The sequence below is a fragment of the Gordonia sp. UBA5067 genome, assembly GCF_002414845.1.
GTDB lineage: Bacteria > Actinomycetota > Actinomycetes > Mycobacteriales > Mycobacteriaceae > Gordonia > Gordonia defluvii.
Genome location: NZ_DIAX01000059.1, coordinates 1 through 47,218, shown reverse-complemented (window position 1 = coordinate 47,218; position 47,218 = coordinate 1). Strand labels below are relative to the sequence as shown.

Annotated in this window: 44 protein-coding genes; 30 read left to right on the top strand and 14 right to left on the bottom strand. The window is 68.5% G+C overall.

Annotated features, from left to right (window positions below; translation table 11 throughout):
• The 6 genes from B4M62_RS10105 to B4M62_RS10080 form a co-directional block, all read left to right on the top strand.
• A partial coding sequence (locus B4M62_RS10105) for a flavodoxin-dependent (E)-4-hydroxy-3-methylbut-2-enyl-diphosphate synthase (RefSeq protein ID WP_290707277.1) occupies nt 1–423 on the top strand: 423 nt, incomplete at its 5' end.
• Nucleotides 424–460: 37 nt separating this feature from the next.
• Nucleotides 461–1,294 carry a GNAT family N-acetyltransferase gene (locus B4M62_RS10100; protein WP_290707275.1) on the top strand — a complete coding sequence of 278 codons (834 nt, stop codon included), beginning with the start codon at nt 461–463 and terminating at the stop codon, nt 1,292–1,294.
• An 87-nt stretch (nt 1,295–1,381) separates the two neighbouring features.
• On the top strand, nt 1,382–3,214 hold the full coding sequence (locus B4M62_RS10095) for a penicillin-binding transpeptidase domain-containing protein (RefSeq protein WP_290707273.1): 1,833 nt from the start codon (nt 1,382–1,384) through the stop codon (nt 3,212–3,214).
• Between the two features lie 23 nt (nt 3,215–3,237).
• Nucleotides 3,238–4,107, top strand: a complete 870-nt coding sequence (gene map, locus B4M62_RS10090) for a type I methionyl aminopeptidase (protein WP_290707271.1) — start codon at nt 3,238–3,240, stop codon at nt 4,105–4,107.
• Between the two features lie 8 nt (nt 4,108–4,115).
• The gene (locus tag B4M62_RS10085) at nt 4,116–5,627 is read left to right on the top strand and encodes a cobyric acid synthase (protein WP_290707269.1); all 1,512 of its coding nucleotides are present in this window, start codon (nt 4,116–4,118) and stop codon (nt 5,625–5,627) included.
• Between the two features lie 28 nt (nt 5,628–5,655).
• Nucleotides 5,656–6,477, top strand: coding sequence for an alpha/beta fold hydrolase (locus B4M62_RS10080; protein WP_290707267.1), 822 nt, complete (start codon nt 5,656–5,658; stop codon nt 6,475–6,477).
• 7 nt (nt 6,478–6,484) lie between these two features.
• Here B4M62_RS10080 and B4M62_RS10075 read toward each other — a convergent pair whose 3' ends face one another.
• Nucleotides 6,485–7,564: an alpha/beta hydrolase gene (locus B4M62_RS10075; RefSeq protein WP_290707265.1), complete on the bottom strand. Its 1,080-nt coding sequence runs from the start codon at nt 7,562–7,564 to the stop codon at nt 6,485–6,487.
• Nucleotides 7,565–7,676: 112 nt separating this feature from the next.
• Between B4M62_RS10075 and mqo the strand changes: the two genes are divergently transcribed.
• Genes mqo through B4M62_RS10050 form a run of 5 tightly spaced genes read left to right on the top strand, consistent with a single transcriptional unit; the run spans nt 7,677 to nt 14,861 of the window.
• Nucleotides 7,677–9,176: a malate dehydrogenase (quinone) gene (mqo, locus tag B4M62_RS10070; protein WP_414651817.1), complete on the top strand. Its 1,500-nt coding sequence runs from the start codon at nt 7,677–7,679 to the stop codon at nt 9,174–9,176.
• Nucleotides 9,177–9,183: 7 nt separating this feature from the next.
• A complete protein-coding gene (locus tag B4M62_RS10065; protein WP_290707261.1) occupies nt 9,184–11,145 on the top strand; it encodes a VWA domain-containing protein in 1,962 nt (653 codons plus the stop codon).
• 10 nt (nt 11,146–11,155) lie between these two features.
• Complete coding sequence (cobO, locus tag B4M62_RS10060) at nt 11,156–11,773, top strand: cob(I)yrinic acid a,c-diamide adenosyltransferase (RefSeq protein ID WP_290707259.1); 618 nt, start codon at nt 11,156–11,158, stop codon at nt 11,771–11,773.
• Nucleotides 11,774–11,792: 19 nt separating this feature from the next.
• On the top strand, nt 11,793–13,178 hold the full coding sequence (locus B4M62_RS10055; RefSeq protein WP_290707257.1) for a cobyrinate a,c-diamide synthase: 1,386 nt from the start codon (nt 11,793–11,795) through the stop codon (nt 13,176–13,178).
• Nucleotides 13,179–14,861, top strand: coding sequence for a GAF domain-containing protein (locus B4M62_RS10050; protein WP_290707255.1), 1,683 nt, complete (start codon nt 13,179–13,181; stop codon nt 14,859–14,861). It begins immediately after the preceding gene.
• 19 nt (nt 14,862–14,880) lie between these two features.
• Here the strand turns inward: B4M62_RS10050 and B4M62_RS10045 are convergent, their stop codons facing one another.
• A complete protein-coding gene (locus B4M62_RS10045; RefSeq protein WP_290707253.1) occupies nt 14,881–15,534 on the bottom strand; it encodes a response regulator in 654 nt (217 codons plus the stop codon).
• Between the two features lie 105 nt (nt 15,535–15,639).
• Here B4M62_RS10045 and B4M62_RS10040 point away from each other — a divergent pair, with 105 nt between their 5' ends.
• Together B4M62_RS10040 and cobA are read left to right on the top strand one after the other, a co-directional pair.
• Entirely contained in the window at nt 15,640–16,668 is a 1,029-nt protein-coding gene (locus B4M62_RS10040; RefSeq protein WP_290707251.1) for an acyl-ACP desaturase, read from the top strand.
• Nucleotides 16,669–16,690: 22 nt separating this feature from the next.
• Nucleotides 16,691–17,926 carry a uroporphyrinogen-III C-methyltransferase gene (gene cobA, locus B4M62_RS10035; RefSeq protein WP_290707249.1) on the top strand — a complete coding sequence of 412 codons (1,236 nt, stop codon included), beginning with the start codon at nt 16,691–16,693 and terminating at the stop codon, nt 17,924–17,926.
• Nucleotides 17,927–17,933: 7 nt separating this feature from the next.
• Here cobA and B4M62_RS10030 read toward each other — a convergent pair whose 3' ends face one another.
• Both B4M62_RS10030 and yaaA read right to left on the bottom strand, forming a co-directional pair.
• A complete protein-coding gene (locus tag B4M62_RS10030) occupies nt 17,934–18,587 on the bottom strand; it encodes a GAP family protein (RefSeq protein ID WP_290707247.1) in 654 nt (217 codons plus the stop codon).
• Between the two features lie 119 nt (nt 18,588–18,706).
• Nucleotides 18,707–19,447, bottom strand: a complete 741-nt coding sequence (yaaA, locus tag B4M62_RS10025; RefSeq protein WP_290707245.1) for a peroxide stress protein YaaA — start codon at nt 19,445–19,447, stop codon at nt 18,707–18,709.
• A gap of 44 nt (nt 19,448–19,491) precedes the next feature.
• On the opposite strand from yaaA, the gene B4M62_RS10020 reads away from it, so the two are divergent.
• Entirely contained in the window at nt 19,492–21,234 is a 1,743-nt protein-coding gene (locus B4M62_RS10020) for a proline--tRNA ligase (RefSeq protein ID WP_290707243.1), read from the top strand.
• Nucleotides 21,235–21,247: 13 nt separating this feature from the next.
• Here B4M62_RS10020 and B4M62_RS10015 read toward each other — a convergent pair whose 3' ends face one another.
• Nucleotides 21,248–21,685, bottom strand: coding sequence for a ferritin-like domain-containing protein (locus B4M62_RS10015; RefSeq protein WP_290707241.1), 438 nt, complete (start codon nt 21,683–21,685; stop codon nt 21,248–21,250).
• Nucleotides 21,682–22,215 carry a hypothetical protein gene (locus B4M62_RS10010; RefSeq protein WP_290707239.1) on the bottom strand — a complete coding sequence of 178 codons (534 nt, stop codon included), beginning with the start codon at nt 22,213–22,215 and terminating at the stop codon, nt 21,682–21,684. The genes B4M62_RS10015 and B4M62_RS10010 overlap by 4 nt, the downstream gene beginning before the upstream one ends.
• Before the next feature lie 107 nt (nt 22,216–22,322).
• On the opposite strand from B4M62_RS10010, the gene rimP reads away from it, so the two are divergent.
• From rimP to B4M62_RS09935, 15 genes are all read left to right on the top strand, one after another.
• Nucleotides 22,323–22,838, top strand: coding sequence for a ribosome maturation factor RimP (gene rimP / locus B4M62_RS10005; protein WP_290707236.1), 516 nt, complete (start codon nt 22,323–22,325; stop codon nt 22,836–22,838).
• Between the two features lie 87 nt (nt 22,839–22,925).
• A complete protein-coding gene (gene nusA, locus B4M62_RS10000) occupies nt 22,926–23,948 on the top strand; it encodes a transcription termination factor NusA (RefSeq protein ID WP_290707234.1) in 1,023 nt (340 codons plus the stop codon).
• A 69-nt stretch (nt 23,949–24,017) separates the two neighbouring features.
• Nucleotides 24,018–24,338 carry a YlxR family protein gene (locus B4M62_RS09995; protein ID WP_349678350.1) on the top strand — a complete coding sequence of 107 codons (321 nt, stop codon included), beginning with the start codon at nt 24,018–24,020 and terminating at the stop codon, nt 24,336–24,338.
• A 77-nt stretch (nt 24,339–24,415) separates the two neighbouring features.
• Entirely contained in the window at nt 24,416–27,268 is a 2,853-nt protein-coding gene (gene infB / locus B4M62_RS09990; RefSeq protein ID WP_290707232.1) for a translation initiation factor IF-2, read from the top strand.
• Nucleotides 27,269–27,313: 45 nt separating this feature from the next.
• Nucleotides 27,314–27,754, top strand: a complete 441-nt coding sequence (gene rbfA, locus B4M62_RS09985; protein ID WP_290707230.1) for a 30S ribosome-binding factor RbfA — start codon at nt 27,314–27,316, stop codon at nt 27,752–27,754.
• 20 nt (nt 27,755–27,774) lie between these two features.
• Entirely contained in the window at nt 27,775–28,734 is a 960-nt protein-coding gene (locus B4M62_RS09980; RefSeq protein ID WP_290707447.1) for a DHH family phosphoesterase, read from the top strand.
• A 133-nt stretch (nt 28,735–28,867) separates the two neighbouring features.
• Nucleotides 28,868–30,250, top strand: a complete 1,383-nt coding sequence (locus B4M62_RS09975) for an MATE family efflux transporter (protein ID WP_290707228.1) — start codon at nt 28,868–28,870, stop codon at nt 30,248–30,250.
• Complete coding sequence (locus B4M62_RS09970) at nt 30,225–31,181, top strand: metallophosphoesterase family protein (RefSeq protein ID WP_290707225.1); 957 nt, start codon at nt 30,225–30,227, stop codon at nt 31,179–31,181. The genes B4M62_RS09975 and B4M62_RS09970 overlap by 26 nt, the downstream gene beginning before the upstream one ends.
• A 32-nt stretch (nt 31,182–31,213) precedes the next feature.
• Nucleotides 31,214–31,885, top strand: coding sequence for a 4'-phosphopantetheinyl transferase family protein (locus B4M62_RS09965; protein WP_290707444.1), 672 nt, complete (start codon nt 31,214–31,216; stop codon nt 31,883–31,885).
• Between the two features lie 13 nt (nt 31,886–31,898).
• Nucleotides 31,899–32,801: a tRNA pseudouridine(55) synthase TruB gene (truB, locus tag B4M62_RS09960; RefSeq protein WP_290707223.1), complete on the top strand. Its 903-nt coding sequence runs from the start codon at nt 31,899–31,901 to the stop codon at nt 32,799–32,801.
• A gap of 23 nt (nt 32,802–32,824) precedes the next feature.
• A complete protein-coding gene (locus B4M62_RS09955; protein ID WP_290707221.1) occupies nt 32,825–33,718 on the top strand; it encodes an acyl-CoA thioesterase in 894 nt (297 codons plus the stop codon).
• 77 nt (nt 33,719–33,795) lie between these two features.
• Entirely contained in the window at nt 33,796–34,482 is a 687-nt protein-coding gene (locus tag B4M62_RS09950; RefSeq protein ID WP_290707219.1) for a hypothetical protein, read from the top strand.
• Nucleotides 34,479–36,404: an ABC transporter ATP-binding protein/permease gene (locus tag B4M62_RS09945; protein WP_290707217.1), complete on the top strand. Its 1,926-nt coding sequence runs from the start codon at nt 34,479–34,481 to the stop codon at nt 36,402–36,404. Before B4M62_RS09950 ends, B4M62_RS09945 begins: the two co-directional genes overlap by 4 nt.
• Before the next feature lie 129 nt (nt 36,405–36,533).
• Complete coding sequence (locus B4M62_RS09940; protein ID WP_290707215.1) at nt 36,534–38,360, top strand: AMP-dependent synthetase/ligase; 1,827 nt, start codon at nt 36,534–36,536, stop codon at nt 38,358–38,360.
• A 66-nt stretch (nt 38,361–38,426) separates the two neighbouring features.
• A complete protein-coding gene (locus B4M62_RS09935; protein ID WP_290707212.1) occupies nt 38,427–38,873 on the top strand; it encodes a hypothetical protein in 447 nt (148 codons plus the stop codon).
• Nucleotide 38,874: 1 nt separating this feature from the next.
• Here the strand turns inward: B4M62_RS09935 and B4M62_RS09930 are convergent, their stop codons facing one another.
• From B4M62_RS09930 to B4M62_RS09900, 7 genes are all read right to left on the bottom strand, one after another.
• Nucleotides 38,875–39,549 (bottom strand): phosphoribosyltransferase, encoded by a 675-nt coding sequence (locus B4M62_RS09930; protein WP_290707210.1) that lies wholly within the window; start codon nt 39,547–39,549, stop codon nt 38,875–38,877.
• Between the two features lie 4 nt (nt 39,550–39,553).
• Nucleotides 39,554–40,075, bottom strand: a complete 522-nt coding sequence (locus tag B4M62_RS09925) for a flavodoxin domain-containing protein (RefSeq protein WP_290707209.1) — start codon at nt 40,073–40,075, stop codon at nt 39,554–39,556.
• Between the two features lie 130 nt (nt 40,076–40,205).
• A complete protein-coding gene (locus B4M62_RS09920) occupies nt 40,206–40,751 on the bottom strand; it encodes a pyridine nucleotide-disulfide oxidoreductase (protein WP_290707208.1) in 546 nt (181 codons plus the stop codon).
• A 117-nt stretch (nt 40,752–40,868) separates the two neighbouring features.
• On the bottom strand, nt 40,869–41,453 hold the full coding sequence (locus B4M62_RS09915) for a YdcF family protein (protein ID WP_290707205.1): 585 nt from the start codon (nt 41,451–41,453) through the stop codon (nt 40,869–40,871).
• 96 nt (nt 41,454–41,549) lie between these two features.
• Nucleotides 41,550–43,256: a cytochrome c biogenesis protein DipZ gene (locus B4M62_RS09910; protein WP_290707203.1), complete on the bottom strand. Its 1,707-nt coding sequence runs from the start codon at nt 43,254–43,256 to the stop codon at nt 41,550–41,552.
• A gap of 9 nt (nt 43,257–43,265) precedes the next feature.
• Complete coding sequence (locus B4M62_RS09905; protein WP_290707201.1) at nt 43,266–43,532, bottom strand: hypothetical protein; 267 nt, start codon at nt 43,530–43,532, stop codon at nt 43,266–43,268.
• Nucleotides 43,533–43,613: 81 nt separating this feature from the next.
• Entirely contained in the window at nt 43,614–44,222 is a 609-nt protein-coding gene (locus B4M62_RS09900) for a hypothetical protein (RefSeq protein WP_290707199.1), read from the bottom strand.
• 113 nt (nt 44,223–44,335) lie between these two features.
• Between B4M62_RS09900 and B4M62_RS09895 the strand changes: the two genes are divergently transcribed.
• Nucleotides 44,336–45,544 (top strand): lipase family protein, encoded by a 1,209-nt coding sequence (locus tag B4M62_RS09895; RefSeq protein ID WP_290707179.1) that lies wholly within the window; start codon nt 44,336–44,338, stop codon nt 45,542–45,544.
• A gap of 54 nt (nt 45,545–45,598) precedes the next feature.
• On the opposite strand, the gene B4M62_RS09890 is transcribed toward B4M62_RS09895, so the two are convergent.
• Nucleotides 45,599–47,017, bottom strand: coding sequence for a hypothetical protein (locus tag B4M62_RS09890; protein ID WP_290707178.1), 1,419 nt, complete (start codon nt 47,015–47,017; stop codon nt 45,599–45,601).
• Between the last annotated feature and the right edge of the window lie 201 nt (nt 47,018–47,218).

Below are 47,218 nucleotides of genomic sequence, written 5' to 3'. Positions count from 1 at the left end.
GGCGACACCATCCGCGTCTCGCTGTCGGCGCCGCCGGTCGAGGAGATCAAGGTCGGCGACGCGATCCTGCAGTCGCTGAACCTGCGGCCGCGCAAGTTGGAGATTGTGTCCTGCCCGTCCTGCGGGCGCGCTCAGGTCGACGTCTACAAGTTGGCCGAGGAGGTCACCGCGGGGCTGGAGGGCATGACGGTGCCGCTGCGGGTCGCGGTCATGGGCTGTGTCGTCAACGGCCCCGGTGAGGCGCGGGAGGCGGATCTCGGCGTCGCCTCCGGCAACGGCAAGGGGCAGATCTTCGTTCGGGGCGAGGTCATCAAGACGGTGCCGGAGTCGCAGATCGTCGAGACGTTAATCGAGGAAGCGCTGCGGATCGCCGAAGAGTCGGGCGACACTGGACCCGGCGCCCCCGTCGTCAGTGTGAGCTGACGGCGTAGCGCCGGTAGTCGCGAAAGGGGATCGGCGAATGCTGACCAGGCGCCGACAGCCGCTGCAGACCAGCGATGCGCTGGCCGTTGCCCGGGCCCTTGTGGTCGATCCGATCGCCGCGTGCATGGTTGCCGCGCGGGTGGAGTCCTACGGCATCGAGCCACGCTGGCTCGGGGGTCAATTGTGGTCCGCCGACGACCCCGAGTTCTCCCTGTGTTTCTCCGGTGCCAACCTGATTCCACTCATCGGCACTGATGCCGACCTCGACTATTTCGCCGAAACCGTTTTGTCCCGGCCCCGCGAGTGCTCGTCCATCGTCGGGCCTGCGCCGCTGGCGCTGGGGTTGTGGGAGCGGTTGGCAGAGGTGTGGGGCCCGGCGCGCGACGTGCGCCGCGTGCAGCCGCTGATGGCATTGCCGGCGGCGCCGAACGTACCCGACGATCCGGCGGTCCGACTGGTGACCGGAGACGACCTCGACGCTTATTTCCCGGCGGCGGTCGAGATGTTCAACAGCGAGATCGGCGTCGATCCGTGTGCCCTCGATAACGGGCGGGCCTACCGTCAGCGCCTGGCCGGCCTGATTGACGGACAGCGCGTTTTTGCCCGGTTCGACGACGGTCGGGTGGTTTTCAAGGCGGAGATCGGAGCGCTTTCGCACGCCGTCGGGCAGATCCAGGGGGTCTGGGTCGCGCCGGAGCATCGGGCGATGGGCCTGGGCCGGGCCGGCACGGCTGCAGTGGCGTCTGCCATCCGTGCGCATGGGCGAATCCCGAGCCTTTACGTCAACGACTTCAACCTGAGCGCGCGGCGCGCGTACGAAGCCGTCGGATTCGAGCAGGTCTCCACGTTCGCCACCGTCCTCATCGATTGAGGACCTGCAGCGTGGTTCGGGGAGGTACGCGCCCGCTTCCGCGTGGCGTCCCAGGAATCACATGCGTCACATCTAGGATCAGCCGTGATGACTCCTCCGAGATCCCTCGCACGCGCCGTCGCGGTGGCCACCGCAGCGGTGGTGGCCGCCACGCTCAGCGGGTGCGGACCCTCCGAGGACAGCCCGCGCAGCGCAGTCGACCGCTTCCTGGCCTCGATCGTGGCGCGCGATGCCAACGGAGCCGCCCGCCAGACCAACAACCCGACGGCCGCCTCGAAGGCGATCGCCGATCTATGGAGCGGACTGACCGCCGACGGTCTCGACGTCTCCACCGGCAAGGTGCGGCTCTCGGTCGATAGCGCACTCGCCGATGTCACCTACACCTGGAAGCTGCCGGGCAAGCGCGAATGGCGGTACACCGCACAGGTCGCGGCCAGTCGCGGCGACAACGGATGGTCGGTCCGGTGGATGCCGGCGGATCTGCACCCCGAACTCGGTGCGGACCAGCGACTGGTGTTTCGCGTCCTCGAGGCGCCCCGCGCCGAGGTGAATGAGGCCGACGGGTCGCGCGTCATGGCGAACGGGACCGTCGTCGGGATCAGTTTCGACGCGAAGGCCGCGCAACGAGCGGGAGCCGAGCCGGCGGAGTCGGTGACTGCGGCCGTCAACGCCCTGCATCGGTTCGACCCCAAGCTCGACGCCCAGCAGATCGCGGAGACCGCGACCGCCACCGGGACGCCGTACTCGCTCATCCGGCTCAGTCACAGCGATTTCGATCAGCTCCGCGACCGGCTGGCCATCCCCGGCATCGTCGCGACCGATCAGGCCGAACTCCTCCCGACCGACCCAGGTTTCGCGCCCGCACTGCTCACCCAGGTCCGCAAGGTGGTGGGAGATCAGACGGTCGGCGCGCCCGGGTGGCGGGTCGACGTCGTCAATCCCAACGGCCTGACGGCCGGGGTGCTCACCGATCATTCGCCGACCCCGGCGCCCGCAGTCACGTTGACCCTGTCCCGCACCGTGCAGTCGGCCGCACAGCGGGCGGTGAACGCGACCGACCGGTTCAAGATCGCCATGGTCGTCATCCAGCCGTCCACAGGCAACATCCTCGCCATCGCCCAGAACAAGCGTGCCGACGCCGATGGGCTCATCGCCACCAACGGGCTCTACCCGCCCGGATCCACGTTCAAGATGGTGACCGCATCGGCGGCGGTCCGCGCGAACCTCGCGCACCCGTCCTCGATCGTCCCGTGCCCCGGCGAAATCCAGATCGGCCCGCGGATCATCCCCAACTACGACAAATTCGCCTTGGGCGACATTCCGCTGCTCGGCGCCTTCGCGCAGTCGTGCAACACGACGTTCGCGCACCTGGCGAGCCAGCTGGGCCCGTCGGATCTGGCCAACCAGGCAGCCGCGATGGGGCTCGGCGCGACCTACGACATTCCCGGCCTGGCGAATGTGTCCGGCTCGGTGCCCATCGCGCCGGATATCGTGGCCCGCAGCGAGGACGGCTTCGGCCAGGGCAGGGTGCTCGTATCACCGTTCGGACTCGTCATGATTCCGGCGACGATTGCGAACGGGTCGCCGCCGATTCCGACATTCATCCGGGGCCGTGAGACCACGGTGTCCGGCCCGCGGCCCAAGGTCGACGCCAGGATCTACGACGAGGTCAAGCCCATGATGCGGGCCGTGGTCACCGAGGGCACCGGCACCGTCGTCAACGGTCTCGGGCCGATCTTCGCGAAGACCGGGGAGGCGGAATTCGCCGGTGGCTCGCACGCCTGGTTCGCCGGATACCGTGGGGACCTGGCCTTCGCCACGCTGATCGTCGGCGGTGGCGATTCGACGCACGCCGTCGGCGTCACGCGGGACTTCTTCAACTCACTGCCCCCGGGCTATGGCCTGGGCGGTCGACCCTAGTCCACGGCGCTACAGTGGACGCCATGTCTGTTCGCGCTCCACTGGCCCCCGGGGTCGTCTCACCGCGTCGGGCTGTGCCCGACCGAATCGTCGCCCCCGAATATGTCGATAAGAAGACGGTCAAGGAGGGCGCCGAACCCTGGGTGCAGACCCCCGAGATCATTGAGCGGGTGCGTGTTGCGGGCAAGATTGCCGCGAATGCGCTGGCCGTCGCCGGTGCAGCCGTCGCCCCGGGGGTCACCACCGATGAGCTCGACGGCATTGTGCACGACTACCTCATCGCGCATGACGCCTATCCCTCGACGCTGGGCTACAAGGGCTTTCCCAAGTCCTGCTGCACGTCGATCAACGAGGTGATCTGCCACGGCATCCCCGACTCGACGGTGGTTGCCGACGGTGACATCGTCAACATCGATGTCACCGCCTACTTCGATGGTGCGCACGGCGACACCAATGCCACCTTCCTCGCCGGAAACGTGGCGCAGGAGGCCGCCGACCTCGTCGAACGTACCCGGAACGCCACCGAGCGAGCCATCCGGGCAGTGCAGCCCGGCCGGGAACTGAACGTCGTGGGCCGCGTCATCGAGGCGTATGCGAACCGATTCGGGTACCAGGTTGTCCGCGACTTCACCGGGCACGGGATCGGTGAGACGTTCCACAATGGCCTGGTCGTACTCCACTACGACCAGCCCAATGTGGAAACTGTCCTTGAACCGGGCATGGTGTTCACCATCGAGCCGATGATCAACCTGGGCGGCCTGCCGTACGAGATCTGGGACGACGGCTGGACCGTGGTGACCAAGGACCGCCAGTGGACGGCGCAGTTCGAACACACCCTCGTGGTCACCGACGACGGCGCCGAGATCCTCACGCTGCCCGACACCGACCTCTGAGTTCGCGCATGCGCGGCGGGGTGCTGATCGGCGGCGCGACGAGCGATGCCGGCAAGTCGATGATCGTCGCCGGGCTGTGCCGGCTCCTCGCCCGTGAGGGCATCCGGGTGGCACCCTTCAAGGCGCAGAACATGTCGAACAACTCCGTCGCGACGCTCGACGGCGGGGAGATCGGGCGCGCCCAGGCGGCGCAGGCGCGGGCGGCCGGTCTGGAGCCGTCGGTGCGCTTCAACCCGGTCCTGCTCAAACCCGGCTCCGACCGGCAGTCCCACGTCGTGGTTCGCGGCGTCCCGGCCGGGGTCGTCGGGGCGGCCGACTATGCGCAGTGGCGCGAGCGGCTGCGCAGTGTGGTGCTCGCCGACCTCGAGTCGCTGCGCGCCGACTTCGACGTGGTCATCGTCGAGGGAGCCGGGTCGATCGCCGAGATCAACCTGCGCGGGTCGGACATCGCCAACCTGGGCCTGGCGTCGGCGGCGGGCCTGCCCGTTCTGGTCGTCAGCGACATCGACCGCGGCGGGTCGCTGGCCCACTTGTTCGGCACGACGGCGATCCTGTCGCCCGACGACCAGCGGCGCGTCCGCGGCTTCCTCATCAACAAGTTCCGCGGCGACCCGGCGCTGCTCGCGCCCGGGGTGGACCGCCTCGCCGAGCTGACCGGGCGGGCCACCCTCGGCGTGATCCCGTTCGAGTCACGGCTGTGGCTCGACGCGGAGGATTCGCTCGCCGCACCCGTCGGCGCCCGGCTGGGGCCGCCCGGCCGCATCCCCGACGGTCCCGACCTGCGCGTCGCCGCGATCCGCCTGCCGCGCGTCTCCAATACGACTGACGTCGAAGCACTCGCTGCCGAGCCGGGCGTGGAAGTGACCTGGGTCGCCGATCCGGCCGCGGTCGCCACCGCGGACCTGGTGGTGCTGCCTGGGACGCGGGCCACCGTCGACGACCTGCACTGGCTGCGTGAGCGTGGCATCGATCGCGCGGTGCGCGAGCGCATCGTCAGCGGCGGACCGCTACTGGCCGTGTGCGGGGGCTTCCAAATGCTGGGCGCCACGATCGTCGACGAGGTGGAGTCGGGCAGTGGAGCGGTGCCCGGCCTCGGCATCCTCGACCAGTCGGTCCGGTTCGCGTCGCGCAAGACGGTGCGGCGCCGGGCGGGAACCGTCTGGGGGATCGCGGCGCACGGATACGAGATCCACCACGGAGTCGTTGCCGGCGCCACCGATCCGCCGTGGCTGATGGCCGACGACGGGACCGGCGAGGGCGTCGAGCGCGACACGTTGTGGGGCACCCATTGGCATGGTCTGTTGGAGAGCGATGAGGTGCGCCGCGCGCTGCTCACGCGGGTGGCGCGCGCGCGGGGCCGGCCGTTCCGCCCGGGGGTCGTGCCGTTCGAGGTGGTGCGCGCCGAGCAGTTCGACGTGATGGCCGACCTCCTCGCCGCCCACGTCGATCGCGGTGCGCTCGCCGCCGTCATCGAGGGGCGGACCGACGATCCGCCGGTGATCACCCATACGCTGACCTGAGTTCACCCCGCGCGGATACGGTGGGGCGATGACCACGACGAAGAGTCACATCAGCCTCGGCGACCTCACTTTCGATGTGGCCGTCGGCGGACCGGACGACGGGGCGCCGGTGTTGCTGCTCCACGGCTTCCCGCACAACAGCGCCAGTTTCGACGGCGTCGTCGGGTTGCTGCACGAGGCGGGGCTGCGCACGATCACCTTCGACCAGCGGGGCTACAGCCCGGGCGCCCGCCCCGCCGCCGTCGACGACTACGGCATCGACCACCTGGTCGCCGATGCGCTCGGGGTGCTCGACGCGCTCGGGGTGCAGCGGTGTCTGCTCGTCGGGCACGACTGGGGCGGGATGATCGGCTGGCAGCTCGCCGCCCGTCATCCCGATCGGTTCACCGGCTATGTGGCCGTGAGCACCGGCCACGCGTCGGCCGTCGCCAACGCCCTGGAATCGGGCGACGATCAGCGGGAGAAGTCGTCCTACATCAAGTTCTTCATCGCTGACGGCGCCGAAGGGAAGCTCCTGGCCCGCAACGCGGTCCTGCTGCGCCGGACGGTCCCGCGCGAGGCGATTCCACCGCTGCAGGAGCCGGGTGCCCTGACCGCCGCGCTGAACTGGTATCGGGCGACGTTCACCGGCGACATCGCCGACCACCTCGCGACCGGCACCGTGACCATTCCGACGACGATGGTGTGGAGCGACGGCGATACCGCCCTGGGGCGCGAGCAGGCGCAGGGCAGTGCCGAATTCGTCGACGCCGACTACCGCTTCGTCGAACTGGCCGGCGTGGACCACTGGGTGCCGGAGAACGCCCCCGAGGCGCTGGCCGCGGCGATCATCGAGCGGGCGGGCGGGTAGCGCCGAGTCAGACCGGTGCGATCGTCTTCGTCGGCGGGGTGGTCGCGGCGGCCTTCTTGGCCGCCGCCTTGGCGACCGGTGGCCGTAGTCCGGTGGCCAGCCAGGCCTCCACCTCCGCATAGGCCTGCTCGCGAGCCGGTGCCACCGATAGGAATACATCGTGGCGCGCGTCGGGGACCGGAACCGAAGTCAGCCGCCCCCCCAGGCAGCCGGCCCAGCGCGCCATGTGGGAAACGTCGAGCACCGCGTCGGCCCGGTCGGTCCTCGACGAGTACTGCTTGGCGAAGTACGATTTGTCCGACCTCAACACCAGCGACGGGACGGCCACATCGAGCCCGGCCTGCAGTAATGCGTGGCCGTTGCGGATGGCGCGGACCCAACCGAACATGACGGGGAAGCCACCGAGCGGCTTGAAGTCGACGTTGTATTTCCACTGCCCGTGACGGCTTTCGTGGATGCTGTCCCCGTAGGCGGGGGAGAGTTCCTGCGGCAGGACGGTCAGTCCGCGGGTGATCCCCACCCCGCGGATCAGCGCCGTGACCGCCGGGGAGCGCATTGCGGCACGGCCCTGCAGATCCAGCCACGGACTGTTGAGGATGAGGCCACCGATCAGGCCGTGGCGCGTCGAGTCGAGCCGGCGCAGTCGATCGACCCAGAGGGGGGCGATGAGGCCGCCGGTCGAATGGGCGCCGACGATGATCTTCGGGTCGTCGGGCCCCGGGCCGATCCCAGCCTCCTCCGCGATCACATCGACTGCGAGGCTCAGCTCCACGTCGTACAGGGAGAGATCGGTGACGTAGTGCGCCGTCTGCCCCGCGCGGCGCGAGCGTCCGCATTTGCGCAGGTCCAGGGCATAGAAATGATAGCCCTGGGCGACGAAGAACTCGGCGAGCGGTTCGTGGAAGAAGTAATCGGTGAAACCGTGGATGTAGAGCACCGCGCCCTTGGCCGAGCGGGGCCGCTTCGGTGCGCGGATCAGTGTTGCGGCGATCGGCGATTCCCCGTCGGGGTCGGCGCCCAGTTCGAATACCCGTTGCGAATACAGGGGTAGTTCGGTGTCTGGCTGCCAGTCCGTGGATTCAGTCACGGTTGCCGATGGTAGCGGGGGACCTCATTCGGTGTGGTCTTAAGCGCAATCGGGTCGGCCGGTCGCGTGCACTCGGTCGCGATGGGGAACAATGAGCGGGTAACAGCGAGGAATGGGAGTTTTCGTGTCTGCATCGGTGGTCAAGACGGATGTCGCGTTGGTCGGAGCGGGCATCATGAGTGCCACGCTCGGCGCTCTGTTGCGGCAGTTGGAGCCCACGTGGTCCATCACCCTCTTCGAGAAGCTCGACGCGGTGGCCGCGGAGAGCTCGGACCCCTGGAACAACGCGGGCACCGGCCACTCGGCGCTGTGCGAGCTCAACTACACCCCGCGCACCGCCAACGGCGACGTCAATATCGACAAGGCTCTGGCCATCAACGAACAGTTCCAGGTGTCCCGGGAGTTTTGGGCGCATTCGGTGGACAACGGCGTCCTGACGAACCCGAGCGAGTTCATCAACCCGATCCCGCATGTGAGCTTTACCCACGGTCCCGACGGCGTGGACTACCTGCGGTCCCGCTACGACCGGCTGTCGCGCCAGACCCTGTTCGAGGGCATGGAGTTCATCACCGATCCCGGTGAGTTCTCACAGCGCCTGCCGCTGATGGCCGCCGGGCGCGATTTCAGCAACCCGGTCGCCCTGAATTGGTATGAGAACGGCACCGACGTCGATTTCGGTGCGCTGACCCAGCAACTGGTGAATTTCGTCGGCGGCGGCGCCGACGTGTTCTTCGGCCACTCGGTCACCAACCTGTCCAAGCAGAGCGACGGCAGCTGGCTCCTCACCGTGCGCAACAACCACACCGGCGAGAAGCGCAAGGTGAACGCGAAGTTCGTCTTCGTCGGCGCGGGCGGTGGCGCACTGCACCTGCTGCAGCGCTCGGGCATCAAGGAGGCCAAGGGATTCGGCGGGTTCCCGGTCAGCGGCGAGTTCCTGCGCTGCACCAATCCGGACCTTATCGCCGAGCACAGCGCCAAGGTGTACGGCCAGGCCGCGGTAGGAGCCCCGCCGATGTCGGTGCCGCACCTCGACACCCGCGTCATCAATCATCAGCCCGGCCTGTTGTTCGGCCCCTACGCGGGCTGGTCGCCGAAGTTCCTCAAGAACGGCAGCATCACCGATCTGCCGTTCTCGGTGCGCCCGGGCAACCTGTTGCCGATGATATCCATCGCCCCGAAGGAATTCGGTCTGCTCAAGTACCTGATCAGCGAGCTGGCGGCGAGCCCGGCAGATCGCATCACAACGCTGCGCGACTTCGTGCCCGAGGCGCTGGGCGCCGACTGGGAGACGATCACCGCGGGTCAGCGTGTCCAGGTCATCCGCGGCACCGGCGTCAAGGGGGCCTTGGAGTTCGGCACGGCAGTCGTGGCGGCGCAGGACGGCACCATCGCCGGTCTGCTCGGCGCCTCGCCAGGCGCGTCCACCGCGGTTCCGGCCATGCTCGACGTGCTGAGCAAGTGCTTCGCGAGCCAATACGAGTCGGACTGGGCACCCAAACTCGGGGAGATGATCCCCTCCTTCGGCAAGTCGCTCTCGGACAATCCCGCGTTGTTCGCGCAGGTCTGGGACTGGACGTCGAAGAGCCTGGAACTGACGAGGGCCTCGGCGTAGGCGCGTCATGCCGGTCGGTGGGGTGATCCGCTACCCGTTCAGTGCCGTCGTCGGCCAGGATCGGTTGAAGCTGGCACTGATTCTGTCGGCCATCGCGCCGAGTATTGGCGGCGTCCTGGTGCGCGGCGAGAAGGGGACCGCGAAGACGACCGTTGTCCGCGGTCTCGGGCCGCTGCTGCCGCCCGCGAGCATCGGGGACCAGCCACGCGTCGTCGAGTTGCCGATCGGGGCGACCGAGGACCGGGTGATCGGATCGCTGGACCTGACGCGGGCGTTGCGCGACGGTGAGGCCGTATTCACCCCGGGCCTGCTGGCCCAGGCCGACGGTGGCGTCCTCTACATCGACGAGGTCAATCTGCTCGCCGACCACCTCGTCGACGTGCTCCTCGATGCCGCGGCCTCTGGTCGCGTGACCATCGAGCGCGACGGTGTCTCGCACACGCAGGACGCGAGCTTCGTCCTGGTCGGCACGATGAACCCCGAGGAGGGGGAGTTGCGGCCGCAATTGCTCGACCGCTTTGGGCTGGCGGTTGAGGTGGTGGCGCCGGCCGAGGTTGAGGATCGGGTGGCCGTGGTGCAGCGGCGGATGGCCTTCGACGCCGATCCGGCCGGTTTCGTTGCCGCTTATGCCGGCCAGGAGCAAACGCTCGCCGCGCAGATCGCGGCGGCGCGCGGTCGAGTCGCCCAGGTGCAATTGCCGTCGGCGCAGTTGCGGCGGATTTCGGGGATCTGCGCTCATCTGCAGGTGGATGGGCTGCGTGGCGATCTCGTGGTGGCCCGGGCCGCCGCCGCCCATGCGGCCTGGCGAAACGTCGCCGAGATCGACGAGAGTGACATCGCCGTCGCCGTCGAGTTGGCCCTGCCGCACCGCCGGCGGCGCGACCCGTTCGAGACTGGCGGTATCGACGACCACGAGATGTCCGAGGCCATGGCAGCCGGTGACGAGGCTGCCGGTGATCCCGACCCCGACCCCGATGGCGGTCCGGGTTCGGGTGCAGCAGACCGCGAATCCGGTTCGACCGGAGACCCGCACGATCCGTCCCCCGATGAGACGCAGGGCGGGGAACAGCCAGGCCGGCAGGACGACCCCGGCCGGTCCGGTACCGATACCCGGCGCTTCGGCAGTGGGTCGCCGCGAGTGAACCGGCCGGCCCGGTTGCCGGCGATGACCGTGTCGGGAATCGGCGACGGCGATCCGGGGCGCCGGTCGCGATCACGCAGTACCAGAGGGCACACGACCCGGTCCGTCGAATTCGGTCCCGGGACCCCAGTGCACCTGTTCGGCACCACGCTGGCCGCCGCCACGCGGCTCGCCGCCGAGACCGAACGCGCCCCGGGTGCGTGGCGGGCCACCGGCCGCAGCCCGGTACGCGCCGACGACGTGCGCGGTGCCGCCCGCGAGGGCAGCGAGGGTAATCTCGTCGTCTTCGTCCTCGACCTGTCCGGGTCGATGACGGCACGCACGCGGTTGGCCGCGCTGACCGACGCGTGCGTGGCGCTGCTGCGCGATTCGTACACGCGCCGGGACCGCGTCGCGGTGGTGGTGGCGCGCGGCTCCTCGGCCCGCGTCGTCGTCCCGCCCACCCGGTCGGTCGAGCTCGCCGTTGCGCGGCTCGCCGATCTTCGGGTTGGCGGGCGCACCCCCCTGGCCGAGGGCCTCATGGAGGCGCGCGCACTGATCGGGCGGGCCCGGGTGCGTGAGCCTCGCCGTCGCCCGCTCCTGGCCGTGCTCACCGACGGTCGGGCGACCGCCGGCCCGGCGGCGGTGGCGCGAGCGAACTCGGCGGCGTCCGCCGTGCGGCGCGACGGGATTGAGTCGGTGGTGATCGACTGCGAACAGGGCATGATCCGACTGGGACTGGCCGGCGCCCTTGCGGCACGACTCGGCGGGCGTCACGTCCCAATGGCGGAAGTGACCGGAGTCGGGATTCGGCGCGCGCTCGGCCCGACGCCGTCGGCCGTGGCGTAGCGTCAGGGCCATGCCCAAAGGAGTGCCGGCCACCGTCCCCGACGACGGACTGACCACCCGTCAACGCCGCAACGCGCCGGTTCTGGGCGTCAACACAGGGGACGGCAAAGGGAAGTCGACCGCGGCTTTCGGGATGGCCATGCGGGCCTGGAATGCGGGGCTGAGCGTAGCGGTGTTTCAGTTCGTCAAGAGCGCGAAATGGCGGGTCGGGGAGGAGTCCGCGCTGCGGGCACTGGGGGATCTGCACTCCTCGACCGGAGCGGGCGCGCCGGTGTCCTGGTTCAAGATGGGCAGCGGGTGGTCTTGGCTGCGCGCCAACGACACCGCACACGACGATCACGCCGAGGCCGCTCGCGCCGGCTGGCGGGAGGTTTCGCGGTGCCTGGCCGCGCAAGAACACGACTTCTACGTGCTCGACGAGTTCACCTACCCGCTGGACTGGGGCTGGCTCGACGTCGACGAGGTCGTCACGACGCTGCGCGACCGGCCCGGGCGCCAACACGTCATCATCACCGGGCGCCGAGCGCCGGCGGCGCTCATCGAGGCGGCCGATCTGGTGACCGAGATGGTCAAGCTGAAGCACCCGATGGACGCCGGGCGCAAAGGGCAGAAGGGCATCGAGTGGTAGCCGGGACGGGTGCGCCCCGGTGATTGCGGTGCCCGCGGTGGTGATCGCGGCCCCCGCATCGGGCAGCGGTAAGACGACCGTCACGACCGGTCTGATCGGCGCTCTGCGCAACGCCGGGCACGCGGTGGCGCCGTTCAAGGTGGGCCCGGACTACATCGACCCCGGGTACCACGCGCTCGCGGCCGGGCGGCCCGGGCGCAACTTGGATCCGAATCTCGTTGGGGAGCAACTGATCCCGAGTCTGTACCGCGCGGGTAGCAGGGGTGCGGACATCGCCGTCGTCGAGGGGGTGATGGGACTGTTCGACGGGCGGATCAGGCCGGAGTCGGCGGCCGAGGGATTCGGGTCGACCGCCCATGTCGCCACGTTGCTCGGGGCACCGGTGATTCTCGTCGTCGACGTCGCCGGGCACAGCCAGTCGGTGGCCGCGCTGTTGCATGGCTTCCTCGCTTTCGACGCCGCCGTGCATGTCGCCGGGGTCATTCTCAACCGGGTCGGCTCCGCACGGCACGAGGAAGTCGTCCGGGCCGCGGCCGAGTCCGTCGGACTGCCCGTGGTGGGAGTGCTGCGGCGCGACGACAGCCTGTCGGTACCCTCGCGCCACCTGGGTCTCATCCCGGCGGCCGAGCGGTCCCCGGAGGCGCGCGCGGCGGTGGCCGCGATGACCGGGCTGGCGGCGGCGTCGATTGATCTCGCGGCCGTGGCCGGCCTCGCCCGGACAACGGTCACCGCCGCGCCCTGGTCCGCGGCGACGGAGGTGGGGGAACCGGTGCCGGGCGGGCCGGTGGTGGCCATGGCCGCCGGTCCCGCCTTCACGTTCGGATACCCCGAGCATGCGGAACTGCTGGCGGCGGCCGGGGCGCGGGTCGTCGAGTTCGATCCACTGACCGAGTCGCTGCCCGTCGGCACGTCGGCACTGGTCCTCGGTGGCGGCTTCCCCGAAGAGCACACCACGACGCTGAGCGCCAACGAACCGCTGCGCACCGCGGTGCGGGCACACGTGATGGCAGGACGTCCGGTGCACGCCGAATGCGCCGGATACCTGTACCTCACCGCCGGGGTGACGCGCGCCGGCCGACCCGGCGCTCAGCTGGTCGGGGCGCTGCCCGTCACCGCCGAGTTCGGGGCACGGTTGACGCTGGGCTACCGCGACGCGGTGGCGCTGGCCGACTCGGTTCTCTACCGGGCCGGGGACCGGGTCACCGGCCACGAGTTTCATCGCAGCACCGTCGGCGTCGGCCCCGATCCGGCCTGGGGGTGGCAGGCGGGCGGTCCGCAGGTCGACGGCTGCATCCTCCGCGGTGTTCACGCCTCATTCCTGCACGTGCATCCGGCCGCCGTTCCGGCGGCAATGAAACGGTTCGTGACCGCGGCCGGCGCCGCGGCGGCAACGAGTGAGGGCTGAATGGACAAACTCTCCGCGGCGGCCGGCCTGGACAGCCTGCACGCCACTCTCAATACGCTGGCGCGGCACAGCCTCCGGCCGGACAAGGCGCGCGATCTGCTCGAGTCGGTGCTCGTCGTCAGCCAGGGGCTCGAACTCGACCAGGCGCTCCAGCGCATCGTCGATGTCGCCGCCCGCGTCCTCGACGCGCGCTACGTCGCGTTGGGGGTCCGGGCCTCCGACGGCGGATTACGCGAGTTTGTCTACACCGGCATCACCCCGGAGGTGCGGGCGACGATGGGCTCGCTCCCACGGGGCCGCGGCGTGCTCGGTTTGCTGATCAATGAGCCGCAGGTGCTGCGCATCGGCGACCTGTCCACACATCCGTCATCGGTGGGCTTCCCACCGAATCACCCGCCGATGCACAGTTTCCTCGGCGCCCCGATCCTCATTCGCGGCGAGGTGTTCGGCAGCATCTACCTCACCGAGAAGCGGACCGCCGACGAGTTTTCCGCAGTCGACGAAGCACTGATCGGCGTCTTGGCCGTCGCCGCCGGGATCGCCGTCGACAATGCCCGCGGGTTTGAGCGCGCCCGGATCAGGCACACCTGGATGGAGCTGATCGCGCATCGCGGAGCCGAGCCGCTCGCGGGCGTCAGCCTCGTCGCCAACCTCAACAACATCTGTGCCGACGTGGCGGAGTTGACCGGGGCGCGGGCCGTTTACGTGTACCAGACCGAGGATTCGGCGGCGACGCTGCGGGCGAACTCGGGGTGGCCCGGTGCCGTCGATGCGGTGCGCTTCGGCGAGACGATCACCGCGTCCGCCGAACTGCGCGTCCTGTCCGACGACGAGGTGCCCGGCTGGGGAGACCGCGACGGCGGGTGGCTCACCGTCGTGCCGCTCGTGCGCGGACCGTGGGTGTACGGGGCCATCGTGATCCACCAGGACGGCAAGCCCGACTGGGAGACCGAGGAGCGCTCCGGGCTCGCCGGCGTCGCCGAGATCGCCTCACTGGCGATCGCCTACGCCGAACGCCGGGAAATGGGACGGCGGCTCGAGATGCTGGAGGATCGCCACCGCATTGCCCGTGACCTGCATGATCACGTCATTCAGCGGCTTTTTGCGATGGGACTGACCCTGCAGGCGCTGATGGCGTCCCGCGACGGTGAGGAGCCCGTCGCCCCCGGTGACACCCAGCAGGAGCGCCTCGCGCGGGTGCTGAGCGACCTCGACGGGACGATCGCGCAGATCCGCACCTCGATCTTCGATTTGCAGACCGCTGACCCCGCGCGGACACCGACGTTGCGCCGCCGGGTCCTGGCGGTAGTCGGCCAGGTGTCCGGGCACGCCGAGGTTACCCCGATGGTGCGCTTCGACGGCCCGGTGGATACCGTCGTCATCCCCGAATTGGCCAGCCATGTCGACGCGGTGGTCCGCGAGGGAATCAGCAACGCGCTGCGGCATTCGGGTGCTGATCGGATCGAGGTGCGCGTCGGCGCAGAGCCGCGGGCCGGCGAGCTCATCGTCGAGATCACCGACGACGGCCGGGGAATCAGTCCCGGCGCCCGGCGCAGCGGGCTGGAGAACCTGCGGATGCGGGCGCGGGAGTGGGAGGGCGAATTCTCCGTCGGACCGGGCCTCAGTGGTCGTGGCACCCGCCTGCTGTGGCAGGTCCCGCTCGTCGAGCGCAAGCAGGAGTAGGCGCGGCGGGGCGCCGCCGTCAGGAGTCGCGCTGGGACGTCTTGGTCGCCAGCACCGCCACCTGGGTGCGGCTGGAGAGGTCGAGCTTGGCCAGGATGCGGGTCACATTGTTCTTGATCGTCTTCTCCGCAAGGTGCATCCGCTTGGCAATGATCCGGTTGGTCAGGCCCTCGCCGATCAGGTCGACGATCTCGCGCTCGCGGTCGGTCAGCTTCGAGAACGGATCGTCGGCGGTGGTGCTGCGGCCGCGCAGGCGATCCATGAGCGCGGCCGTGCTGCGCTGGTCGAGCAGATTGCCGCCGCCGGCCACGGTGCGGACCGCGGAGACGAGGTTCTGGCCGAGGATCTGCTTGAGCACGAATCCCGAGGCTCCGGCCATCACGGCGGCGAGCAGTGCGTCGTCGTCGGCGTAACTCGTCAACATCAGGCAGTTGGTATCGGGACATTGGGAGCGGATCTCGCGGCACAGTTCGACGCCGCTGCCGTCGGGCAGCCGCACGTCGAGGACCGCGACATCGGGCGGGTCGTTGGTGATGCCGACGAGCGCCTCGGACACGCTGGCCGCCTCGCCGATAACGGTGATGTCGTCGGCGGTTCCCAGCAGATCGCGCAGACCACGCCGGACTAGTTCGTGATCGTCGACGATGAAGACGCGCACGGGGGTGGTGGACATGGCTCAAACGGTACCTGGGTCCTCGCCGGATCGGGACGCATGTCGTCGGGCCGCGAGGACTTTTGGCTCATGCGGTGGCCCGGCACTCCAGGCAGGGTCGTTGGTATGACTGCTACAGATGTGATTTCCCTGACCGAGAAGATGAGTGGAGCCGACCTCCTCTCGGAGTTGGAGTCGGTGGCCGCGGCCGAAGTCGACCGGCACATGAAGGCGGCAGTCGACTGGCACCCGCACGACTACGTGCCGTGGGACGACGGGCGGAACTTCGCCTTCCTCGGTGGCGTCGACTGGGATCCGGAGCAGTCGCAGCTGTCCGAGACCGCCAAGGCGGCGATGATCACCAACCTGCTCACCGAGGACAACCTGCCGTCCTACCACCGTGTCATTGCCCAGAACTTCTCCCTCGATGACGCGTGGGGCTTCTGGGTGGGTCGCTGGACCGCGGAGGAGGCGCGCCACTCCATGGTGATGCGCGACTACCTGGTGGTCACGCGCGGCGTCGACCCGGTGGAGTTGGAGAACACGCGGATGATCCACATGACGCACGGCTATGACCCGCTCGACCACGCGCGCGCCGCGCACAACCTCGAGCCGTCGTTCCAGGGCAACACCGCCTTCGAGATGCTGCTCTCGGTGACTTACGTCAGCTTCCAGGAACTCGCCACGCGAGTCAGCCACCGCAATACCGGCAAGGCCTGCGGCGATCCGATCGCCGACCGCATGCTTCAGCGCGTCGCCGCCGACGAGAACCTGCACATGATGTTCTACCGCAACATCGTCTCCGCGGCGCTCGACGTGGTGCCCGACTTGGCGATGGCCGCGATCTATTCGATCGTGTCGAACTTCGCGATGCCGGGTGCGACGATGCCGAACTTCCGTCGCAACGCCGTGCTGATCGCCAAGGATGGCATCTACGATCTGCCACAGCACCGCACCGAGGTGCTCCGGCCGGTGCTGCGCAAGTGGCGGATCTTCGACCGCGACGACTTCGGTCCGGTCGGCCAGTACTACCGCGACGAGTTGCAGACGTTCCTGGCCGACCTTGACGTCAAGGTCGACAAGTTCGAGGAGTCCCGCGCCCGGGCCCTGCAGCGCATGCAGGCAAAAGCAGACCGGGACCGGGCGGCCGTCTAACCCGTCGGTACCCTTGGCGGCTATGGCAGCGACGGACCGGCCGGGCACGGCACACTATCTGGCCGGTTTGAACCTATCTGGGCGCACGGTCGTCGTCGTCGGCGGCGGGTCGGTCGCACAGCGCCGACTGCCCAACCTGCTCGCCGCCGGTGCCCGGGTCGTGGTCGTCGCGCTCGACCCGACCCCGGCCGTTGAGTCCAACCCCCAGGTCGAGGTCGTGCGCCGCGCCTATGCCGAGGGCGATCTCGACGGTGCTTGGTACGTCATCGCGTGCACCGACGACCCGGCGGTCAATGCGGCCGTCGTCGACGAGGCGACGCGGCTCCGTATCTTCTGCGTCCGCGCCGACGATGCGCGCCTCGGTTCTGCGGTGACCCCGGCCAGTGGCCGGGTGGGGGAGTTGGCCGTCGGAGTCCTCGCCGCGGGCGACCATCGGCGCTCGGCCCGGGTGCGCGACCGGCTCATGGCGGTCGTGGACGACACCATCGGCGCAGTGCCGTTGCCGGTTCAGCCCCACGCGGCCGGCGTCGCGCTGGTCGGCGGCGGGCCCGGCGATGCCGATCTGATTACCGTGCGGGGGCGGACCCTGCTGGCCCGCGCCGATGTCGTCGTGGCCGACCGCCTGGCCCCGGCCGAGCTGTTGGCGAGCCTTGGGCCGGACGTGGAGGTGATCGACGCCGCCAAGGTCCCGTACGGCCGGGCGATGCGCCAGGAGGCGATCAACTCCGTCCTGGTGGACCGGGCGAAGGCAGGCAAGTTCGTGGTCCGACTCAAAGGCGGCGACCCCTACGTCTACGGGCGTGGTTTCGAGGAACTGCAGGCCTGCGTCGCCGCGGGAGTGCCCGTCACCGTTGTCCCAGGGGTGACCAGCGCGATCTCGGCGCCCGCGCTCGCCGGAATTCCGGTCACCCATCGCGGCGTCACGCACGAAGTCGTCATCGTGTCCGGCCACGTCCGGCCCGATCATCCGGACTCCCTGACCGACTGGTCGGCGCTCGCGCAGCTGCGCGGAACCATCGTATTGATGATGGGGGTGGAACGTCTCGATGCGTTCGCCGCCGCGTTGCTCGACGGCGGCCGCGACCCCCGGACCCCGGTTGCCATGATTGAGAATGCGTCGTTGCCGACTCAGCGGACCCTGCGTGCCGACCTTGCGACGGCCGTGGCGGTGGCTGCCACCGGCGGACTGAAGCCGCCGGCCATCGTCGTCATCGGCCCGGTGGCGGGCTTCACCGAAGGTGTGGTGGCGACGGGGTGAACGCCGCTCACATCAGGCGGAGAACGCCGATGGCGACGAGTAGCACGGCGACCAGGTAGCCGGCGGCTTTCACCACGGCGTTCTTGTGTTCGCGGGCGAGCGAGAAGGTGCGACTGAAGATGGAATCAGGTGTCTTGCGTACCAGCCCGAGGAGCAGAGCCGCAACGATGGGCAGGCTCAGTGCGACGGTGGCGTAGAGGAATAGTCCCAGGTAGCGCTGCGTTGCCGGAATGTCGCTGGCCGAGAGGACCGCAAGCCCAGCGAAGAACGGTACGGATGTCGCCGACTGGATCACGCCCAGAATCAGGCCGGCGAGGACCGTGATCGGTGAGGGGGAGCGCAGCGGTTCCAGGATCCGGTTGATCAGTTTCGACGAGTCGCCCCCGCGGATGGTGAGAATCGCGGTGACGACACCGGTAAGGATCAGCAGGCCGCCGAAGAACGCCGACTCGACGACGTGCTTGACGAATTCGCCGAGGCCGTCGAAGGCCAACAAGACGATCAGTGCGAGTACGAGGACGCCGAGCCAGTCGCCGAATAGCAGCAGCGCGGAGACCGGTGCGTAACGCCCCTTCGTCGAAATCAGGGCCAAGGCCACCAGGACGCCGATGAGCAGGACATTCACCGCATCGACGAAAGCGTAGGCGAGGGCGTTGAGCATTGCTGGTCGCTCTCCGATCCTTCGTCAGTCGCACCGGGCGATGCACCCGGCGTTGAAGTCTAACGTCCGCGCGCGCCGCGGCTCGCATCGGCAAGTGCGCGCACACCTGTGTGAACCTGTCAGACGGTGAGGACGACGACGGTGGTCGGGTTCGCCAACTCGACCCGCTGACCGGCGTCGGCGAGCACTGCGGCCACCGTGTTGATGTCGTCTACCCGGCGACGCGTGCGCACCAGATCGCGGGCCACCAACCCCTTGTAGTGCTTGTTGAAGTGGCTGACCACCGAGCGCGACCCATCGGGCTTTTCGGTCATCACAGTGACGGTCACCGCCCCGTCGACCTTGCCGAGGTTCTGGTACGCGCCCGACCGCAGGTCGACGATGAAACCGTCGATCCCGCTGAAGACGTCGGCCAGCACGGGTTTCCACGTCGTGGTCAGGGATGGTTCGCCGGGCAGTTTGGAGCCGGCGGACAGCCGATAGGCGGGGATCGGGTCGCCGGCACCGAGAACGCCGAACAGTGCCGACCCGACCATCAGCCGGTCCAGGGCCTTGGTTCGCGTTGGCTTTGTCATGCCCGAAAAGTCTAGTGCGTCGTAGAGCACTCCGGTGTAGCGCTCCAGGGCCGGGCGCGTCGGCGCCGTCCACAACTCGGCGTTGCGGTCGACCTCGGCGATGGCGGTCGCGCCCAGCCCCAGTGCGGCTCGGCTGGCATCGAGGTCGGCCGACAGTGTGACGAGTGCATCGACGAGATGGCGGCGCGTTTCGGTGGCCGCGGGGAAGGAGAGGGATGCCAGGTGCAGCGGAGCACCGTCGCCGCCACCCGATTTGCTTTCCGAGGGGGGCAGGATCACGCGCACCCCAGCACCCTAGCCAATGTCGGTGCTCACTAAGCTGATGGCTCGTGATCACCCGCATGTCGACGCTGTTCCTTCGCACCCTCCGAGACGACCCCGCCGACGCGGAGGTGCCGTCGCACAAGCTCCTCGTCCGGGCGGGCTATGTCCGCCGCGCCGCGCCCGGGGTCTACTCGTGGCTGCCGTTGGGCCTGCGGGTGCTGCGCGCGGTGGAGAACGTGGTGCGCGAGGAGATGAATGGCATCGGTGCGCAGGAGATCCTGCTGCCGGCACTGTTGCCGCGCGACCCCTATGAGGCCACCGGCCGCTGGACCGAGTACGGCCCGGCGCTGTTCCGCCTGCAGGACCGCAAGGGCGCCGACATGCTGCTGGGGCCCACGCACGAGGAACTGTTCACGCTCCTGGTCAAGGGCGAGTATTCGTCGTACAAGGATCTGCCGGTGACGCTGTACCAGATCCAGACCAAGTACCGCGACGAGGAGCGGCCGAGGGCCGGCATCCTACGGGGGCGCGAGTTCGTGATGAAGGACTCGTACTCCTTCGACATCTCCGACGCGGGGCTCGCCGCTTCCTATCAGGCCCACCGCGGCGCATATCAGGCGATCATGGATCGACTCGGTGTCGAGTACGTGATCGTCGCGGCAACCTCCGGGGCGATGGGCGGCAGCGCGTCCGAAGAGTTCCTGGCCATCAGCGAGGTTGGCGAGGATACCTTTGTGCGCAGCACCGACGGGACGTATGCGGCCAACGTCGAGGCGGTCGTGACGCCGGCGGGCACGCCGCGCAGCGCTGCCGGACTGCCGGCGGCGGTGGTCCACGAGACGGGTGATACGCCCACGATCGCCACCCTGGTCGAATGGGCCAACGGCACCCTCGGCCGGACGATCGCCGCGGCCGACACCCTCAAGAACGTGCTGGTGAAGGTTCGCCGGCCCGGGCAGGACTGGGAGGTCACCGGCATCGGCGTGCCCGGCGACCGCGAAGTCGACTTCAAGCGCCTCGAGGCGGCGGTGGAGCCGGCCGAGGTCGAGTTGCTCACCGACGCGGACTTTGCCGCCAACCCGGCGCTGGTCCGCGGCTATATCGGCCCCGGCGGGGTCAAAGCGGCGGGCGGCACCTACCTGGTGGACCCGCGCGTCGTCGCCGGCACCGCGTGGATCACCGGCGCCGACGAGGCCGGCAAGCATGTGGTCGACTTGGTCGTCGGCCGCGACTTCACCCCGGACGGGACGATCGAGGCGGCGGAGGTTCGCGATGGCGATCTCGCCCCCGATGGCACCGGCACGCTGGTCTCGGCGAAAGGGATCGAAGTCGGCCACATCTTCCAGCTCGGCCGCAAGTACACCGATGCATTCGACGTCGACGTGCTCGGCGAGGACGGCAAACCGGTCCGGGTCACCATGGGCTCCTACGGGGTCGGCGTGTCCCGCCTGGTGGCGGTTATCGCCGAGCAGATGCACGACGAGAAGGGTCTGCGCTGGCCGCGCGAGGTTGCGCCGTTCGACGTGCATGTGGTGATCGCCAACAAGGATGAGGGAGCCGTTACCGGTGCTCGGGCGCTCGTCGAGCAACTCGACGCGGCGGGGATCGACGTCCTCTTCGACGACCGCAAGGCTTCGCCGGGGGTGAAGTTCAAGGACGCCGAATTGCTCGGGGTGCCGACGGTGGTCGTCGTCGGCCGGGGGTTCGCCGACGGCACGATCGAAGTCCGCGACCGGTTGACGGGCGCGGTGACCGAGGTTTCCGTCGCCGATGCGCCCGCGGTGATTGCCGGTGCCGTCCGCGGCTGACGGCGGGCGCCGACTACTTTGCGCGAGGATCGCCCGGCATGGCGATGGCCGTCGGGGTGATGGCGGCGACACCGCGCCAGTACACCGCACGGACCGCTGATTCGGTCAGCCCGTCGACGCCGAGCTGCCGGAGGGCATCGGTGTCGGCCTGTTCGACCAGCACGCGGTGGGTGATCGCGGTGTCGTTCTCGGCGGCGACGGCGGCGCGCCCGGCCGAACGCACATCGGTGATGGGCACTGTTAGCTGGTAGCCGGGGGCGGGGGCCGGGACCTGGCCGCCGGCCTTGACGAGCGCATCGGCCAACGCGCGGCGGCGCACCCGGTGCGCGGCGATGTCGACCGCGACGTGGCTGCGCACATCGTTGCGGGTGAAGGCGGTCATCACCCCGTAGGTGAAGATCGCGGCGTCCTCGGCGCGGACGGCGGCGCTGAGCGCATCGACGACGGTCATGCGAGCACCCCCGGCAGGCTGGCGATGGACGCGCAGATCGAGGCGGTCAGACCGGCCTGGAATCCGCTGGCGGTGGTGGCGACCTGTCTGGCGGCGACCGCGTCGGTGGTGAGGCCGGCGCGGAACTCGGCGAGTCCGGCGGGTTGCGGCCGCGCCGGGGTGGATGTGCCCGGGGTCGCGGAACCGGGTGTCGCGGAACCGACCGCCGGCGATGCGCTCGGGGTCGTGATCAACGCCACCGAGGCCGGATGCAACCGGGTGATCTCGTCGCGCAGCAGTCGGGCGTGCTCGTCGCGGATGATGGCGATCTCGTTGAGCGCGGCAACCCGGCCGGGTTCGGCGGCTCCGAGTCGGCGCGCGTCGTCCGCCGATGCGGTGGCCGCGATGGCCAATGGTACGAGGCGTCCGGCCAGGACTTCCTCGGCTGATGGTTCAGTGCTGCAGGAGGTCAATGCGGCCGTGCCGAGCGGTACGGCGATGGCGGAGACGGCGACACCGCGAAGCAGGGCGCGGCGGGTCAGGGAAGGCACGACGGCAATAATGCCATCGCTTAGACTTCTGTGGTGCACACCGGGGCTTGTCGGCGCGTGTGATCAGGGTAGATCGAGAGGCTCGTTCGCGAGCATGAGGAGGGAACGTGGCACCGGATCGCAGTGAGGTCGCAGCGCTCGTCGAGCCCATTGTCGTCGGCGCGGGCTTCGACGTCGACGACGTGGCGGTGCAGCGGCACCCGGGTAGCGATGACGCGTCGATCACGATCGTCGTCGACGGTGATGAGGGAGTCGGTCTTGAGGCGCTCACCGAACTGACACGCACGCTGACCGCACGATTGGATCAGCAGCCGTGGGCGCAGCAGTACGCGCTGGAGGTGATGTCGCGCGGGGTGGAGAGTCCGCTGACGCTGCCGCGGCATTGGCGCCGCAACCACGGCCGCAAGGTCGAGTTGGTGATTGGCGGCACCGCCGGAATCGGGGAGACGGTACACGGCCGAATCGGTAATCTCATCGGCGATACGGTTTCGGTCGTCGTCAACCGCAAGGGGCGGCTCGGCGTGCGCGAGGTGGCGCTGGCCGACGTGGAATCGGCCGTCGTCGCCGTCGAGTTCGGTGAGCCGAGCCCAGCGGAGCTGCGGCTTTGCCGAGGCGATGACTAACCCGTTCGGCGCCCACCGCACCCGATAGCCGACAACTGAATACTGAAACAACTGAACACCGAAAAAGTGAATAGGAGTCACCACCAGATGAACATCGACATCGCGGCGCTGCGCATGATCGAGCTGGACAAGGGCATCCCGATCGACACCGTCATCACCACCATCGAGACGGCGCTGCTCACCGCCTACCGGCACACCGACGGCTTCGTGCCGCATGCGCGGATCGAAGTCAACCGCAAGACCGGCGAGGTCCGGGTCATGGCGCAGGAGCTCGACGATGCCGGCGTCGTCGTGCACGAATGGGACGACACCCCCGAGGGGTTCGGCCGGATCGCCGCGACGACCGCGCGTCAGGTGATCTTGCAGCGGCTGCGCGACGCAGAGAACGAGCGGAACTTCGGCGAACTCGTCGCCCATGAGGGGGAGATCGTCGGCGGGGTGGTCCAGCGCGACGTCCGGGCCAATGCGCGCGATCTCGTCGTCGTCGCCATCGGCAACGAGGCGGACGGCACGGAGGGCGTTATTCCGGCCGCCGAACAGGTGCCCGATGAGGTCTACGAGCACGGCGACCGTCTCAAGTGCTATGTCGTCGGCGTGACCCGCGGCGCCCGCGGCCCGCAGATCACCTTGTCGCGCACCCACCCCAACCTGGTGCGCAAACTGTTCGAACTCGAAGTGCCGGAGGTCGCGAACAAGGCGGTGGAGATCGTCGCGGTGGCCCGAGAGGCCGGTCATCGCAGCAAGATCGCCGTCCACACCGGGGTGCCGGACTTGAATGCGAAAGGCGCCTGCATCGGGCCGATGGGCCAGCGCGTGCGGAACGTGATGAGCGAGCTCGCCGGCGAGAAGATCGACATCATCGATTACTCCAACGACCCGGCGGTGTTTGTCGCCAACGCGCTGTCACCGGCCAAGGTGTTGTCGGTCACGGTTATCGACGCGGCCACCAAGTCGGCCCGCGTGATCGTCCCGGACTACCAGTTGTCGCTGGCGATCGGCAAGGAGGGCCAGAACGCGCGGCTTGCCGCGCGTTTGACGGGGTGGCGGATCGACATCCGTTCTGACGCGGATCCTGAGCCGGCGGCAGCGCCCTCGGACGCGCCGGTATGACATTGGGGAACGGTGCAGGCTAGACTAGTAAAGGTTGTGCGAGATCTCGCCCGGTCCACGGAGAATACGATGCGTCACCGTCCGATGAGGATGTGCGTTGGTTGCCGTGGTCGAGCGGATCGGACGCAACTGGTCCGAGTCACCGCCCGATGCGGTGACACCGGGCCGGTGGTCGAGATCGACCATCGCAAGACCCAGCCCGGCCGTGGCGCCTGGTTGCACCCGTCGGCCGACTGCGTGTCGGCGGCAGTGCGCCGGAGAGCATTCGGCTCGGCGCTGCGGGTCGACGGACTTGCCGTCGACCCAGTCGGCCTGATCGCCTCGCTGAACTCAGCGGGCGATGGAGGCCAATCGGAAGAACAGGTAGCGCAGGACATGAGCACACCGTGAAGTTCCCACGATGAGCACGTTTCGGAGTTAACCGAGGTCGTAGCGGGTGTCCGCTCGACCTCCAAGTGAGGAGAGCAGTGGCAGGCAAGGCCCGCGTTCACGAACTAGCCAAGGAATTGGGCGTAACGAGCAAGCACGTGCTCGAACGTCTCAAAGAGCAGGGCGAGTTCGTCAAGTCAGCGTCGTCGACCGTTGAGGCCCCGGTGGCCCGACGACTACGCGAATCATTCCCCAAGGCCGCTGGATCGGCCGCCGCCGACGAGGCCGTGAAGGCCCCGGCGCCGAAGGCGGCGACGCCGTCGCCCGCCGGACCCGCGGCTGCCGCGAAACCCGCTGGACCCACGTCTGCTGGACCCACGTCTGCTGGACCCACGTCTGCTGGACCCACGTCTGCTGGGCCCAAGCCCGCTGGACCCAAGCCCGCTGGGCCGACACCTGCGCCGCCGGCTGCGGGACCCCCGGCTGCCGCGTCCCCGGCCGCGGCGGCGAAACCGGGCGGGCCCAAGCCCGTGGCTGCGCCGACACCGCAGGCTGCGGTGCCGACCGCTCCCGCAGCGCCGGCCGCCCCGGCATCCGCCGCGCCGGCCGCCTCGTCCGCTCCCGCTCCGAGCGCTGCGCGACCGGGCCCCAAGCCGGGCCCGCGCGCTCCCCGCGTCGGCAACAACCCGTTCTCGTCGGCACCCGCGCCGGCACCGCGACCGATGGGCCCGCGCCCGGGTACCGGTGCGGCCGGACCTCGCCCGGGCGGTCCCCGTCCAGGTGGCGGCACCCGGCCGAGCCCCGGCGGTATGCCGCCACGCCCGAATCCGGGTGCGATGCCCAGCCGTTCCGCGCGTCCCGACAGCGCCCGTCCCGGTCGCGGTGGACCCGGCGGCGGCGGCAACCGTCCCGGCGGCGGTGGCTTCCGTGGTGGACCCGGTGGCGGCGGCGCGCCGACTACCGGTGCACCTCCCGGTGGTGGCTTCCGTGGCCGTCCCGGCGGTGGCGGTGGCGGTGCCCGTGGTCGCGGTGGTGCGGCCGGCGCCTTCGGCCGGCCCGGTGGTGCACCCCGTAAGGGGCGCAAGTCCAAGCGTCAGAAGCGTCAAGAGTACGACTCGATGCAGGCTCCGGCCGTCGGCGGCGTTCGGCTGCCGCGCGGCGACGGGCAGACCATCCGCCTCGCGCGCGGTGCGTCGCTGTCCGACTTCGCAGACAAGATCGACGCCAACCCGGCTGCACTGGTGCAGGCGCTGTTCAACCTTGGCGAGATGGTCACCGCGACCGAGTCGGTTAACGATGAGACCTTGGAGCTGCTCGGCTCTGAGATGAACTATGTCGTCCAGGTCGTCAGCCCGGAGGATGAGGACCGCGAGCTCCTGGAGAGCTTCGACCTCACCTATGGCGAGGACGAGGGCGATGAGGAGGATCTCGCGCAGCGGCCGCCGGTCGTCACCGTGATGGGCCACGTCGATCACGGCAAGACCCGACTGCTCGACACGATCCGGCAGGCTAACGTCCGCGAGGCCGAGGCCGGTGGCATCACCCAGCACATTGGCGCGTACCAGGTGAACACCAACCTCAACGGAGCCGAGCGGTTGATCACCTTCATCGACACCCCCGGTCACGAGGCGTTCACCGCCATGCGTGCCCGTGGTGCGAAGGCGACCGACATCGCCATCCTGGTCGTCGCAGCTGATGACGGCGTCATGCCGCAGACAGTTGAGGCGGTCAACCACGCTCAGGCGGCCGATGTGCCGATCGTCGTGGCGGTCAACAAGATCGACAAGGAAGGCGCCGACCCGGCCAAGATCCGCGGCCAGCTGACCGAGTACGGCTTGGTTCCCGAGGAGTACGGCGGCGACGCGATGTTCGTCGACATCTCGGCCAAGCAGGGGGAGAACATCGACACTCTCCTCGAGGCGGTCCTACTCACTGCGGATGCGTCGCTTGATCTGCGGGCCAATCCGGACATGGATGCCCAGGGCGTCGCGATCGAGGCCCACCTCGACCGCGGTCGTGGTCCGGTGGCGACCGTGCTCATCCAGCGCGGCACCCTGCGCGTGGGCGACTCGATCGTCGCCGGTGACGCATACGGTCGGGTGCGCCGCATGGTCGATGAGCACGGTGCCGACATCGAAGAGGCGCTGCCGTCGCGCCCGGTCCAGGTCATCGGCTTCACGTCGGTGCCGGGGGCCGGCGACAACGTGCTGGTCGTGGACGAGGACCGGACCGCCCGGCAGATCGCCGATCGTCGCGCGGCGCGCAAGCGCAACGCGATGGCGGCGCGCAGCCGCAAGCGGATCAGCCTCGAGGACCTGGATTCGGCGCTGAGGGAGACCAGTCAGCTGAACCTGATCCTCAAGGGCGACAACTCGGGAACCGTGGAGGCGCTCGAAGAGGCATTGCTGGGCATCGAGATCGACGACGAGGTATCGCTGCGTGTCATCGACCGCGGTGTCGGCGGCGTGACCGAGACCAACGTCAACCTTGCTGCCGCATCCGACGCGATCATCATCGGGTTCAATGTGCGCGCCGAGGGCAAGGCCACTGAGCTGGCCAACCGCGAGGGCGTCGACATTCGGTACTACTCGGTCATCTACCAGGCGATCGATGAGATCGAGAGTGCGCTCAAGGGCATGCTCAAGCCGGTGTACGAAGAGGTCGAACTCGGCCGCGCCGAGATCCGGGCGATCTTCAAGTCGTCGAAGGTCGGCAACATCGCCGGTTGCATGGTCAAGTCCGGCTTGATCAAGCGCAACGCGAAGGCGCGCCTGCTGCGTGACAACGTGGTGGTCGCGGAGAACCTGACCGTGTCGTCGCTGCGACGGGAGAAGGACGATGTCACCGAGGTGCGCGAGGGCTTTGAGTGCGGTCTGACGGTGACCTACTCCGACATCAAGGTCGACGACGTCATCGAGAGCTACGAGTTGCAGGAGAAGGCGCGCGACTAGGGGAGACCCGGGTTGCGGGCGTTCTGTCGAAAGGCGGTTCTTCCCATGGTGGATCAGGCGCGTGCGGCCAGGCTGGCCAAGCGCATCTCGGCGATCGTCGCCTCGGCCATCGGATCCGGTGAGATCAAGGATCCCCGGCTGGCCCATGTGACGATTACCGACGCTCGGGTGTCGGGTGATCTGCACGACGCCACGTTGTTCTACACGGTGATGGGCGAGACGATCGATGCCGAGCCCGATTACGAGGGTGCGTCGGCGGCGCTGATCAAGGCCACCGGGCATCTGCGCTCGTTGGTCGGTGCTGGCACTGGCGTTCGGTTCACCCCGACGCTGGCCTTCCAGGTGGACACGGTGCCCGACACCGCGCGCCAGATGGAGGAGTTGGTGGCGCGCGCCCGCGCCAGTGACGAGTTGGTTGCGCGGCAGGCGGCCGACGCGAAGCCTGCGGGAGAAGCGGACCCGTATCGGGACGAGCCCGACCGGTGACTGCCGCCACGGCCCGACCGGTGACTGCCGCCACGGCGGCGGACGTTGCGGCGCGGCTGCGTCAGGCCGATGCGGTGACCATCTTGTGCCATGTCCGGCCGGACCCGGACACTTTGGGCAGTGGGCTCGCGCTCGGTCAGGCGCTGGCAACGTTGGGAAAGTCGGTTGAGGTGGCCTACCCCGGTGACCTGCAGCTCCCCGCGTCGATGGCGGCGCTTCCCGGCAGCGACCTGCTGGTGGCGCCGGCCGCGGTAGTCGGTCATCCGACGGCGGTCTCCGTCGACGCGGCCACCCTGGGTCGGCTGGAGGGACTGGCTGACGTTTTCACGGCCGCACCGACGCGCATCGTGATCGATCATCACGTGTCGAATACCGGCTTCGGGACGGTCGATCTGATCGATCCCGCTTCTGACTGCACGGCGGCGCTGGTGCTCGAGATTGTCGACGCGCTGGATGTCGATCTCACCGAATCCATTGCCACCTGCATCTATGCAGGTTTGGTGACCGATACCGGGTCCTTCAAGTGGGCGCGGCCAGCCTCGTTCGGGATTGCTGCCCGGCTGCTGCAGGCCGGGGTCGACGGGGCGCGGTGGAGCCGACAGCTCCTCGACAGCCACCCGTTTGCCTGGTTCCGAGTCGTAGGTGAGGTTCTTGCGCACGCCTGTCTCGTCGAATCTGCTTGTGGCGGAGCCGGTCTGGTGTACACGACGGTGCCGCACGAACTCTTGTCCGCGATGCCCTGGGATGAGTCCGAGAGCCTCATCGACCTGGTCCGCACCGCGCGCGAGGTGGAGGTGGCCGCGGTATTCAAGGAGTCCGAGCCGGGTCGGTGGAACGTGTCACTGCGCTCCAAGGACAGCATTGACGTGACCACGATCGCCCGCGCCTTCGGCGGCGGTGGCCATGTCCGTGCCGCTGGGTACAGCGCTACCGGGAGTGCGGCCGAGGTGACGGCTGCGCTGGTAGCTCTTCTGGACTAGTGCCTGTGCCCGAGACAAGCCCCGTGGCACCCGGTAGAGCTGGGGAAACGGGTGCTCATGGGCGACCGGGCAGCTCTGCGCACCGGGCGGGTGCAGCGCCCGGCCCGGCGGGGCGGTCTGCGATGATCGGCGGATGCGCCGCATCGCCGATCTCGCATTCTCGGCCCTCATCGTGCTGATCGCGGCACCGCTGTACCTGCTCCTGGATCTGGCGGTCGTCGGTCGCCTCGGTGCCCGCGAACTCGCCGCGCTGGGTGTCGGCACCCTGGTCCTGGCCGTCCTCAGCACCCAGTTGACGTTCCTGACCTACGGCACGACCGCCCGGTCGGCCCGACGTTTCGGGGCGGGCGACCGGGATGGGGCCGTCGCTGAGGGTGTGCAGGCGACGTGGATCGCCGTCGCGGCCGGCATGGCGATTGTGGCGGTCGGATACGGTACAGCGCCGTGGATCATGCGGGCACTCGTCCCCGACCCGGCCGTGGCCGCTGACGGTGCCGGATGGCTGCGCATCGCGATCTTCGGGGTGCCGTTGATCTTGGTGTCCATGGCCGGCAACGGCTGGATGCGCGGCGTGCAGACCACCCGGCCGCCGGTCGTCATGGTCGTTGCCGGCCTATCGGTGGCCACCGTGCTCTGTGTCGGCCTGGTCCACGGCGGCGGGCCGTTCCCCCGTCTTGGGCTCGACGGAAGTGCGTGGGCGAATGTTGTCGGGCAGTCGATCACCGGTCTCTTGTTCGCCGGCGCACTGTGGCGAGAACGCACCGACAGCGATGTCGACTGGCGCCCGCACCGCGCAATCATCGGCGCGCAGTTGGTGATGGCCCGGGATCTGATCGCCCGCAGTGCCTCGTTTCAGATGTGCTTTCTCTCCGCGGCCGCGGTGGCGGCGCGCTACTCGGTCGCCGCGGTGGCCGCCCACCAGGTCGCATTGCAGGTGTGGGAGTTTTTGAGCCTGCTGCTCGACTCGCTGGCGATCGCCGCGCAGTCACTGGTCGGCGCCGCGCTGGGCGGCGGGTCGGCGGCGGGGGCCCGCGCGGTCGCTCGGCGGGTGACCGTGGTGTCGGTGGGGACCGCCACGGTCGTCGCGGTGTTGCTGGCCGCGGGTGCCGGGGTTCTGCCGCGCCTGTTCAACTCCGATCCGCAGGTTCTGGGGGCGATCGCCGTCCCCTGGTGGTTCCTGATCGCCCTGCTGCCGATCGCCGGGATTGTCTTCGCCCTCGACGGCGTCCTGCTCGGGGCGGGCGACGCCGCCTTTCTGCGCACGGCGACGCTGGCTGCGGCGCTGGTCGCCTTCCTGCCGCTGATCTGGACGTCGCACTTCTTCGGCTGGGGGCTCGCCGGGATCTGGTCGGGGTTGCTGGCCTTCATGCTGGTCCGACTCGCCGCGGTTGGCTGGCGCTATCGTTCGGGGGAGTGGGCCCGCGTGAGTACCGGCCGTGCCGGTGACCACCCCGCCAAGGGACGCGGACCCGCGTGGCACGATGGTCGATATGGCAACGCTCTGGGCGATCAGTGATCTGCACGTGGCCCATCGGGGCAACGAGCACATCGTCGACCGCATCCGCCCGAGTACCGCCGACGACTGGCTGATCGTCGCCGGCGATGTTGCCGAGCGGACCGACGATATCGCCGACGTGCTGCGCCGGCTGGCGGCGCGGTTCGCGACAGTGGTGTGGGTCCCGGGCAACCACGAGTTGTACACGACCGCCAAAGACCCCCTGCAGATCCACGGCGTCGCCCGCTACGACTATCTGGTCCAGCTGGCGCGCGATCTCGGGGTAATCACCCCGGAGGACAGTTACCCGCTGTTCGACCCCGGTGACGGCGGCGACCCGGTCCGCGTCGTGCCGATGTTCCTACTCTACGACTACACGTTCCGCCCCGAGGGCACCGCGACTGCGCTGCAGGCACTCGCCGTCGCCCGTGAGAACAACGTCGTCGCCACCGACGAGTTCCTGCTCTCGCCGGAGCCGTTCGGCACCCGCGACGCGTGGGGCCGGGCGCGCATGGAAGCCACCGCGGCCCGGCTCGACGCGATCGACCCGACCGAAAAGACCGTGCTCATCAATCATTGGCCGCTGCGCCGCGAACCCACCGAGGTGCTGATGTATCCGGAGTTTGCGCTGTGGTGCGGCAGCGAGGCGACCGCCGACTGGCACCTGCGCTACAACGCCGCCTGCTGTGTCTACGGGCACCTGCATATACCGCGGACCACCTACTACGACGGCATCCGATTCGAAGAGGTCTCGGTGGGCTACCCGCGCGAATGGAAGCGCCGCGGACTGCCCGATCCGTTGATGCGGGCGATCGTCCCGGATGCGACGCCGAGCGACCTCGACGAGCACGGGGCGCGGTTCGAGTTGCCGCCGGACTACCGTGAGCGGGCCGAGGCGCTGCGTCAGCGGCTCGCGGAGCGCCGCGCGCGCACACAGAAAGGAAAGCCGTGACCGAACCGGTCCCCGGTATCAGTACGACGACGATGATCGCCCCGCTCCTGCCGGGCGGGGTCGCCGCGGCCGAGAGCTTCGGCGACCCCGACGGGCTGGTCCCGCTGCCCGCTGAGGAGTCGATTATCGCGCGGGCCGTGGCGAAGCGCCGCAAAGAGTTCATCACTGCCCGGGCCTGCGCCCGTGTCGCACTGGGCGAGTTGGGCATCGATCCGGCGCCGATCATGCGTGGTGAGAAGGACATGCCGCTGTGGCCCGACGGGGTGGTCGGGTCCATCACCCATACCGCGGGCTATCGCGCGGCCATCGTCGCCTACGGGATGGCGATCCGGTCGCTGGGGATCGATGCCGAGCCGCATGAGCCACTGCCCGACGGGGTGCTCGACTTGACGAGCATCGAGGCCGAGCGCGACGTTCTCGCCACGCGCCCGGCCGGCCTGCACTGGGATCGATTGCTCTTCTGCGCCAAGGAGACCACCTACAAGGCTTGGTTCCCGCTGACCCGCCGATGGCTCGGCTTCGAGGACGCGCACATCACGTTCGACCAGACCGGTGACGTGGCCGACGGGGGAGCGCACGGCACCTTCGTCTCGCGCATCCTCATCGATCCTGCGGCGGCCGACGGCGGTGCGCCGCTGCTGGAGCTGCCCGGGCGCTGGCTTGTCGCACGCGGGTTCATCACGACCACCATCGCCCTGCGGTGACCGGGGCACGCTGATGGCCGAGCACGCCCACCTTGAGAGCGCCGGGCTAGTCATCGTCGACAAACCCGCCGGAATTACCAGTCACGACGTGGTGGCCACGTGCCGTAAGGCTTTCAACACTCGTCGCGTCGGCCACGCCGGGACACTCGACCCGATGGCCACCGGCGTGCTGATCGTCGGAATCGAACGTGCGACCAAGCTGCTGGGCCTGCTGTCGCTGACCACGAAGTCCTATGCGGCGACGATCCGGCTCGGTGTCGCCACCGACACCGACGACGCGCAGGGGCAGGTCGTCCGCAGGGTGGCCGCCGACCGGGTGCGCGACGGGGAGATCGCTGCCGAGATCGAGAAGCTGACCGGCGGCATCGAGCAGGTGCCCGCGACGGTCTCGGCGATCAAGGTCGATGGCAAGCGGGCGCATGCGCTCGCCCGCGAGGGTGCGGAGTTCGAGTTGGCCGCCCGGTCGGTGACCGTGTCCAGATTTGACGTCCTGGCGACCAGGCGCAGCGGTGAGGTCGTCGATCTCGACGTCGAGGTCGACTGTTCGTCGGGCACCTACGTACGGGCACTGGCCCGTGACCTCGGGGCCGCCCTGGGGGTCGGCGGGCACCTCACCGCGCTGCGCCGCACCGCCGTCGGGCCGTTCACCCTCGGCCACGCGCGCCCCCTGCCGGAACTGGCGGCAGCGCCCGAGTTGAGCCTGCACATCGACGAGGCGGCCCGGATCGCGTTTCCGCACCGGCAGATCAGTGCCGACGAAGCAGAGGGGATCAGCCAGGGGCGCTGGCTCGATCCGGTCGGGCGCAAGGATGTCTATGTCGTCATCGACCCCGATGACCATCCCATTGCACTGGTGCAGGAGAAGGGGCGGCGCGCCAGTTCGATCATGGTGGTGCGCCCGGCAACGATGCGCTGACCGGCACGACCTAGGCTGTGCTCATGACTTCTGACTTCACGGAGGCGAATCGCTCCGATGATTTGAACGTGCTTCTCGCGCTGCTCGACGTGGAGCAGGCCGACGATGACGTTTTCATCGGCCAGCACCCCGAGCAGAAGACGCCCCGGACCTTTGGCGGCCAGCTGCTGGGCCAGGGGGTCGTGGCGGCGACGCGTTCGCTGGTCCGCGGTAATCCGCCGGTCCACGCCCTGCACGCGCACTTCATCCGGGGCGGTGATGTCAACCTGCCGATGGAGTACCACATCACCCGCTTCCGCGACGGCAAGTCCTTCGCGAACCGCCAGGTCATTGCGCGGCAGAAGGGTGAGGACATTTTCACGATGCTCGTCGCGTACCAGGACAATACGGCTGGCCTCGAGCACGCCATCGAGAGCCCGACGGTGCCCTATCCGGAGGAACTGCCCGAGCTCGGTGAGCACTTCAAGGGCTACGAGGACACCATTGCGACGTTCGTCAACGCCCTGCACCCGATCGACATCCGCTTCGCCAACGACCCCACCTGGAAGGTGCGCGAGGCGGGGGAGAAGCTGATGCGGAACCGGGTGTGGATGCGTACCGACGGCACCCTGCCCAACGAGCAGATCTGGCACGTGGCCGCCATGTGCTATGCCTCGGACACCACCGTGCTGGACTCGATCATCACCACCCATGGGCTGTCGTGGGGGATTGACCGGCTGTTCGCGGCGACGGTGAATCACTCCATGTGGTTCCATCGCGAGTTCCGTTTCGACGAGTGGTTGCTCTACGCGACGGAGTCGCCGGTGGCCGCCGGATCGCGCGGGATCGGCTCGGGCCGCTTCTTCACCCGTGATGGCGTTCTGGCGACGTCGGTCGTTCAGGAGGCACTGATCAAGTACTTCCCGCCCAAGGCCTGAATCCGGCGGTAACCTGGCCGGGTTGACCGCCGCCCGTCAGCCGAGGTGGCCGAACTGTCATAGGAGTATTTCGCAGCGTGGAGCACGACCAGCAGGGTTCATCGACGACGCCGGACATTTCGTCACCGGGTGTACCGGCCCCGATCGCCCAATCCCTCCCCGGCCCGGTGCCGCCCGTTCCGGTGCCGCCCGACCAGGTACCGCCCGGCCCTCCGGGGGCGCCCTTTCATGGCTACGGTCCACCGCCGGGTACCCCGCCGCAGCGGTGGCTCGGTCCCGGTCCCTACCTGCCGCGGCGGACCTGGCAGCAGAAGACTAGAACCCTGATCACGGCGATGACCGGGCTCAGCGGTGTCGTGTGGATCGCGTGCGCCATCATCCTGATGTTGTTGGGTGCGGTTGTCGCGCAGTACCAGAAGACGGCGACGTTCACCGGCAACGGCGGCGTGATGGTCAGCTGTGAGTCGTCCAGCACGGCCGGCGGAGCAGTGGAGGCGGGCACACCGGTCATTGCGTGGAGTGACCGCAGCGACAGGGTGCTGCACACCGCGCTACGGCCGGTCAAGCGTGCCGAGGTGATCGACCCCAACGACCGGGCCGGTGGGAAAGCCGAGCGGTGCTATCTGCCGTTCACCCTGGAGCAGGTGCGTGGCGACGCCAGCGGGTACAACGTGCGGATCGGTGATACCGCGACACAGTTCGTGACGACGAAGTCGCTGAAGGACGGTGCGATTGTGCCCATCGTGATCGGCGGCGACCGGTGACGCCGGGCACCGGGCTGGATTGGGGCGAGGAGCTCACCAAGTCCATCATCTGGACGCTGTGGGTGTCGGCGGTGAGCCTGGCCGGGCTCGTCGTCGTCGGCGCACTGATGGCGCGCTACACCAAGTGGGGGCGGCAGTATTGGCGGGTGACCGGCCGGTTCTTCACCGATCGGGACATCGCGCCAATGGCGTGGCTCCTCATCGTCATCCTGCTGCTGTTGGCGATCTTCGGCGTGCGGCTGAACGTGCTGTTCACCTATCAGGGGCTGGACATGTACAACTCCTTCCAGGACGGCGCGGCTGCGCTCGGCATGGAGAAGGGGTCGCCCGGCCGGGAGGCGGCGATTGACGCGGCGCGGTCGGCATTCTGGAAGTCGATGGCGATTTTCGGCCTGCTCGCCACCGTTCATGTGGTGCGCACGCTGGTCGAGGTGTGGTTCGGTGCCGCATTCAACGTGCGGATGCGCACGTGGCTCACCGACAATGTCACCGAGGACTGGTTGGCCGGCCGCGCATTCTACCGAAATCGGTTCGTGCCGATCGAGAACGCGGACGGGGAGCTGACGGCGGGGGTCGACAACCCGGATCAGCGGATCGAGGGCGACATTACGACGCTGGTGCAGTGGACGAGGCAGTTCGTCTTCAGCAGCGGGGGCTCGGCCTCCGGCGGCGTCATCCCCGCGATTGTCACCATGGTGACGTTCACGATCATGCTCTGGGGCCTCTCGGGCCCGATGCATCTGCTGGGGTGGGAGATCTCCCACGGCCTGGTCTTCCTGCTGATGATGTTCATCTTCGCGGGATCGGTCGTCGCGTTCTGGATCGGCCGACCGCTGATCCGCTTGAACTTCCTGCGGGAGCGGCTCACCGCGAACTTCCGTTTCGCTCTGGTCCGCGTTCGCGAGAACGCCGAGAACATCGCCCTGTACTCCGGCGAGGAGGTGGAGCACCAGAACCTGATGGGCCGATTCCGCCTCGTCATCGCGAACTACTGGAACATCATCCATCGAACGCTGCTCTTCTCCGGATGGAACCTCGGGGTGAGCCAGGCCGCCGTCGTGCTGCCGTTCCTGGTCCAGGCAAATCGGTTTTTCGCCGGCGACATCAAGCTCGGGCCGTTGCAGCAGACGGCTTCGGCGTTTGGCAATCTGAGCGACGCACTGTCGTTCTTCCGGCTGATGTATGACGACTTCACCGCCTTCCGTGCGTCGATCATTCGTCTCGACGGTCTGCAGGACGCCGACGGAAAGGCACGCGACTTGCCGACGATCGCGACCGCCGACGGTGACGACGTCCAATTGGCGGACGTGCAGATCACTAAGCCCGACGGGGGGGTGCTGATCGAGGACCTGTCGCTGAGCCTGGTGCCCGGTGACGCCCTGGTGGTCAAGGGACCCTCGGGGAGTGGAAAGACGACGCTGTTCCGCGGGTTGTCTGGGCTGTGGCCCTATGCCGACGGTCGATTCATCCGGCCCGGCGGGCAGGACACCCTGTTCCTGTCCCAGGTGCCCTACCTTCCGCTGGCCGACCTGCGCTCGGTGCTGACCTATCCGGCGCCGCCGTCGGAGTTCGCCGACGAGTTGCTGCGGCAGACGCTCACCGATGTATCGCTACCGCACCTCGTCGACCGTCTCGACGAGGACGAGTACTGGGCGAAGGTGCTCTCGCCGGGCGAGCAGCAGCGCGTGGCGTTCGCCCGAGTCCTCCTGTCCAAGCCGAAAGCGGTGTTCCTCGACGAGGCCACCTCCGCGGTCGATGAGGGGCTCGAGTATGCGCTGTACAACCTACTGCGGACGCGGTTGCCGGAGATGATCCTCGTGTCCATCAGTCACCGCAGCACCACTGAGCAGCATCACACCAAGATGCTTGTGTTGCTGGGCGAGGGCCCGTGGGAGATGTCCGATATCGCGGTGAAGGTGTAGTCTGCGGCCGCCGGGACGTGAGGGGCATTTACCAAGGCTTTACCTTTTGTGGAGGAACTGGTCCCGCCGGCCGCCGCAGCGGACTACGGTGGCGGCACAACCCGCCGTTCTACCGCTAGGGGTCTGGCCATGGCCGACGAACTCATCACCTTCCTGCACGAGTCCGGTAAGCGGATCGCCACGTTGCCCGCCGGCTTTCAAGAAACGATCCGGCTGCGGCCCGGCGCAGTGGCCCTGCGCACCGTCGGCGGTGCCCAGGAGATCACCTGGAGGCAATACGGCGAGCGTGTGCGTGCCATTGCCGGCGGTCTCGCCGCGCTGGGAGTGGGACACGGCGACAGCGTCGGAATCATGTTGACGAATCGACCCGAATTCCACCTCGTCGATACCGCGGTGCTGCATCTCGGCGGCGTCCCGTTCTCCATCTACAACACCAGTTCCCCCGATCAGGTCGAGTATCTCTTCGGAAACGCCGGCAACACCGTCGTCGTCACCGAGGCGGCGTTCCTGCCGATCCTCACCGCGGCGGACACCGGCGTGCGGACCGTCATCAGCGTCGACGGCGGGGCCGGGACCACCGCGCTCACCGAAGTCGAATCAATGCCGGCGCCCGCCGGCTTCGATTTCGAGGCGAGTTGGCGGGCCGTGGAACCGTCCGACCTTGCGACGCTGATCTACACGTCGGGCACCACCGGCCCGCCCAAGGGCGTCGAGATCACCCACCGCAACATGATTGCCGAGGCGATCGCGCTCACCGACATCGTCGACACGGGGCTGGACGGTCGCCTGCTCTCGTATCTGCCGGCCGCACACATTGCCGACCGGGTGTCCACTCACGGGACGAACATGCTGCGCGGCGCGCAGATCACGAGCGAACCGGATCCGCGCAATATCGCCGTCGCCCTGCCCGATGCGCGGCCCACCCTGTTCTTCGGGGTGCCACGCGTGTGGCAGAAGCTCAAGGCCGGCATCGAGGCGAAGCTCGCTGAGGCGACCGGTGTGAAGGCCGGGCTCGGCGCCTGGGCGCTGGGCGTCGGTGCGGAGGTGGCCGAGTTGCATCTGCAGGGCAAGTCCCCCTCCGGCCTGCTGCGGCTCCAGCACGGTGTGGCCGACAAGCTGGTGCTCTCGAAGGTGCGCCACGGCATCGGCATGGACGAGATCGACATCGCATACTCGGGGGCGGCCGCCATTCCGCCCGAGGTCCTCAAGTTCTTCCTTGCGCTCGGCATCCCGGTTCTCGAGGTTTGGGGCATGTCGGAATCCACCGGTGCGACGACGCTCACCTCGCCGGACAACTTGGCGATCGGCACCGTCGGGCGACCGGTGCGCGGTGTCGAGATCAAGCTCGGCGCCGATGGCGAATTGTTTGTCCGCGGCCCGGTGGTCATGCGCGGCTACCGCAACCAGCCCGACAAGACGGCCGAGGCGATCGACGCCGACGGCTGGCTCGCGACCGGCGACATCGCGCAGGTCGGCGCCGACGGCAATGTGACCATCGTCGACCGCAAGAAGGAACTGCTCATCAACGAGTCGGGCAAGAACCTTGCGCCGACCAACATCGAGAATGCGATCAAGGCGGTGTCGCCGCTGGTCGGTCAGATCGTCGCCATCGGCAACGCCAAGCCGTACGTCAGTGCCCTCATCGTCCTCGACCCCGACATGGCGGCGGTGAAGGCGCGCGAGTACGGACTCGACGAGACCGATCTCGCGGTGATCTCGGCCCACCCGGCGGTGGTGGCCGAGGTGACGGCGGCGGTGGCGACTGGCAATGCGAAGCTCTCGCGCGTCGAGCAGATCAAGCGGTTTGTGATCATCGCGTCGCCGTGGGAGCCGGGCGGGGAGGAGTTGACCCCGACGATGAAGCTGCGGCGCAAACCGATCGATGCGAAGTACGCCCCGGAGATCGTCGCGCTGTATTCCGATCCGGTCGCACCCGGCACCGTCGACTTGCGTTAGCGCGGGGCGGGGCGGGTGACCGGCCGGTCCTTGTCTCGTCATCGCGGGATGCCTAAATTGGATGGTATGCACCTCACCCGGGCCAGCCTGTCCTGCTCCGTCCGCGGCTTCGCCGCTGCCGCCGCGCTGATGATGGCCGCCTTCGGTCTGACTGCCGCACCAGCCGCTTCGCTGGCCGTGCCTACCAGCCAGGTCCTGGCCGTGGCCACCGCCGATGCCAAGGCCCAACTCCACAAACCTGTTCGCCTGGGGGCCGCCAAGGTCAACACGAGCGGGGAATGGGCGTTCGTGTCGGCGACGCTGCAGGCGTCGGATGGGGGGCGGTTCAGCTACGCCGGCACGCCCTTCGCCGAAGCAGCGGCCAACGGCGGAAAGTCGAACCGGTACGTCGGCCTCTTCCGCAAGGCCAGAACCGGCTGGGCGCGGGTCGACAGTGCCGCGGGCCCGACGGATGTCGCCTGGGCACCGTGGGCTGCCAAATACGGGGCCCCGCCGTCGATCTTCCGGATCTGAGTCACGGCGATTCGGAACCATGGAGGCCGGGGGCGGCGAGCGCCGCGCGCACCTGCTCGTCGGAGACCTGACTGAAGTCGTCGTAGGCGCCGCCGACACCGGTGAAGTGTCGCGATATCACCGGGCAGACAATGTCTGATTCGCGGCTCATGCGGGCGATCTCCGCCGCCGGCGCGACCGGTACCGCCAGCACTACCCGCGCTGCTCCCGAGCGCCGAAGTGCCCGGATGGCGGCGCGCGCCGTCGCGCCTGTCGCGATGCCGTCGTCCACGACGATCACCGTCTTGTCGTGCACGTCGACCGGCGGCCGGGTGCCACGATAGGCGGCCTCACGCCGGTCGAGTTCGGCGCGTTCGGTCGTGATGACGCGCTCCAGATCGTCGGCGGTCATGCCCGACGCGCGGATGACGTCGTCGTTGGTGATCACCACGCCATCGCTGCTCAGCGCACCGGCGGCCAGTTCCGGCTGGGTCGGGACTCCCAGCTTGCGCACGAGGTAGACGTCGAGCGGCGCGTGCAGGCGCCTCGCCACCGGTTCGGCGACCGGTACACCGCCGCGCGGCAGGGCCAGCACGACGACTCCGCGATTGCGGAACTCGTCGAGGTGGTCGGCAAGAACCCGCCCGGCATGCGTCCTGTCCCGATAGGGCGGAGCGGGAGCCGATCGCCGGGTCACGGCGTCAGTCCGGGGTGCGGGCGCGGACTACTCGCGAAATGTCGGCTGCCCATTGCGCCACCTCGTCCCAGTTCCGATGATCGCCCGGGACCGCGCCCAGTAGGCCCATTACCGCCCGAATCCGGAGTTGGGGCGACCGCGCGAATCGCCCGGCGAACGCGTGGTACTCGACGGCGTTCACCGTGTCGCGGACCCCGGCCACCGGTGGCGTCACCTTGGTGCGGAGAAGTGCACCGATGGGCCCGCGCAGTACCGGCCCCATCCCCAGGGAGAACAGCCACACCGGGCGCTGGAGCAGTGCGGCAAGGTTGGCGTCGACGAACGCGGTCAGCTCGGGCAGCAGGGCGCCGTCGTGGATCGGGCTGCCGAGGATGACGGCGTCGACGACCGTCGGGTCGGGGGAGTCGGTCGCCGGTGCGATCCGCACTTGCAGTCCCGTCGCGCGCAGATGCTCACCCAGCCGCTGTGCGACCTCGGCGGTCGAACCGTCTGCGCTGGCATAGGCCACGAGCACATTCGCAGTCATCGGGCGATGCCCGCCGGCAGGAGTGCCGTGGCTGCGACGGTGCGTGGGCCAACCAGCAGATAGCGGTTCATGACGCGAGTCTAAAGCGGAAATCCGGCATCGGGTGATGATCGTCGATCGAGCTGCTACGTCACGCCACCATCTCTTTGAGGCAGTAGCCGATGGACGCGGGCTGCGCGAACTTCCACTTCGTCTGCTCCTCGGTGCACGAGATGTCTGCCGCGCCCCGCGTCGCCACAGTGGCGATGACCGTCGACGGGGCTGCCGAGGAGTCGCAGTCAATCTTGCGGTAGTCCACCAGCCGGCCACCGGTCGTGGGGATCTGATAGCAGCTGGACGGCACGAAGTTCGGCGTGATGCAGAGCTTCTCGTTCGAGAATGCGATGTAGGCGCTGTTGCTGCCGCTGCACGATCCGCTCAGGCTGGTCGTTTCGGCGGCGTAGAACGTGAGCCTTCCCTCGGCGTCGCAGCTACTCGTGCTGGCGTTCACCTTGCCCTCGCCGGTGCTCCCGTCGATGGTGAGGCAGTTGCCGGCGGTGACGTCGGACGGCTTGCTGATCGCGGTGGATCCGGCCGAGAAGTCACAGCCGGCGGTGAACACCGCGATGCCGGCGACTACTGAGGCGACCGAGATTCGTCGGGCAAGGGCGGCGGTGGCGCGGTTGTTGGCGGTCATGAGGACTCCTATCGAGGTGGGGTACCTCGATAGGTTGGCGGCGGGCACTTGGAGCCGCCTTGGCGAACGCTTGGTCGCCCGGAGATGGTGCCCGGGCCAGGGCAGCCGGGCAGGTTGTCAGGCGTAGGCGGGGAGAAACTGGATTCGTGCCTGCTGGGTGCGTGCGGCATCACGGAAGTTCTTTATGGCCCGCTGCATATGGAACCCGTTGGTGACGATGACCGCGCCATCGGCGCCCATCGCCTTGAGCATCCGCACCGTATTGGTGGCGTTCTGCACGGTGCTGGTGGACTGGGCCTCGTTGATCATCTGCCACACTGGGATCCCGCGTTGGAGCAGTCCGACGTTCATGAACTGGGCCTCGGATACGGGCAGCCACCAGGTGTCACCGCCGGACACGATGATGCGGTTGAACGGATGAGTCCGCCCGAGCCGGGCGGTGGCGCTGAGCCGCTGGTCGAGGATCTCCGGGGTCTGCCCGAAGGTGCCCATCTTCGCGCCGAGGACGACGATGTACCGGCCGGCCGGGTTCTGCCAGAGGAACAGTCCGGCCTGTCCGAGGAGGTCGGATCCGGAACTGCCGAAGTCCATGCTGCCGGCGGTGGTGTGTGGGGCCGGCGCGGCGTGCACGGCACCCGCCGAACCGGTGAACGCGGTAACGGCGGTGACCAGGGCAGCCGAAAACAGGAGTGGCAAGCGCATGTGCGCGAGTGTAGCGACGAAAACTGAACGATTGATCCGGCGGCAGAGGTCGTTTCGGGTGTGCAACCGCGGCGTGGCAAATCTGAGATGTCCGGCTCAGCCGAAGGTGAACGAGTAGGCCGTCAACCCCGGCGACAATGCGATGGTCATCGTCGCCGCTTCCGAGACCTGATGATTGGCAACGGTCCGGATGTTCGGCGCGCCGGACACCGCGATGGTCCGGGTGGTGCCGGCTTCGGTAACGGTCACCGTGCCGGTGCCGCCGACGTTGAGGTAGACGTCGCTCGCCCGGTAGGCCAGGGTGATCCGGGCACCCGGTCCGGCGGCGATGCCGTCGGTGGTCAGAGTCCACGCACCGTCGAGCCGATAGGTGTTGGGCGCCGCGCCGGCGGCGTCGGAATAGGTGCGGGTGCCGGCGGTGTAGGGACCGGTGCCGCCATAGGACTGCTGCTTCTCGACACCGAGGAATGTTTCTGGAGTGCGCTGCCGGTCGGTGGGGGTGTGGTCGGGCAGATCGGTGGCGGCGGGTAGCTTCGCGCCGGGGTTTGCGGCAGTGAGCAACGCGCGGAGGTAGCCCTCTTTGCGGTCGTACCGGCCTTCACCGAGGCTGACGTGCCGGATCACCCCGGTCGCATCGACGAGGTAGTCGGCCGGCCAGGCGACGTTCTGGTAGGCCTTCCAGGTGCGGTAGTCGTTGTCGATGGCGACGGGAAAGGTGAGGCCGAGCCGCGCGGCACCGGAGGCGACGTTGGCGGCGTTGTGCTCGAAGGCGTATTCGGGGGTGTGGACGCCGACGACCCGCAGGCCAAACGGTTCGTAACGCTTCCACCACGCCTGCACATGGGGGAGTGAACGCTGACAGTTGATGCAGGAGTACGCCCAGAAGTCGACGAGGACAACCTTGCCGCGCAAGTCCGCCATCCGCATGGGGGGACTGTTCTGCCACTGCGCGATGCCGGTGAATTCCGGGGCGCGCCCGCAGTCGGCGAGTCCGTCGTCGCGACCGTTGAACGCCGCTTCCTGGCAGGTTCGCAGGGTACCGTTCCCCGCGGCGACGGGCACGTTGACATGGGATTGCAGGGGATCGCTGATCGCCCGCGTGTAGTCGGGGATCCGGCGCTGGATGGCACCGGTCACGTCGAAGGTGAGGGCGATGGCGAGGGCGATGACCAGTGCACCGGCCACGCCACGGACCACGCGCTGCCGTCGCTGCAGTCCGCGCACGCGGTCGGCGAGTTTGTTGCCGGCGAGCGCGACGATCAGCAGGGGAATCGAGACCCCTGCGGCGAAGGCAACGGTGAGCAACACGGTCTCGGTTCCGATGGTGCCGGTCGCTCCCGCCACCGCGATGGCCGCGAGAACCGGACCCGCGCACGGCACGAACACCGCACCCAGGGCCAATCCGAGGATGAAGCCGCCCAGGGCACCGGAGCCCTGCGCGGTGACCTGGCGTTGTGGGATCCGGGCGAAGAGCCGTTCGAGGAATTGTTCGAGCGGGGGAAAGATCATCGCCAGCCCGACAAACACGAGGGCGCCGAGACCGAGCCACCGCAGTAGTGAGGACGGCAGATGCAGGGCGGCCAGCAGGAGTGTCCCGAACAGGGTGATGAGGGCAAAGCTCACGGTCATCCCGGCGACGATCAACACGGCGCGCAGACGTCCGGCGTTGTTGTCGGCGGGCGCGGCGCCATCGCCCGACGAAGAAGCGGCGCTGCCCATCAATACGACCGGCAGCACCGGCAGGACGCACGGTGAAATGCCTGCCAGAATGCCGCCGACGAAGCCGACCAGCAGGAGGGTCACTCCGTCACATCACCACGTCGTGCCGTTCATGCCGGGGATGACGCAGCGCCCGGTGCGGTCGACCCGCCCGATGAGCATCATGTCGTACCCGGTGCACGACGAGTTGATCGGCGCACACGAGCCGACCGTGGTGATCACCTTGTTCGGGCCGCAGGACGTGCCCATCGGTGGTGCGGCATGGGCGACCGAGGAACTCAGGCCGCCGATTCCGGTGATCAGTGCGCCCACTGTGGCAGCGGCTGCGATCAGCCGACGGGTGGTGGTTGATTGGGCCATGGTGGCCTCCTAGTGGCTGGTCCGCTGATCCCCACGCAAGCCTACGCTTGCTGTGATCCAGCCCACAGTGTGGATGGGAGGCTATCCGATGGCCATTGCGCCGCCGCTGTGTTTGGCGGCGGTGGGGTTCTGCTGGGTTCCGCCGGTGTCGCGGCTGATCCAGACCACCGGCGTCAACTGCCGGTATTCGTGGACGCTGATGGGGACACCGACGAAGTCGGCGCGGAAGTCGGCCGTCCAGGCCGGTTTGCCGTCCCAATTGGATCGGCCGAGTGTCAACGCGCCGCCGATGTCGCGTCCAAATATGTAGTTCTTGTAGACCCACGGCTGGCCCTGCGGTCCGGTGCCGAAGGTGAGGCTGTCGCCGAAGCGGCTCTGGGTCTGGGTGAACGCCCTAGCCTGTGGGTAGGGGGCTAATTTCCCGTTGACGTGCATGACCGGCAGGAGGGCCAGGGGCTGTCGGCCGACGGGGGCGGCGCCGAGCGGGGCGGAGCCGAACAGGTTCAGAATCTGTTGTGCAGTGCAGTGGTTCATCAGCGAGTCGATCGTGCGGTCGCGGTCAGTCTGACTGATCACACAGACCCCGTCGGGAACAGGTGGAGCGGCGGCGACCGAACCGGTCGCTGCCACCGCGCCGGCGAGCGCGAGTGATCCGACGATGCCGCGAAGTGCTCGGCGCTGAAGAATCATTGCAGTGGACCCCGATCTGACCGCCCCGATGGCAGTGCGCCGTTCCGAGGGTAGCGATCCGCGTTGACCTGCGCGCCGCCGGCAGCGGGTGCAGGTTGATCTAGCCTGGCGGAATGAGGATCGGGGCAGATGCTGTGCGGGCCGTGGTCGCCACCGTCATCGTCGTGTCGAGCTTCGCGTGGGGGCTGGGGACAGCGGGGGCGCAGCCAATGCTGTTCAGCGGCCCGCCTCGCCTTTCGGGTCTCGACGTCGCGGACTACACGGGGCCGATCGGCCGGCCCGGCACGATGATTGCGATGACTCCGCTCGATCCGGCGGTGAGCTTGCCGACGGCGGGGCGCGCGTACCGGGTTCACTACTCCACCACCGATGTTCATGGTCGGCCCGCCACAAGCACCGGGCAGATTCTGCTTCCCCGACGGCCTGCTCCGGCCGGTGGCTATCCAGTCATCGCGTGGGCTCACGGCACCGTTGGCTCGGCCGATCAGTGTGCACCGTCGACTCAACCGGCCCTCGAGGACGTCGGCAGCTATCTCGGCCACTGGCTCGATCGGGGATACGCGGTGGTCGCCACCGACTATGCGGGTTTGGGCACTCCGGGGAACCTGAGCTATCTGAGCACCCGAGCGGCCGCCCATTCGGTGGTCGACTCTGTGGTTGCCGCCCAGGACACCGCTTTGCCGCTGGCGAAGAGGTGGGCGATCGTGGGGCACTCCGAGGGGGCGGCGGCCGCCATGTCAGCGGCCCGGCGCGCCTCCGAGTATTCGCGCGGCACCGGCCTGGACTACCGGGGGGTGGTGGCCACCGGAGTCCCCGCGAATCTGGAGCACGTGATCTGGCAGATCGGGCCGGGCGTACCGCCCGTCGCGCTACCCGTCGGACTCACCGCCTATGCCGCGGCGATTCTGGCCGGATTCGTCGATGCCCGACCCGAGTTCGATTCGGTGCGCTACATCACTGCGGCGGGCCGTCGGGCGCTGGATCTGGCCAACACCAACTGCACTTTGCAACTTGCCGCTGCGCTGAAGAACGACAACGTCGCGGACTGGTTCACCCGGCCGATTGCGTCGATCCCCGGAATCAAACCGGCACTGATCGACTATCTGGGCGTGCCCTACCGCGGCTACAACCGGCCCATCTTCATGGCCGCCGGGCTGATTGACGCCGCCGTCCCGATTCCGGCGCCGCTCAGCCTGGCTGCGCAGTTGGCCGCGAACAACCAGCCCCTCACGTTCGTCACCTATCCCGACGAGGGGCATTCGGGCACCTTGCTGACCTCGATGCGTGATTCGACACCCTTCCTCGCGCGGATCATGCGCTGAGCAACGGCGGTACGGGTGCGTCGGGCCGGTGCGAGTTGGCTGCGCAGCCAGGGATCAGCCGCGTTTGACGTCGGCGAGGGTGAATGTGCCGGAACTGTTCCACAGGAAGGTCTTCGGTCGGCGGGGATCACTCCCCAACACCATCCACTTGTCGCCGTGGTAGAGGGGGATGCCCGATGCGGATTTGCCGTAGAGGGCGGCGAGCGAGGCAGAATCGGCTGCGGTCTTACCAGTGTCGGCTTCGATCACCGATACGTCGGCGCCACTCTGGATCCAGATCTTGCCGTCCATCGCTCCCAGGACCGAGAGGGTCTTGTGCTTGAGTCCCTCGGCGCCGGGGAGTTCGAACAGGGCTTTGCCGCTCGTGAGGTCGAGGATTTGCAGTGCGGGGCCGCCCCCGATCAGCGTCGGCTTCGAACTCATCGAACCCCGGTAGACGTAGCTCACCGCGAGCAGGTTGCGTTGCCGGTCGATTGCGTACGACACACCGTTGACGGCCAGGGCCTTGCCGCCGCGCAGGTCGTAGGCCGACTCGCCGTTGTAGGTCACAACGCGGTAGGGGTAGGTCCCACCCGGCATGGGGGAGCCGAGGAAGCAGCGGGGATTCGGCTTCACCCAGCGCGGCTTCCCGGTTTTGGCGTCGACCGCAGTCATCCCGGCCGCGTCACCATAGAGGATGTCGCCGTCGGGGGAGCGGTCGAAGACTGAGGATTGGAAGACACCGAGCACGGCGCTCTTACTGCAGTCGCCGCTGCCGCCGACCGACATTCCGCCGTCCTTGGTGCTCGGCTTGTTCACCCACAACTCGCGCTTAGACGGCAGGTCGATGGCAGCGAGGTACTCGATGTCGCCGGAACCCGTGGGATTTTTTTCGTCTTTGTCGTAACGAATCACGACGGTGTCGCCGAAGAGGCCGACGCCGTCCAGTCCGGAGTCCTCAACGGCGTCAACGGCGACACTGCCGATGGTTTTGCCTTTCTTGTCGACGACCCGCGCTTGGATCTCAAACTTTTCCGCGGCCAGGCCGTCAGCTGGGAGCCGGACCAGCGCAGCCGTCACAGCGAGGGCCTTGGCGCTGGGGACCTGCTGAATGCCGAGTGCGAATCCGCGCGCGGCCTTCTCTCCCCGGTCCGGCGTGAACGTCACCCGCACGCCACCGTCCTCGGTGAAGACCGTCGCCCCGGCGCCATCGGGCCGGCGGGAAAACATGTCGCCGCCTTTGAGGCCGTCCCAGTCGTAGAAGGCGAATGCGTCGGGCCCGCCAATCACCGTGTTGTCGGCCCGGTTGCTGTCGGTGTCGGGGTTGATGGCGAACCGCAGCGTTGACGGCGCGCGGGTCGTCGTGGGTGTCGATGTCGCTTGGACCGTGGTTGACGTTGTCGCCTGGTCAGACGATGGGATCAGCGAACAACCGGTGGTGGCCAGCGCGGCGCTGACACAAAGCACGCCGAGTTGGGCGAGGCGAGATTTCATGGTGAGAGCGTATGGGGTACGGCTCTGACTTTGGCTGAAGCACACGCAGTCATCGGGAGGGACGCACCCTTTTGAAGGAACGCTGTAGCACTCCAGCCGGGCCCCGAGCCGGAAGTCCTGGTCAGGATGTCCCGGTCAGGATGTCCTGGTCAGGATGTCCCGGTCAGGGTGTTTGTGGTGCCCTCGGTGAGACTCGAACTC

Coding starts and splice junctions, on each gene's coding strand:
- B4M62_RS10100 (WP_290707275.1), top strand. CDS start 461: ATGCTGACCAGGCGCCGACAGCCGCTGCAGACCAGCGATGCGCTGGCC.
- B4M62_RS10095 (WP_290707273.1), top strand. CDS start 1,382: ATGACTCCTCCGAGATCCCTCGCACGCGCCGTCGCGGTGGCCACCGCA.
- map (WP_290707271.1), top strand. CDS start 3,238: ATGTCTGTTCGCGCTCCACTGGCCCCCGGGGTCGTCTCACCGCGTCGG.
- B4M62_RS10085 (WP_290707269.1), top strand. CDS start 4,116: ATGCGCGGCGGGGTGCTGATCGGCGGCGCGACGAGCGATGCCGGCAAG.
- B4M62_RS10080 (WP_290707267.1), top strand. CDS start 5,656: ATGACCACGACGAAGAGTCACATCAGCCTCGGCGACCTCACTTTCGAT.
- mqo (WP_414651817.1), top strand. CDS start 7,677: ATGGGAGTTTTCGTGTCTGCATCGGTGGTCAAGACGGATGTCGCGTTG.
- B4M62_RS10065 (WP_290707261.1), top strand. CDS start 9,184: ATGCCGGTCGGTGGGGTGATCCGCTACCCGTTCAGTGCCGTCGTCGGC.
- cobO (WP_290707259.1), top strand. CDS start 11,156: ATGCCCAAAGGAGTGCCGGCCACCGTCCCCGACGACGGACTGACCACC.
- B4M62_RS10050 (WP_290707255.1), top strand. CDS start 13,179: ATGGACAAACTCTCCGCGGCGGCCGGCCTGGACAGCCTGCACGCCACT.
- B4M62_RS10045 (WP_290707253.1), bottom strand. CDS start 15,534: ATGTCCACCACCCCCGTGCGCGTCTTCATCGTCGACGATCACGAACTA.
- B4M62_RS10040 (WP_290707251.1), top strand. CDS start 15,640: ATGACTGCTACAGATGTGATTTCCCTGACCGAGAAGATGAGTGGAGCC.
- cobA (WP_290707249.1), top strand. CDS start 16,691: ATGGCAGCGACGGACCGGCCGGGCACGGCACACTATCTGGCCGGTTTG.
- B4M62_RS10030 (WP_290707247.1), bottom strand. CDS start 18,587: ATGCTCAACGCCCTCGCCTACGCTTTCGTCGATGCGGTGAATGTCCTG.
- B4M62_RS10015 (WP_290707241.1), bottom strand. CDS start 21,685: ATGACCGTCGTCGATGCGCTCAGCGCCGCCGTCCGCGCCGAGGACGCC.
- nusA (WP_290707234.1), top strand. CDS start 22,926: ATGAACATCGACATCGCGGCGCTGCGCATGATCGAGCTGGACAAGGGC.
- B4M62_RS09995 (WP_349678350.1), top strand. CDS start 24,018: ATGCGTCACCGTCCGATGAGGATGTGCGTTGGTTGCCGTGGTCGAGCG.
- rbfA (WP_290707230.1), top strand. CDS start 27,314: ATGGTGGATCAGGCGCGTGCGGCCAGGCTGGCCAAGCGCATCTCGGCG.
- B4M62_RS09975 (WP_290707228.1), top strand. CDS start 28,868: ATGCGCCGCATCGCCGATCTCGCATTCTCGGCCCTCATCGTGCTGATC.
- B4M62_RS09970 (WP_290707225.1), top strand. CDS start 30,225: ATGGCAACGCTCTGGGCGATCAGTGATCTGCACGTGGCCCATCGGGGC.
- B4M62_RS09965 (WP_290707444.1), top strand. CDS start 31,214: ATGATCGCCCCGCTCCTGCCGGGCGGGGTCGCCGCGGCCGAGAGCTTC.
- truB (WP_290707223.1), top strand. CDS start 31,899: ATGGCCGAGCACGCCCACCTTGAGAGCGCCGGGCTAGTCATCGTCGAC.
- B4M62_RS09955 (WP_290707221.1), top strand. CDS start 32,825: ATGACTTCTGACTTCACGGAGGCGAATCGCTCCGATGATTTGAACGTG.
- B4M62_RS09940 (WP_290707215.1), top strand. CDS start 36,534: ATGGCCGACGAACTCATCACCTTCCTGCACGAGTCCGGTAAGCGGATC.
- B4M62_RS09935 (WP_290707212.1), top strand. CDS start 38,427: ATGCACCTCACCCGGGCCAGCCTGTCCTGCTCCGTCCGCGGCTTCGCC.
- B4M62_RS09925 (WP_290707209.1), bottom strand. CDS start 40,075: ATGACTGCGAATGTGCTCGTGGCCTATGCCAGCGCAGACGGTTCGACC.
- B4M62_RS09920 (WP_290707208.1), bottom strand. CDS start 40,751: ATGACCGCCAACAACCGCGCCACCGCCGCCCTTGCCCGACGAATCTCG.
- B4M62_RS09915 (WP_290707205.1), bottom strand. CDS start 41,453: ATGCGCTTGCCACTCCTGTTTTCGGCTGCCCTGGTCACCGCCGTTACC.
- B4M62_RS09905 (WP_290707201.1), bottom strand. CDS start 43,532: ATGGCCCAATCAACCACCACCCGTCGGCTGATCGCAGCCGCTGCCACA.
- B4M62_RS09900 (WP_290707199.1), bottom strand. CDS start 44,222: ATGATTCTTCAGCGCCGAGCACTTCGCGGCATCGTCGGATCACTCGCG.
- B4M62_RS09895 (WP_290707179.1), top strand. CDS start 44,336: ATGAGGATCGGGGCAGATGCTGTGCGGGCCGTGGTCGCCACCGTCATC.
- B4M62_RS09890 (WP_290707178.1), bottom strand. CDS start 47,017: ATGAAATCTCGCCTCGCCCAACTCGGCGTGCTTTGTGTCAGCGCCGCG.